This window comes from Streptomyces sp. NPDC020807 (assembly GCF_040641575.1).
In the GTDB taxonomy this organism is placed as follows: Bacteria; Actinomycetota; Actinomycetes; order Streptomycetales; family Streptomycetaceae; genus Streptomyces.
Genome location: NZ_JBFADU010000008.1, coordinates 57672 through 113640, shown reverse-complemented (window position 1 = coordinate 113640; position 55969 = coordinate 57672). Strand labels below are relative to the sequence as shown.

General features: G+C 73.1%; 56 protein-coding genes (1 of these 56 running past the window's edge). 38 read left to right on the top strand and 18 right to left on the bottom strand.

Features of this window, described 5'->3' with window-relative positions; translation table 11 throughout:
- From AB0G79_RS15390 to AB0G79_RS15380, 3 genes are all read right to left on the bottom strand, one after another.
- Positions 1-749: the beginning of an ABC-F family ATP-binding cassette domain-containing protein gene (locus AB0G79_RS15390; protein WP_360806190.1), read on the bottom strand. The gene continues 892 nt to the left of window position 1, outside the view; 749 of the gene's 1641 nt are visible here — the first part of the coding sequence; the start codon lies at positions 747-749; the stop codon falls past the left edge of the window.
- Between the two features lie 273 nt (positions 750-1022).
- The gene (locus AB0G79_RS15385) at positions 1023-1430 is read right to left on the bottom strand and encodes an SsgA family sporulation/cell division regulator (protein ID WP_360806187.1); all 408 of its coding nucleotides are present in this window, start codon (positions 1428-1430) and stop codon (positions 1023-1025) included.
- A gap of 217 nt (positions 1431-1647) precedes the next feature.
- A complete protein-coding gene (locus tag AB0G79_RS15380; RefSeq protein ID WP_360806184.1) occupies positions 1648-2121 on the bottom strand; it encodes a (4Fe-4S)-binding protein in 474 nt (157 codons plus the stop codon).
- Positions 2122-2196: 75 nt separating this feature from the next.
- On the opposite strand from AB0G79_RS15380, the gene AB0G79_RS15375 reads away from it, so the two are divergent.
- Both AB0G79_RS15375 and AB0G79_RS15370 read left to right on the top strand, forming a co-directional pair.
- Entirely contained in the window at positions 2197-3279 is a 1083-nt protein-coding gene (locus AB0G79_RS15375) for an oxidoreductase (protein ID WP_360806181.1), read from the top strand.
- A 40-nt stretch (positions 3280-3319) separates the two neighbouring features.
- Positions 3320-3736, top strand: a complete 417-nt coding sequence (locus AB0G79_RS15370; RefSeq protein WP_360806178.1) for an NTP pyrophosphohydrolase — start codon at positions 3320-3322, stop codon at positions 3734-3736.
- A 10-nt stretch (positions 3737-3746) separates the two neighbouring features.
- Here the strand turns inward: AB0G79_RS15370 and AB0G79_RS15365 are convergent, their stop codons facing one another.
- A complete protein-coding gene (locus AB0G79_RS15365) occupies positions 3747-4046 on the bottom strand; it encodes a YciI family protein (RefSeq protein WP_360806175.1) in 300 nt (99 codons plus the stop codon).
- 43 nt (positions 4047-4089) lie between these two features.
- On the opposite strand from AB0G79_RS15365, the gene AB0G79_RS15360 reads away from it, so the two are divergent.
- A complete protein-coding gene (locus AB0G79_RS15360; protein ID WP_360806172.1) occupies positions 4090-4791 on the top strand; it encodes an endonuclease V in 702 nt (233 codons plus the stop codon).
- Between the two features lie 6 nt (positions 4792-4797).
- Here the strand turns inward: AB0G79_RS15360 and AB0G79_RS15355 are convergent, their stop codons facing one another.
- Positions 4798-6012, bottom strand: coding sequence for a saccharopine dehydrogenase NADP-binding domain-containing protein (locus AB0G79_RS15355; protein ID WP_360806169.1), 1215 nt, complete (start codon positions 6010-6012; stop codon positions 4798-4800).
- Positions 6013-6234: 222 nt separating this feature from the next.
- Between AB0G79_RS15355 and AB0G79_RS15350 the strand changes: the two genes are divergently transcribed.
- Genes AB0G79_RS15350 through AB0G79_RS15335 form a run of 4 tightly spaced genes read left to right on the top strand, consistent with a single transcriptional unit; the run spans position 6235 to position 12011 of the window.
- Positions 6235-7386, top strand: a complete 1152-nt coding sequence (locus AB0G79_RS15350; protein WP_360806166.1) for a CaiB/BaiF CoA-transferase family protein — start codon at positions 6235-6237, stop codon at positions 7384-7386.
- Positions 7383-8525: an acyl-CoA dehydrogenase family protein gene (locus tag AB0G79_RS15345; protein WP_360806163.1), complete on the top strand. Its 1143-nt coding sequence runs from the start codon at positions 7383-7385 to the stop codon at positions 8523-8525. The genes AB0G79_RS15350 and AB0G79_RS15345 overlap by 4 nt, the downstream gene beginning before the upstream one ends.
- Positions 8526-8570: 45 nt before the next feature.
- The gene (locus AB0G79_RS15340) at positions 8571-9785 is read left to right on the top strand and encodes an acetyl-CoA C-acetyltransferase (RefSeq protein WP_360806160.1); all 1215 of its coding nucleotides are present in this window, start codon (positions 8571-8573) and stop codon (positions 9783-9785) included.
- Positions 9786-9836: 51 nt separating this feature from the next.
- Entirely contained in the window at positions 9837-12011 is a 2175-nt protein-coding gene (locus tag AB0G79_RS15335; RefSeq protein ID WP_360806157.1) for a 3-hydroxyacyl-CoA dehydrogenase NAD-binding domain-containing protein, read from the top strand.
- Here the strand turns inward: AB0G79_RS15335 and AB0G79_RS15330 are convergent.
- From AB0G79_RS15330 to AB0G79_RS15310, 5 genes are all read right to left on the bottom strand, one after another.
- Positions 11998-12714 (bottom strand): MerR family transcriptional regulator, encoded by a 717-nt coding sequence (locus AB0G79_RS15330; RefSeq protein WP_360806154.1) that lies wholly within the window; start codon positions 12712-12714, stop codon positions 11998-12000. The two genes, AB0G79_RS15335 and AB0G79_RS15330, sit on opposite strands and share 14 nt — an antisense overlap.
- Positions 12715-12757: 43 nt before the next feature.
- Positions 12758-13294, bottom strand: a complete 537-nt coding sequence (locus AB0G79_RS15325; RefSeq protein WP_360806151.1) for a Clp protease N-terminal domain-containing protein — start codon at positions 13292-13294, stop codon at positions 12758-12760.
- Complete coding sequence (locus AB0G79_RS15320; RefSeq protein ID WP_360806148.1) at positions 13294-13503, bottom strand: helix-turn-helix domain-containing protein; 210 nt, start codon at positions 13501-13503, stop codon at positions 13294-13296. The genes AB0G79_RS15325 and AB0G79_RS15320 overlap by 1 nt, the downstream gene beginning before the upstream one ends.
- A 100-nt stretch (positions 13504-13603) precedes the next feature.
- Positions 13604-14605 carry a sphingomyelin phosphodiesterase gene (gene sph, locus AB0G79_RS15315; RefSeq protein ID WP_360806145.1) on the bottom strand — a complete coding sequence of 334 codons (1002 nt, stop codon included), beginning with the start codon at positions 14603-14605 and terminating at the stop codon, positions 13604-13606.
- Entirely contained in the window at positions 14590-14766 is a 177-nt protein-coding gene (locus tag AB0G79_RS15310) for a hypothetical protein (protein WP_360806142.1), read from the bottom strand. Before AB0G79_RS15310 ends, sph begins: the two co-directional genes overlap by 16 nt.
- On the opposite strand from AB0G79_RS15310, the gene AB0G79_RS15305 reads away from it, so the two are divergent.
- Both AB0G79_RS15305 and AB0G79_RS15300 read left to right on the top strand, forming a co-directional pair.
- Positions 14765-15250 (top strand): hypothetical protein, encoded by a 486-nt coding sequence (locus AB0G79_RS15305; RefSeq protein WP_360806139.1) that lies wholly within the window; start codon positions 14765-14767, stop codon positions 15248-15250. The two genes, AB0G79_RS15310 and AB0G79_RS15305, sit on opposite strands and share 2 nt — an antisense overlap.
- Before the next feature lie 102 nt (positions 15251-15352).
- A complete protein-coding gene (locus AB0G79_RS15300) occupies positions 15353-16204 on the top strand; it encodes an oxygenase MpaB family protein (protein ID WP_360806137.1) in 852 nt (283 codons plus the stop codon).
- Between the two features lie 28 nt (positions 16205-16232).
- On the opposite strand, the gene AB0G79_RS15295 is transcribed toward AB0G79_RS15300, so the two are convergent.
- Positions 16233-17744 (bottom strand): M1 family metallopeptidase, encoded by a 1512-nt coding sequence (locus AB0G79_RS15295; RefSeq protein ID WP_360806134.1) that lies wholly within the window; start codon positions 17742-17744, stop codon positions 16233-16235.
- A 230-nt stretch (positions 17745-17974) separates the two neighbouring features.
- On the opposite strand from AB0G79_RS15295, the gene AB0G79_RS15290 reads away from it, so the two are divergent.
- From AB0G79_RS15290 to AB0G79_RS15260, 7 genes are all read left to right on the top strand, one after another.
- Positions 17975-20050, top strand: a complete 2076-nt coding sequence (locus tag AB0G79_RS15290; protein WP_360806625.1) for a Xaa-Pro dipeptidyl-peptidase — start codon at positions 17975-17977, stop codon at positions 20048-20050.
- A complete protein-coding gene (locus tag AB0G79_RS15285; protein WP_360806131.1) occupies positions 20047-21357 on the top strand; it encodes a M14 family metallocarboxypeptidase in 1311 nt (436 codons plus the stop codon). The genes AB0G79_RS15290 and AB0G79_RS15285 overlap by 4 nt, the downstream gene beginning before the upstream one ends.
- Before the next feature lie 96 nt (positions 21358-21453).
- Positions 21454-21744, top strand: a complete 291-nt coding sequence (locus AB0G79_RS15280; protein WP_360806128.1) for a hypothetical protein — start codon at positions 21454-21456, stop codon at positions 21742-21744.
- Positions 21745-21846: 102 nt separating this feature from the next.
- The gene (locus AB0G79_RS15275) at positions 21847-22323 is read left to right on the top strand and encodes a hypothetical protein (protein WP_360806125.1); all 477 of its coding nucleotides are present in this window, start codon (positions 21847-21849) and stop codon (positions 22321-22323) included.
- A gap of 31 nt (positions 22324-22354) precedes the next feature.
- Positions 22355-23992 carry an ABC-F family ATP-binding cassette domain-containing protein gene (locus AB0G79_RS15270; RefSeq protein ID WP_360806122.1) on the top strand — a complete coding sequence of 546 codons (1638 nt, stop codon included), beginning with the start codon at positions 22355-22357 and terminating at the stop codon, positions 23990-23992.
- A gap of 10 nt (positions 23993-24002) precedes the next feature.
- A complete protein-coding gene (locus AB0G79_RS15265; protein WP_360806119.1) occupies positions 24003-24740 on the top strand; it encodes a 2-phosphosulfolactate phosphatase in 738 nt (245 codons plus the stop codon).
- Entirely contained in the window at positions 24737-25138 is a 402-nt protein-coding gene (locus tag AB0G79_RS15260) for a hypothetical protein (protein ID WP_360806116.1), read from the top strand. Before AB0G79_RS15265 ends, AB0G79_RS15260 begins: the two co-directional genes overlap by 4 nt.
- A gap of 83 nt (positions 25139-25221) precedes the next feature.
- Here AB0G79_RS15260 and AB0G79_RS15255 read toward each other — a convergent pair whose 3' ends face one another.
- Both AB0G79_RS15255 and AB0G79_RS15250 read right to left on the bottom strand, forming a co-directional pair.
- Entirely contained in the window at positions 25222-27657 is a 2436-nt protein-coding gene (locus AB0G79_RS15255; RefSeq protein ID WP_360806113.1) for a Tex family protein, read from the bottom strand.
- Positions 27658-27767: 110 nt separating this feature from the next.
- The gene (locus tag AB0G79_RS15250; protein ID WP_360806110.1) at positions 27768-28634 is read right to left on the bottom strand and encodes a hypothetical protein; all 867 of its coding nucleotides are present in this window, start codon (positions 28632-28634) and stop codon (positions 27768-27770) included.
- A 127-nt stretch (positions 28635-28761) separates the two neighbouring features.
- On the opposite strand from AB0G79_RS15250, the gene AB0G79_RS15245 reads away from it, so the two are divergent.
- Positions 28762-29742, top strand: coding sequence for a DJ-1/PfpI family protein (locus tag AB0G79_RS15245; protein ID WP_360806107.1), 981 nt, complete (start codon positions 28762-28764; stop codon positions 29740-29742).
- A gap of 135 nt (positions 29743-29877) precedes the next feature.
- The gene (locus tag AB0G79_RS15240) at positions 29878-30519 is read left to right on the top strand and encodes a DJ-1/PfpI family protein (protein WP_360806104.1); all 642 of its coding nucleotides are present in this window, start codon (positions 29878-29880) and stop codon (positions 30517-30519) included.
- Positions 30520-30522: 3 nt separating this feature from the next.
- Here the strand turns inward: AB0G79_RS15240 and AB0G79_RS15235 are convergent, their stop codons facing one another.
- Positions 30523-31266 (bottom strand): enoyl-CoA hydratase/isomerase family protein, encoded by a 744-nt coding sequence (locus tag AB0G79_RS15235; RefSeq protein WP_360806101.1) that lies wholly within the window; start codon positions 31264-31266, stop codon positions 30523-30525.
- A gap of 67 nt (positions 31267-31333) precedes the next feature.
- On the opposite strand from AB0G79_RS15235, the gene AB0G79_RS15230 reads away from it, so the two are divergent.
- Positions 31334-31990, top strand: coding sequence for an HdeD family acid-resistance protein (locus AB0G79_RS15230; RefSeq protein ID WP_360806098.1), 657 nt, complete (start codon positions 31334-31336; stop codon positions 31988-31990).
- A gap of 130 nt (positions 31991-32120) precedes the next feature.
- A complete protein-coding gene (locus AB0G79_RS15225) occupies positions 32121-32597 on the top strand; it encodes an ATP-binding protein (protein WP_360806095.1) in 477 nt (158 codons plus the stop codon).
- 115 nt (positions 32598-32712) lie between these two features.
- Here AB0G79_RS15225 and idi read toward each other — a convergent pair whose 3' ends face one another.
- From idi to AB0G79_RS15210, 3 genes are all read right to left on the bottom strand, one after another.
- A complete protein-coding gene (gene idi / locus AB0G79_RS15220; RefSeq protein ID WP_360806092.1) occupies positions 32713-33333 on the bottom strand; it encodes an isopentenyl-diphosphate Delta-isomerase in 621 nt (206 codons plus the stop codon).
- 174 nt (positions 33334-33507) lie between these two features.
- A complete protein-coding gene (locus tag AB0G79_RS15215) occupies positions 33508-34755 on the bottom strand; it encodes a bifunctional class I SAM-dependent methyltransferase/N-acetyltransferase (RefSeq protein ID WP_360806089.1) in 1248 nt (415 codons plus the stop codon).
- Positions 34756-35051: 296 nt separating this feature from the next.
- A complete protein-coding gene (locus AB0G79_RS15210) occupies positions 35052-35993 on the bottom strand; it encodes a cation diffusion facilitator family transporter (RefSeq protein WP_360806086.1) in 942 nt (313 codons plus the stop codon).
- Between the two features lie 355 nt (positions 35994-36348).
- Between AB0G79_RS15210 and AB0G79_RS15205 the strand changes: the two genes are divergently transcribed.
- From AB0G79_RS15205 to AB0G79_RS15120, 18 genes are all read left to right on the top strand, one after another.
- Positions 36349-38181: a DUF5941 domain-containing protein gene (locus tag AB0G79_RS15205; protein WP_360806622.1), complete on the top strand. Its 1833-nt coding sequence runs from the start codon at positions 36349-36351 to the stop codon at positions 38179-38181.
- Positions 38178-38930: a phosphocholine cytidylyltransferase family protein gene (locus tag AB0G79_RS15200; RefSeq protein ID WP_360806083.1), complete on the top strand. Its 753-nt coding sequence runs from the start codon at positions 38178-38180 to the stop codon at positions 38928-38930. Before AB0G79_RS15205 ends, AB0G79_RS15200 begins: the two co-directional genes overlap by 4 nt.
- The gene (locus tag AB0G79_RS15195; protein ID WP_360806080.1) at positions 38918-39979 is read left to right on the top strand and encodes an iron-containing alcohol dehydrogenase family protein; all 1062 of its coding nucleotides are present in this window, start codon (positions 38918-38920) and stop codon (positions 39977-39979) included. Before AB0G79_RS15200 ends, AB0G79_RS15195 begins: the two co-directional genes overlap by 13 nt.
- Positions 39957-40736: a CDP-alcohol phosphatidyltransferase family protein gene (locus tag AB0G79_RS15190; RefSeq protein WP_360806077.1), complete on the top strand. Its 780-nt coding sequence runs from the start codon at positions 39957-39959 to the stop codon at positions 40734-40736. Before AB0G79_RS15195 ends, AB0G79_RS15190 begins: the two co-directional genes overlap by 23 nt.
- 47 nt (positions 40737-40783) lie before the next feature.
- The gene (locus tag AB0G79_RS15185) at positions 40784-41629 is read left to right on the top strand and encodes a glycosyltransferase (protein ID WP_360806619.1); all 846 of its coding nucleotides are present in this window, start codon (positions 40784-40786) and stop codon (positions 41627-41629) included.
- A 48-nt stretch (positions 41630-41677) separates the two neighbouring features.
- Positions 41678-42607 carry an ABC transporter permease gene (locus AB0G79_RS15180; RefSeq protein WP_360806074.1) on the top strand — a complete coding sequence of 310 codons (930 nt, stop codon included), beginning with the start codon at positions 41678-41680 and terminating at the stop codon, positions 42605-42607.
- Positions 42600-43388, top strand: a complete 789-nt coding sequence (locus AB0G79_RS15175; RefSeq protein ID WP_360806071.1) for an ABC transporter ATP-binding protein — start codon at positions 42600-42602, stop codon at positions 43386-43388. Before AB0G79_RS15180 ends, AB0G79_RS15175 begins: the two co-directional genes overlap by 8 nt.
- Positions 43389-43499: 111 nt before the next feature.
- A complete protein-coding gene (locus AB0G79_RS15170; protein WP_360806068.1) occupies positions 43500-44111 on the top strand; it encodes a TetR/AcrR family transcriptional regulator in 612 nt (203 codons plus the stop codon).
- A gap of 310 nt (positions 44112-44421) precedes the next feature.
- Positions 44422-45333, top strand: a complete 912-nt coding sequence (gene hpnC / locus AB0G79_RS15165; RefSeq protein WP_360806065.1) for a squalene synthase HpnC — start codon at positions 44422-44424, stop codon at positions 45331-45333.
- An 8-nt stretch (positions 45334-45341) separates the two neighbouring features.
- Positions 45342-46280: a presqualene diphosphate synthase HpnD gene (gene hpnD / locus AB0G79_RS15160; protein ID WP_360806616.1), complete on the top strand. Its 939-nt coding sequence runs from the start codon at positions 45342-45344 to the stop codon at positions 46278-46280.
- Positions 46280-47680, top strand: a complete 1401-nt coding sequence (hpnE, locus tag AB0G79_RS15155) for a hydroxysqualene dehydroxylase HpnE (protein WP_360806062.1) — start codon at positions 46280-46282, stop codon at positions 47678-47680. Before hpnD ends, hpnE begins: the two co-directional genes overlap by 1 nt.
- On the top strand, positions 47677-48777 hold the full coding sequence (locus AB0G79_RS15150; protein WP_360806059.1) for a polyprenyl synthetase family protein: 1101 nt from the start codon (positions 47677-47679) through the stop codon (positions 48775-48777). Before hpnE ends, AB0G79_RS15150 begins: the two co-directional genes overlap by 4 nt.
- A gap of 107 nt (positions 48778-48884) precedes the next feature.
- Positions 48885-50927 carry a squalene--hopene cyclase gene (shc, locus tag AB0G79_RS15145; protein ID WP_360806056.1) on the top strand — a complete coding sequence of 681 codons (2043 nt, stop codon included), beginning with the start codon at positions 48885-48887 and terminating at the stop codon, positions 50925-50927.
- Complete coding sequence (locus AB0G79_RS15140; protein WP_360806053.1) at positions 50927-51607, top strand: 1-hydroxy-2-methyl-2-butenyl 4-diphosphate reductase; 681 nt, start codon at positions 50927-50929, stop codon at positions 51605-51607. The genes shc and AB0G79_RS15140 overlap by 1 nt, the downstream gene beginning before the upstream one ends.
- A gap of 7 nt (positions 51608-51614) precedes the next feature.
- Positions 51615-52637: an adenosyl-hopene transferase HpnH gene (gene hpnH, locus AB0G79_RS15135; RefSeq protein WP_360806050.1), complete on the top strand. Its 1023-nt coding sequence runs from the start codon at positions 51615-51617 to the stop codon at positions 52635-52637.
- Positions 52638-52647: 10 nt separating this feature from the next.
- Complete coding sequence (locus AB0G79_RS15130; RefSeq protein ID WP_360806047.1) at positions 52648-54033, top strand: aspartate aminotransferase family protein; 1386 nt, start codon at positions 52648-52650, stop codon at positions 54031-54033.
- Between the two features lie 79 nt (positions 54034-54112).
- The gene (locus AB0G79_RS15125) at positions 54113-54745 is read left to right on the top strand and encodes a helix-turn-helix domain-containing protein (protein WP_360806044.1); all 633 of its coding nucleotides are present in this window, start codon (positions 54113-54115) and stop codon (positions 54743-54745) included.
- Positions 54746-54774: 29 nt separating this feature from the next.
- Positions 54775-54927, top strand: a complete 153-nt coding sequence (locus tag AB0G79_RS15120) for a DUF6126 family protein (protein ID WP_360806041.1) — start codon at positions 54775-54777, stop codon at positions 54925-54927.
- A gap of 90 nt (positions 54928-55017) precedes the next feature.
- On the opposite strand, the gene AB0G79_RS15115 is transcribed toward AB0G79_RS15120, so the two are convergent.
- Positions 55018-55839, bottom strand: coding sequence for a tyrosine-protein phosphatase (locus AB0G79_RS15115; protein WP_360806038.1), 822 nt, complete (start codon positions 55837-55839; stop codon positions 55018-55020).
- Between the last annotated feature and the right edge of the window lie 130 nt (positions 55840-55969).

Genomic DNA, 55969 nt, shown 5'->3' with positions numbered 1-55969 from the left:
ACGTCGGCCTCGGCGACGCGCACCATGCGCTCCGCCGCCTCCTGCTCGGCGGCGAGCGCCGTCTCGTACGCCGACCAGGCACCTCCGTACCAGGTCACCTCGCCGTCCCGCAGGTCGGCGATCTGGTCGACGCGCTCCAGGAGTTCACGGTCGTGGCTGACCACGACCAGGACCCCCGACCAGTTCTCCACGGCTTCGTAGAGACGGGCCCGGGCGTGCCGGTCCAGGTTGTTCGTCGGTTCGTCGAGGAGGAGCACGTCGGGCCGGGCGAGGAGGAGCGCCGCGAGGCGGAGCAGTACCGACTCGCCGCCCGAGACCTCGCCCACGGTCCGGTCGAGACCGACCGTGTCCAGGCCGAGCTGGTCGAGCGTGGCACGGGCCCGCTCCTCCACGTCCCAGTCGTCCGCGAGGGTGGTGAAGTGCTCCTCCGCAGGGTCGCCGGACTCGATCGCGTGCAGCGCGGCGCGCTTCTCGGCGATGCCGAGGATCTCGTCGACCCGGCGCGAGGTGTCCAGGACGAGGTTCTGCGGCAGGTATCCGAGTTCGCCCGTGACGCGGACGGTGCCCGAGGCCGGGGTCAGCTCCCCGGCGATCAGCTTGAGCAGGGTCGACTTGCCGGAGCCGTTGACGCCGACGAGTCCGGTCCGTCCGGGGCCGACCGTGAGGCGGAAGCCGTCGAGGACCTCGGAGCCGTCGGGCCAGGAGAAGGAGAGGGCGGTGCAGGTGATGAACGTGGGGTGATGCGCCATGGAGGCCTCCCGGTCGCGCGTGAGCGTGGAATGGTCATCGCGTGGAGACACCGGGGCGCGGGCAGGTCGTCCGTCGGGAACCGTCTGTCAGGAACGGCTCGTACGCCGAGGTCGAGAACGGCACACGCGGCACAGGGGGCACGCGCGGCTCGGTGTCTCAAACCTCAGACGAGCAACGTCCTTCTCCGATCGGGTGACGACAAGGTCGATGTCGACGGTACGACCCCGACCGGGGAAGGGCAAATGAATTGAACCGGGCGTCGGACGACGCGCCTACGCGAGGAGCCGCGCGAGGTCCCCGTCCCAGTCCAGGTACTGGTGCTCGCGGCCCGCCGGCACCAGGTCCTCCGACCGCTCCAGGAACCGCCGCAGCTCCGAGGTCCGCACGTGGACCATCGCCACCCCCTCCGGGGCGTGGAACTCGACGACCGTGCGGTCGTACCCGTACGGCCGCAGGCGCACGTCCCCGTCACCGGCCGGCCGGTCGACACCCTCGACGAGCAGTTCCCGTGCGAAGGCCCACGACACCTCGACGCCCTCCAGCGTCGCCGGGGGCGGGAACGCCATGCTCACGGCGTACGGATCCTCGCGGTCGTACCGCAGGGTGGCGGGGACGGTCTCCATGCGGGGGCAGGAAGCGACCAGACGGGCCTGCACGGACTGTTCGATGACGGCGGACAAGACCGGCTCCTCTCGCGGGCTTCGGATCCTGTGCGTCTCCCCGACACCAGGGCACCTGACACCAGAAAGGACGAGCGGGAGCACGGGAACGTGCACTCGGAGAGCACGTGAGCTGCGTCACCGTACGCGTCGGCCGCCTCGTTCCCGCACGTCAGCGGTACCGGCCGGCGTCAGCGCGCGTCAGCGGGGGGAGCGCGAGTCAGCGCGGGAGCACGCGTCAGCGCTCGTCGGCCGCGTCGTCGTCCGGCTCCGCGCAGGGACCCGAGTGGTCGCAGTACGGCTGGTTCCCCGACGCTCCGCAGCCGCACAGCACGACCCGCGTCTCGCGCCGGTCCCCGTGCGGGCCGGTCACCAGCAGCTCGCCGCGCACCACCAGCTGCCCCGAAGGCGTGCGGCGCACGCCGGTGGGGGAGTCCGGGAGCTCGGGGGCGGCGCCGTCCGGGCGGCGGCGGTACTGGAGCGCCCCCGACGGGCAGCGGCGGATCACCTCGGCGAGGGCGTCGGGACCGGCGGCGTCCGGCAGGATCCACGGCCGCCGCGCGAGGTCGAAGACCGCGGGCAGTCCGCGCACGCACTCGGCCGCGTGCAGACAGCGCCGCGGCTCGAAGGTGACGGTGATGCCCTCGCCCTCGTACTCCTTGAGCTTCGGCGGTTCCGGGGCGGGCGCGGACTCGGTCGTACGGTCGGTCATGCGGCCAGCCTAGGAACGGCGGGGGAGGTACGCACCCTGGACGGGGCCCGGCCGGGGACGCTAGCTTCCGGCGCCATGACGTCCAAGGGGAAGACGAGACGAATGATGTCGGTGGGGCTGATCGGGGCGGCGCTCGCGCTCACCCTCGCGGCACCCGCGCGCGCCGGGGAGACCCCCGCGGCGGCGGCCGGCTGGCAGCTCACACCGACCGGCACCGACGCCCGCTTCCGCGGGCTCGCGGCGGTCGACCGGGACACCGCCTGGGCGGCCGGCTCCCGGGGCACGGTCCTGCGCACCACCGACGGCGGGCGGAGCTGGCGCGACGTGTCGCCGCCCGGCGCGGGCGACCTGGAGCTCCGCGACGTGGAGGCCTTCGACGCCCGCAGGGCCGTCGTCCTCGCCATCGGCGAGGGCGAGGCGTCCCGCGTCCTGAGCACCGAGGACGGCGGCGCCACCTGGACCGAGTCCTTCCGGAACACCGACCCGCGCGCCTTCTACGACTGCCTGACCTTCTTCGACCGCCGCCACGGGCTCGCCATGAGCGACCCGGTCGACGGCAAGTACCGCATCCTCTCCACCAGCGACGGCGGCCGCTCCTGGGAGGTGCTGCCGAGCGCCGGGATGCCCGACGCGCTCCCCGGCGAGGCCGCGTTCGCGGCGAGCGGCCAGTGCCTGGTCTCGGCCGGTCCCCGCGACGTGTGGCTCGCCACCGGCGGCGGGGCGACGGCCCGGGTCCTGCACTCCGGCGACCGGGGCCTGACCTGGACCGCCACCGAGACGACGATCCCGGCGGGCGACCCGGCCCGGGGCGTCTTCGGCCTCGCCTTCCGCGACCGCACCCACGGCATCGCCGTCGGCGGCGACTACCGCAAGGACCAGCCGTCGCCGCGGGCGGCGGCGGCCAGTGGGGACGGCGGCCGGACCTGGACCGCCTCGGCCACGCCGCCGCCCGCCTACCGCTCGGGCGTCGCCTGGCTCCCGCACAGCAGGTCCGCCGCGCTCGCGGTCGGCCCGACCGGCACGGACCTGACCACCGACGGCGGCCGCACCTGGCGGACCGTCGACACCGGCTCGTACGACACGGTCGACTGCACGGTCGACGGCTCCTGCTGGGCCTCGGGCGAGAAGGGCCGCATCGCCCGGTTCGGCCGGCACTGACCCCGTCGCCCCCTCAGGACGAGGCTGGGATGCTGGGACCATGAACTCCGTGGACCCGGGATCCCCGCCTCTGCTCGTCGTGGACGGGGCCAACGTCGTGGGATCGGTGCCCGACGGCTGGTGGCGCGACCGGCGCGGGGCAGCCGAGCGGCTGCGCGACCGGCTGGCCGAGACCGGTGGTCCGGTGGACGCCCCGTACCCCGGCCCGTTCGAGATCGTCCTGGTCGTCGAGGGCCGCGCCCGCGGTGTCGCCTCCGTCCCCGGCGTGCGGGTCGAGGAGGCGACCGGCAGCGGCGACGACCTGATCGCCGAGCTCGCCGCGCACGCGAACGGCCGGCCGTGTCTCGTCGTCACGGCCGACCGCGAGCTGCGGCGGAGAGTGGAGGCGGCCGGCGCCCGCTGCACGGGCCCGCGCAGCCTGCCGAAGCCCTCGCCCGATCCGCCGGACACCCCCTGAGAGACACCCCCTAGGAGGGCAACTCCTCCCGGAACGGGGCGAGTCCGTCGACCGTCTTGGTCGCGTGGAACTCCGTGATCCGGTACGTGCACACGCCCCCGGCGGTGAACGGGTCGGCCGCCGTGATCTTCTCGATCTCCGCGCGGTCGACACCCGCGGCGAGGATCACCCCGCCGTCGCGCGGGTTCTTCCGCCCGGAGGCGAGGAACACGCCGGCGGCGTACTGCGCGTCGAGCCACTCGACGTGCGCGTCGAGGAGGACGTCGACGCGTTCGAGGGGCGCGGTGTAGGTCAATTCCAGTACGAACATGCCGGCCAGGCTACCGGGGCCCCCGACCGCCTAGGGTCCCCCTATGACGATCATCGGGATTCCGGCGGGCTGGCCCGCCGACGAGGGCGCCGCTCGGGACGTCCAGCGGGAGTTGCGGGCGCGGATCGTGCTCGGCGAGGAAGGGCCTGACGTCGGCCAGGGCCACGTCACCGGGCTCGACGTGGCCTACGACGACGAGCGGGACCTCGTCGCCGCCGCGGCCGTCGTGCTCGACGCGCGCACGCTCGCCGTGGTCGAGGAGGCGACGGCGGTCGGCCGGGTCTCCTTCCCGTACGTCCCCGGGCTCCTCGCCTTCCGGGAGATCCCGACCGTCCTCGCCGCGCTCGACGCCCTCACCGTCGACCCCGGCCTCCTCGTCTGCGACGGCTACGGCATCGCCCACCCGCGCCGCTTCGGCCTCGCGAGCCACATCGGCGTGCTCACCGGACGCCCGGCGATCGGCGTCGCCAAGAACCCCTTCACCTTCACGTACGAGCAACCCGGCGACGGGCGCGGCGAGTTCAGCGCCCTGCTCGCCGAGGGCGAGGAGGTGGGGCGGGCGCTGCGGACGCAGGCCGGGGTGAAGCCGGTGTACGTCTCCGTCGGTCACCGGGTCTCCCTGGAACGCGCCTGCGCCCACACCCTCCACCTCGCCCCGCGCTACCGCGTCCCCGAGACCACCCGGCACGCCGACTCCCTCTGCCGCAGGGCCCTGGAGGAGGCCCGGGCGAGGCACCCGGCGTGACGTCCCTCAGCTCCGGTGCGCCACCCGGAAGCGGATGCCCGCCGCGCTCAGCCGCTCGATGAGCGCGTCGCCCATCGCCACCGCCGTCGTCACCTGGCCCGCCGTCTTCGGCAGCGGGTCGAAGGCGAGGCAGAGCGCCGACTCGGCGAGCATCTTCGCCGTCTCGTCGTAGCCCGGGTCCCCGCCGGACACCTCGGTGAGGACCCGGCGTCCGCCGCCCTCGCCGACGAACCGCACCGAGAACCAGCTCCGCGCCCGCCGCTCGGCGGAGGGCCCGCGCCCCGGTTCGTAACGCTCCATCAGCCAACGCCGTACCGTCGGCAGTTGGGCGGCGACGGCGCCAGCGCCGACCGCCGCCGTGCCGCCGAGCGCCATCGGGAGCGTCTTGACGGAGGCGTAGTGGCGGTAGCGGAAGTCGGGGCCGTACCGGTCGAGACCGGCGGCCGAGCGCGCCACGACCTGGGGGTCGAGCGTCGGCAGCGGCAGCGCCCACGTGCCCATCTCCCGGCTGAACCGGGGCGCGCCCAGCGGTGACCGGGCCCTTCGCCCCACCAACCGGGGTGCGTGGAGCCGTCGTTCGCGCGCGGCCGCGAGCAGCTGCCGTCCCCGGCCGAGAGCCGTCAGGGCGGAGGCGAAGGTGCCGCCCGAGAACGTGGCGCCGGCCCGGACGAAGCCGTCCACGGTGACCGGTACGCCCTCCGGGAGCTGTCGGACCGTGAAGTACGCGCCCAGGTCGTGCGGGACGGAGTCGAAGCCGCAGGCGTGCACGATCCGGGCGCCGGTCTCCCGGGCGCGGGCGTCGTGGCGCACGTACATGAGGTCGACGAACTCGGCCTCGCCGGTCAGGTCCAGGTAGTCCGTGCCCGCCTCCGCGCAGGCGGCGACGAGCCCCTCCCCGTACCAGACGTACGGTCCGACCGTCGTCGCCACGACCCGGGCCGACCCGGCGAGCGCGCGCAGCGACTCGGGGTCGCCCGCGTCGGCGACGACCAGCGGCAGCTCGGCGCAGTGCGGCCACCGGGCGGCGAGCCGCTCGCGCAGCGCCGTGAGCCCGGCCCGGTTGCGGCCCGCGAGGGCCCAGCGGCACCCGGCGGGGGCGTGCTCTGCCAGGTACTCGGCGGTCAGCCCGCCGACGAAACCGGTGGCCCCGAAGAGCACCACGTCGTACTCCCGGGCCCCGTCCTCGTGCGGCTCCACGGCCCCGCCCTCGTGTGAAGTCACGCCCGCCCCTGTCTCCATCGAGCCCCTCGTTCCGGCCGTCACGCCACCGCCCCGCGCGGTCGTCGTCGGCGGAGGATAGCGGAAGGCGCGGTCCCGGCCGCCGGAGCCCCGCGCCGTACAGATTTCCAAGCGCTTGCTCGGCCAGGGGGCTTGTGCCGAGTGGAACACGTTCCTAGCATCTCCGGTGTTACATCATTGGTGTCACACACTCCTGGGGGCTCGATGAGCACGACGCGCACCGCCCGCAACGGCCCGCTCGCCGGGATCCGTGTCGTCGAACTCGCCGGCATCGGCCCCGGCCCCTTCGCCGCCATGCTCCTCGCCGACCTCGGCGCCGACGTGGTCCGCGTCGACCGCCCCGGCGGCGCCGGCCTCGGCATCGACCCGGCCCGCGACCTCACCAACCGCAACAAGCGCTCGGTCCTCGTCGACCTCAAGAGCGAGGCCGGGGTCGCCACCGTGCTCGACCTCGTCGACCGTGCGGACATCCTCGTCGAGGGCTACCGGCCCGGCGTCGCCGAGCGCCTCGGCGTCGGCCCCGAGGCCTGCCTCGCCCGCAACCCCCGCCTCGTCTACGGCCGCATGACCGGCTGGGGCCAGGAGGGCCCGCTCGCCGCGACCGCCGGACACGACATCGGGTACATCGCGCTCACCGGCGCCCTCGGCATGATCGGCCCCGACCCCGAGGGCCCGCCCACCGTCCCCGCCAACCTCGTCGGCGACTACGCGGGCGGCTCGCTCTACCTCGTCGTCGGCGTCCTCGCCGCCCTCCAGCACGCCCGCGCCCACGGCGAGGGCCAGGTCGTCGACGCCGCCATCGTCGACGGCACCGCCCACCTCACCACCATGATCCACGGCATGCTCGCGGCCGGCGGCTGGCAGGACCGCAGGGGAGTCAACCTCCTCGACGGCGGCTGTCCCTTCTACGGCGTGTACGAGACGTCCGACGGCGGCCACATGGCCGTCGGCGCCCTGGAGCAGCGCTTCTACGCCGAGTTCGCCCGCCTCCTCGGCCTCGGCGAGGCCCAGGAGGCGCGCGGGGACCTCGCCCGCTGGCCCGAGCTCCGCGCCGCCGTCGCCGAGCGCTTCCGGAGCCGTACCCGCGAGGAGTGGACCGCCGTCTTCGACGGCTCCGACGCCTGCGTCGCCCCCGTCCTCTCCCTCCGCGAGGCACCGGACCACCCGCACCTCGCCGCCCGCGCCACCTTCACCGAGCACGACGGCCTCGTCCAGCCGGCCCCCGCGCCCCGCTTCTCCGCCACCCCCGGCACGATCCGCCGGGGCCCCGCCCTGCCGGGCGCCGACACCGCCGAGGTCGCCGACGACTGGGCCGTACCCGCCCTCAAGACCCAGGATCAGGAGTCCGCACAGTGAAGCGTCAGATCTACTCCGAGGACCACGAGGCCTTCCGCGCGGTCGTCCGCACCTTCCTGGAGAAGGAGGTGCTGCCCCACTACGAGCAGTGGGAGAGGGACGGCGTCGTCTCCCGCGAGGTCTGGCGCGCCGCCGGCCGGCAGGGCCTCCTCGGCATCGCCGTCGACGAGGAGTACGGAGGCGGCGGCAACCCCGACTTCCGCTACGGGGCCGTACTCGCCGAGGAGTTCACCCGCGCCGGCGCCCCCGGGCTCGCCATCGGCCTCCACAACGACATCATCGGCCCCTACCTCACCTCCCTCGCCACCGACGAGCAGAAGCGCCGCTGGCTCCCCGGCTTCTGCTCCGGCGAGACGATCACCGCCATCGCCATGACCGAACCCGGCGCGGGCTCCGACCTCCAGGGCATCCGGACGACCGCCGAGGACCACGGCGACCACTGGATCCTCAACGGCTCCAAGACCTTCATCTCCAACGGCATCCTCGCCGACCTGGTGATCGTCGTCGCCCGCACCACCCCCGAGGGCGGCGCCCACGGCCTCTCCCTCCTCGTCGTCGAGCGCGGGGCCGAGGGCTTCGAACGCGGCCGGAACCTCGACAAGATCGGCCAGAAGTCCCAGGACACCGCCGAACTCTTCTTCACGGACGTCCGCGTCCCCAAGGAGAACCTGCTCGGCGAGCTCAACGGCGCCTTCGTCCACCTCATGACCAACCTCGCCCAGGAACGCCTGGCCATTGCCGTCGCCGGCATCGCCGGGGCCGAACACCTCCTGGAGCTCACCACCCGGTACGTCAAGGAGCGCGAGGCCTTCGGACGCCCGCTCGCCCGGCTCCAGCACGTCCGCTTCGAGATCGCCGAGATGGCCACCGAGTGCGCCGTCACCCGCACCTTCGTCGACCGCTGCATCGAGGAGCACACGGAGGGCGCGCTCGACGCCGTCCACGCCTCCATGGCCAAGTGGTGGGCGACCGAGCTCCAGAAGCGGGTGGCCGACCGGTGCCTGCAACTGCACGGCGGATACGGCTACATGAGCGAATTCCCGGTCGCCCGCGCCTTCACCGACGGCCGGATCCAGACCATCTACGGCGGCACGACCGAGATCATGAAGGAGATCATCGGCCGTTCCCTCCTCGGCTGACCTCCCGCCGCTCCTCCTTCTCACCCTCACCGCGAAAGGCTTCTCGTGAGCACCGAAGCGTACGTGTACGACGCGATCCGCACCCCGCGCGGACGCGGCAAGGCCAACGGCTCCCTGCACGGCACCAAGCCGATCGACCTGGTCGTCGGCCTCATCCGGGAGATCCAGGCCCGTCACCCCGAGCTCGACCCGGCCGCGATCGACGACATCGTCCTCGGCGTCGTCGGCCCGGTCGGCGACCAGGGCTCCGACATCGCCCGGATCGCCGCCATCGCCGCCGGACTGCCCGACACCGTCGCCGGCGTCCAGGAGAACCGCTTCTGTGCCTCCGGCCTCGAAGCGGTCAACATGGCCGCGATGAAGGTCCGCTCCGGCTGGGAGGACCTCGTCCTCGCCGGCGGCGTCGAGTCCATGTCCCGCGTGCCGATGGCCTCCGACGGCGGCGCCTGGTTCGCCGACCCGATGACCAACCTGGAGACCAACTTCGTCCCCCAGGGCATCGGCGCCGACCTCATCGCCACCATCGAGGGCTTCTCCCGCCGCGACGTCGACGAGTACGCGGCCCTCTCCCAGGAGCGCGCCGCCGCCGCCGTCAAGGACGGCCGCTTCGCCCGCTCGGTCGTCCCCGTGAAGGACCGCGCGGGACTCACCGTCCTCGACCACGACGAGTTCATCCGCCCCGGCACCACCGCCGACACCCTCGCCCGCCTCAAGCCCTCCTTCAAGGACATCGGCGAGCTCGGCGGCTTCGACGCGGTCGCGCTGCAGAAGTACCACTGGGTCGAGGAGATCGACCACGTCCACCACGCGGGCAACTCCTCCGGCATCGTCGACGGCGCCTCGCTCGTCGCCATCGGCTCCAAGGAGGTCGGCGAGCGGTACGGGCTCCGCCCCCGCGCCCGGATCGTCTCGGCCGCCGTCTCCGGCTCCGAGCCGACCATCATGCTCACCGGCCCCGCCCCGGCGACCCGCAAGGCCCTCGCCAAGGCCGGCCTCACCATCGACGACATCGACCTCATCGAGATCAACGAGGCCTTCGCGGCCGTCGTCCTGCGCTTCGTCAAGGACATGGGCGTCTCCCTGGACAAGGTCAACGTCAACGGCGGCGCGATCGCGCTCGGCCACCCGCTCGGCGCCACCGGCGCGATGATCCTCGGCACCCTCGTCGACGAGCTGGAGCGCCAGGACAAGCGCTACGGCCTCGCCACCCTCTGCGTGGGCGGCGGCATGGGCATCGCCACCGTCGTCGAGCGCGTCTGACCGTCCCGTACCGCACCCCCTTCCACGGACTTCTACGGAGAAGCAGCAGTCATGAGCGAGAGCACCACCATCCGCTGGGAACAGGACGCGACCGGGATCGTCACCCTCGTCCTCGACGACCCGAACCAGTCCGCCAACACCATGAACGAGGCCTTCCGCGCCTCGATCACCGCCACCGCCGACCGCCTGGAGGCCGAGAAGGACTCCGTCCGGGGCATCATCTACACCTCCGCGAAGAAGACCTTCTTCGCGGGCGGCGACCTCAAGGACATGGTGAAGGCGGGCCCCGAGCACGCCCGGGCCATCTTCGAGTCCGCCCTGGAGATGAAGGACGCGCTCCGCCGCATCGAGACCCTCGGCAAGCCCGTCGTCGCCGCCATCAACGGCGCCGCGCTCGGCGGCGGCTACGAGATCGCGCTCGCCTCCCACCACCGGATCGCACTCGACGCCCCCGGCTCCAAGATCGGCCTGCCCGAGGTCACCCTCGGCCTCCTCCCCGGCGGCGGCGGGGTCACCCGTACCGTACGGCTCATGGGCATCACCGACGCCCTGCTCAAGGTGCTGCTCCAGGGCACCCAGTACGCCCCCAAGCGCGCCCTCGACAGCGGACTCGTCCACGAGATCGCCGCCACCCCCGAGGAGATGATGGCCAAGGCCATCGCCTTCATCGACACGCACCCCGAGTCCCAGCAGCCCTGGGACGTCCCCGGCTACCGGATCCCCGGCGGCACCCCGTCGAACCCCAAGTTCGCCGCCAACCTCCCGGCCTTCCCCGCCAACCTGCGCAAGCAGCTGAACGGCGCGCCCTACCCGGCGCCGAAGGCCATCATGGCCGCCGCCGTCGAGGGCTCCCAGGTCGACTTCGCCTCCGCGAGCGTCATCGAGAGCCGGTACTTCACCGAGCTCGTCACCGGCCGGACGGCGAAGAACATGATCCAGGCGTTCTTCTTCGACCTCCAGGCCGTCAACGCGGGCGCGAGCCGCCCCAAGGGCGTGGAGAAGCGCCCGGTCCGCAAGGTCGCCGTGCTCGGCGCGGGCATGATGGGCGCCGGCATCGCGTACTCCTGCGCCCGCGCGGGCATCGAGGTCGTCCTCAAGGACGTCTCCGCCGAGTCGGCGGCGAAGGGCAAGGCGTACTCCGAGAAGCTCTGCGCGAAGGCGGTCTCCCGGGGCCGTACGACCCAGGAGAAGGCGGACGCCCTCCTCGCCCGCATCACGCCGACCGCCGAGGTCGCCGACCTGGCCGGCTGCGACGCGGTCATCGAGGCCGTCTTCGAGGACACCTCGCTCAAGCACAAGGTGTTCCAGGAGATCCAGCACGTCGTCGCCCCCGACGCGCTGCTCTGCTCCAACACCTCCACGCTCCCCATCACCGCCCTCGCCGAGGGAGTCGAGCGCCAGGCCGACTTCATCGGCCTGCACTTCTTCTCGCCGGTCGACAAGATGCCGCTCGTCGAGATCATCAAGGGCGAGCGCACCGGCGACGAGGCCCTGGCCCGCGCGTTCGACCTGGTCCGCCAGATCAACAAGACGCCGATCGTCGTCAACGACTCGCGCGGCTTCTTCACCTCGCGGGTCATCGGCCACTTCATCAACGAGGGCGTCGCCATGGTCGGCGAGGGCGTCGAGCCCGCCTCCGTCGAGCAGGCGGCCGCGCAGGCCGGCTACCCGGCGAAGGTCCTCTCCCTGATGGACGAGCTGACCCTCACGCTCCCGCGCAAGATCCGCAACGAGACGCGGAAGGCGATCGAGGAGGAGGGCGGCGTCTGGGTCACGCACCCGGCGGAGGCCGTCATCGACCGCATGGTCGACGAGTTCGGCCGCCCGGGCCGCAGCGGCGGGGCGGGCTTCTACGACTACGACGAGACCGGCAAGCGCGGAAAGCTCTGGCCCGGCCTGCGCGAGCACTACAGCAAGCCCGGGTACGAGATCCCGTTCCGCGACATGCAGGAGCGGATGCTCTTCTCCGAGGCGCTCGACACCGTCCGCCTCTTGGAGGAAGGCGTCCTCACCTCCGTCGCCGACGCGAACATCGGCTCCATCATGGGCATCGGCTTCCCCGCGTGGACCGGCGGCGTGCTCCAGTACGTCAACGGCTACGAGGGCGGGCTCCCCGGCTTCGTGGCGCGCGCCCGCGAGCTGGCGGAGACGTACGGCGAGCGGTTCGCCCCGCCGGCGCTCCTCGTCGAGAAGGCCGAGCGCGGCGAGGTCTTCACGGACTCCTGAACGCCGAACGCAGCTCCTCGCTCAGCGAGCGCTGGAACGCGGTGACGAGGGCCTGGACCACCATCGGCTGCATGTGCGCCGAGAGCGACTTCATCGCCGTCAGGTGGTCCGGGTCCTCCCCGCTCTCCCGGTACGGGTTCCACACCTCGTCCCGGAAGAGCCGGGAGAGCTCCTGGGCGGCGGAGCGGGCGTGCTCCAGGAGCGCGGTCCGGGCGGCGAGGATCGTCTCGTGGGCGATGGGCACGTCGAGCAGTTCGACCCCGAGCCGCAGCAGGGAGGCGTCCAGCCGGTACGTGGCGGGGTCGTCGGTCCTCTCCAGCACCCCCATGGCGGCGAGCCGCTCCACGTCCTCCTCGCCGAGGGCCCGCCCGGCCCGCCGCTCCAGCTCCCGCGCGGTGATCGACTCGGCCGAATCGGGCGCCCAGGACGCGACGAGCGCGCGGTGGATGGCGAGGTCCTGCGCGCTGAGGTCGGCGGGCAGCTGCTCCAGGTACCGCTCGATGGCGGCGAGCGTCATCCCCTGCCGCTGGAGCTCCTCGATGAGGGCGAGCCGGGCCAGGTGGTCGGCCCCGTAGTGCCCGACCCGCCGCGCGCCGATGACGGGCGGCGGCAGGAGCCCCCGGGTCCCGTAGAACCGCACGGTCCGCACGGTCACGCCGGCCCGGGCGGCCAACTCGTCCACGGTGTACACGATCGAGTCCATGGTGGAACAGTATTGCTGTCTCACCAGAGCTGTAAAAGGTGTCTCACACGGGCGCCGCGGGCGCCACGGCCGCCTCCACCGCGGTGAAGGTGACGCCGTGGTCGGCGAGGACCTCGGCGACGACCCCGCCGGTGGTGGTGAGCGCCAGGAGGAGGTGCTCGTCGCCGATCTCGCGGTCCTTGCGGGCGAGGGCGACGCGGAGCGACTTCTCCAGGACGGTCTTCGCCTCGCGCGAGAACCGCGGGGATCCGCTCCGTCGCCCGGCCAGCGCCCCGACCCCATGGGTCTCCTCGACCCGCTCGACGATCGCGCCGACGTCGATCCCGAGGGAGGCGAGGGCCTCGGCGTCGGCCCGCGAGAGCCCGGCCCGGCGCCGGGCCTCGGCGAGGCCGGCGAGCAGGGAGCCACGCCGCTCGGGCGGGCACAGCGCGCGAATCGCCGAGGCGGCCGGGGTGCCCTCCCGGTCGAGCAGGGCGAGCAGCAGATGCTCCTCGCCGACGGCGGGCGCCCCACCCCGCTCCGCGTGCTCGACCGCACCCCTGACCACGTCCCGCGCGGCCTTCGTGAACCGTTCGAACATCACTGCCTCCCGTACTTCTTGTGGACGGCCTGCCGACTGACCCCGAGCTCGGCAGCGATCTCCTGCCACGACCACCCCTGGTTGCGCGCACTGCGCACCTGGACGGCCTCCAGCTGTTCCAACAACCGCCGCAAGGCGGAGACGGCCCGCAGCCCCACCCGGGGATCACGGTCACCGGCCCGCGCGGCGAGATCGGTCGCATCGCTCATGCTTGTCAATCTAGGTTGACAAGCGGGGCGTGTCAACCTCGGTTGACACGGAGGGCGTGAAAGAGCCGAGGCCCGTCGTGCGGACCTCGGCTTGCGGGACTCAGTAACCGAGCACCGGGTAGTGGTCCGACAGGTTGGTGTACGTGTACGAGGTGCCCCAGCTGGTGACCGTCCAGGGGGTGGTGGTCTCAGGGACCACCTCGTTCGTCCAGTTCGACGGGCGGGCGTTGCCGGAGCGGTACAGGACGTAGTCGAGGTCCTCGCGGGGGTCGTCGGGGTAGCGCTCCGACGCGATCGAGTTCCGGTCGGTGTCGAAGGAGTACGGGTGGCCCGTGCGGGCGTCCGTGTCCGCCAGGCCCGCGTCGGCGAGCATCGTCGCGTACTCGGGGGTCCGCGAGTCGACGTTCATGTCGCCCGCGACGATCACCTGCTCGCCCGCCGGGATGTTCTTCGCGTCGAGGAACGCGTCCATCGCCTTGAACTGGCGGCTGCGCATCTGCGCCGCCTCGCCCGCCGAGCACCCCGGGTCCGTGGACTGCGCGTGCGTGCCGACCACGTGGACCCGGGTCCCGTTCACGTCCAGGACGGTGTAGACGAAGCCCTTGTTCGAGTACCAGTCCGCGCCGCACGCGTCCTTGTAGACGTACTGCTCCTTGCGGACGATCGGCCACTTGCTGAGGACCGCCACCCCGCCGTCCTCCGGCGTCGTCGCCGAGTAGGCGCCGGACGTCGCGTCCCAGCCCGTCTTGGAGCGGCCCATGACCGGCGTCTGGTAGGGGTACCGACCCGCGGCGTTCGCCTTCAGCGCGTCCGAGGAGGAGTTGTCGAAGGCCTCCTGGACCACGACGACGTCCTGGCCCTGGAAGAAGGGCGCGGCGGGGATCGCCTTGGCCCGGTGGTCCTGGCCCCAGTTCGGGTAGAGCGTCTTCGAGAAGAGGAAGGTGTTGTACGTGAGGACCTTCAGGCGCGGCGGGGCGGCCGTCGCGCCGGTCGTGGCGCTCGCGACGGGGGAGGCGGCCACGAGGGTCGCCGCGGCGAGCGCGAGCGAGAGGACGGCACCGGGGGCGCGGCGGATCGCGGTGAGGGTCAAGGCAACTCCCATGCGGGTGTGGGGGGTTGGATCTGGCGAGCCACATACAACCAGCCGGAGTTACCTTCGGGTAGCTTTCCGGTGCCGGGAATCTTGCCGAGTTCGCACATCCGCGCCAACTCTCTGGCCGGTGTCTGAATTGTCACTTTTTGGAACAGGTAGAATGCGCGCATGACCCTCGCGAACTCCTACGTCTTCAAGACCGACCTCGGTCCCCTCAACCCCGTCTGGGCCGAGCTCATCCTCGGAGCCGTGCTGTTCGGGCTGACCTTCCTCTTCATGGCCAAGGCCATCCTGCCCAAGATCAAGCGCACGCTCGACCAGCGCGACGACGCGATCGAAGGCGGCTCCGAGCGCGCCGACGACCTCCGCTCCGAGGCCACCCAGATCCGTGAGCAGTACGAGGCCGAGCTCGCCGAGGCCCGCCACGAGGCCGCGCGCATCCGCTCCAAGGCCGTCGAGGAGGGCTCGGCCGCCATCGCCGCCGCCCGCGCCGAGGGCACCGCCGAGCGCGAGGCCATCCTCGCCGCCGGCACCGAGAAGATCGCCGCCGAGCGCGCCGCCGCCGAGCGCGAGCTCACCGCCGACGTCGACGCCTGGGCCCACGCCCTCGCCGCCCGCATCGTCGGCGAGCCGGTCGGAGCCGACCGTTCCTGACGTTCACACTTCCCCTGGAGGGGCCGTCCCGGCGTAACGCCGGGGGCGGCCCCTTCGTCGTACCCGCCGAGGCATGCTGGAGTCGTCGTGAGGAGCAAACCCATGGAGCACGCGCCCGTCCCCCCGCCCCCGGGCGGAGTCCTCTGGACCGTCGCGGGGGACATCCGCGCGCTCCTCATGCTCCCCGCCGCCCTCACCCTCCAGGTCGCCCGTCCCGCCATCGGCGCCGGCGTCGACGACCACTCCGTCTTCCGCACCGACCCCTGGGGGCGAGGCGAGCGCTCCCTCCGCTCGCTCCAGCTCTGGATCTACGGCGGTGAGGACGCCGCGGAGGAGGGACGCCGCCTCCGCGAGCTGCACCGCACCATCCAGGGCACCGACGCCCACGGCCGCCGCTACCACGCCCTGACCCCGGCCCACTACTCCTGGGTCCACGCCACCGGCTTCCCGGTCTACCGGCACGGGCTCCGCCTCCTCGCCCGGCCCCTCACCGAGGCGCAGGAGCGGCAGCTGTACGCCGAGTGGCTCCAGGTCGGCCGGATCCTCGGCATCCACGACCGGGACATGCCGCAGACGGTCGAGGAGTTCTGGCCGTACTACCGCAAGGTCCTCGCCGACGAGATCGAGGCCACCGTCGTCGTGCGGGAGCTCCTCGACACCGACGCCCCGGTACCCGCCCCGGACCGCGGCCCCCTGCCCGTCCGGCTCGCCCTGCGGGCCCTCTGGCCCGTCCTGCGCCGCCCCTTCCTGCGGCTGCGGGCCTTCCTCGCCGTCGGCCTCATGCCGCCGGACGCCCGCGCGGCCATCGGCCTGGAGTGGACGGACGCCCAGGAGCGCGCCCTGCGCCGCCTCGCCCGGGCGGTCCGCGCCGTCGTCCCCGTACTCCCCGAGCGGCTGCGCTACCTCCCCCTGGCCCGGAAGGCGCGCGGGGCCGCCCGCCGCGCGCGGCGCTGACGGACGGCCCCGACGGCGAAAGGACCGGTCAGTGGTCGTGGACCGTGTTCGTCGCCGCGATCTTCTTCCACGACTTCGGCTGCGCCGGCTTCGCGGCGGTCCGCGGCACGCCGAACGCGGTCGCCCCCGCCGCCTCCTCCGCCGCCGTCGGCTCCGCCGGCTTCGACGGCTGGTACAGCCACGTGTCGAAGAGGTCCGCCAGCTGCCTGCCGGAGACCTTCTCCGCGTACGCGACGAAGTCCGAGACCCGCGCGTTGCCGTAGGCGAACTCCTGCGGCCAGCCCTTCAGGACCGCGAAGAAGTCCTCGTCGCCGATCTCGTTGCGCAGCGCCTGGAGCGCCAGCGCGCCCCGGTCGTAGACGGCCTGGTGGAACTGGTTGTCCGCGCCCGGGTCACCCGGCTTCACCGTCCAGAACGGGTCGTCGGCGGTCCGGGTGGCGTACACGTAGTCCGCCAGCTCCTGCGCCGTGCCCTCGCCCTCCTTCTCCGACCACAGCCACTGGCTGTAGCGCGCGAAGCCCTCGTTGATCCAGATGTCCTTCCAGTCGCGGACGGACACGGAGTCGCCGTACCACTGGTGCGCGAGCTCGTGCACGACCACCGACACGTTCGCCCCGTTGGCGAACTGGCGCGGGCTGTAGAACGGCCGGGTCTGCGTCTCCAGCGCGAAGCCGCTGGTCACGTTCGGCACGTACCCGCCGAGCGCGTTGAAGGGGTACGGCCCGTAGACCGACTCCAGCCACTCGGCGACCTCGGCCGTCCGCTCGATCGAGGCGCGCGCCGCCCCGTCGTTGTCGCCGAGCTCCTTGCTGTACGCGTTGAGGACCGGCAGCCCGTTCGCCGTCCGGTCCGTGGTGATGTCGAACCTGCCGACGGCGAGCGTGGCCAGATAGGTCGCCTGCGGCTTGTTCGAGCGCCAGCTGAAGCGGGTCCAGCCGAGGCGCGAGGACTGTGCCTGCAGCACGCCGTTGCTGATGGCCTGGTGGCCGTCCGGCACGGAGACCGAGACGTCGAACGTGGCCTTGTCGAGCGGGTGGTCGTTGGACGGGAACCACCAGGCGGCCGAGTCCGGTTCCTGCGCGGCGACACCGCCGTCGGGCGTGCGGGCCCAGGCCGACCAGCCGTCGACCTTGAACTCCGAGGGCTTGCCCGCGTACTTCACGACGACGGTGACCGCCTTGTTCTTCTCCAGCGGGACGGCGGGGGTGACCTCCAGCTCGTGGTCCCCCGAGGCGGCGAACCGCGCGAGCCTGCCGTTCACCCGGACCTCGCTGGCCTTCAGGCCGAGGTCGAGGTTGAACCGGGACAGGTTCTGCTTCGTCGTGGCGAGGATCGTCGCCGTGCCTTCGAGCAGGTCCGTCGCGGGCTGGTACTTCAGCCGCAGGTCGTAGTGGGAGACGTCGTATCCGCCGTTGCCGCTGGTCGGGTAGTAGGAGTCGCCGATGCCCGGCGCGCCGGGCACGTAGCTTGCCGCCGACGCCGGGATCGCCAGCAGGAGGGAAGCCGCGAGGGCGCTCGGAAGGATGATTCTGCGGTGCACGGGTGCTCCCAAGTCAGAGGAAGAGTAAGACGCGTGGGTGGTCGTCGGTCCTTAGTTCGTGCTCTGATCGGACCCTATTCAGCCCCCGACGCACGGTCACGTCCAGAGCACCGCCTGTCACACGATCGCCATTCGGCCGACATGAACCCCTCCGGCCCCACCCGTCCCACCGATTCCCACCCGCACTCTTTTGCACAGGAGTCGACCGGGGTACGTTCCGGCGCATGCCGATGCAGAAGATGGAGAAGCGGAGAACCCGCGGAGCCCGACTGACGTACGGAACCCTCGTGGCCACGGCCACCGCCGCCCTGTTCGCGACTCTCGTCACCCCCGCCGGGGCCGGACCGGACCCCGCCACCGCGCCCGCACAGGCCACCGCGCCCGCCCGAGCCACCGCGCCCGCCCACGCCACCGCGCCCGCCGCGCGGGTCTCCCGGCCGGTGTACTCGTACGCCGGTGCCGTCCGCGAGTCCGTCTGGGTCGACACCGGCCTCGACGGCGACGGCGACGGCCGCGCCGACCGGGTCGCCGTCGACATCGTGCGGCCCCGCGAACCCGCCGCCGCGGGCCGGAAGATCCCGGTCATCATGGACGCCAGCCCGTACTACGCCTGTTGCGGGCGCGGCAACGAGAGCCAGAAGAAGACGTACGACGCCGACGGGAACCCCGTGCAGTTCCCGCTCTTCTACGACAACTACTTCGTCCCGCGCGGCTACGCCTTCGTCGCCGTCGACCTCGCCGGCACCAACCGCTCCGACGGCTGCGACGACGTCGGCGGCCGCTCCGACGTCGGCTCCGCCAAGGCCGTCGTCGACTGGCTGAACGGCCGCGCCCGCGGCTACACCAGCCGCACCGGCACCACCCGCTCCTCCGCCGTCCGCTGGAGCGACGGCTCCGTCGGCATGATCGGCAAGAGCTGGGACGGCACCGTCGCCAACGGCGTCGCCGCCACCGGCGTGGAAGGGCTGAAAACGATCGTTCCGATCGGTGCCATCTCCTCCTGGTACGACTACTTCCACTCCCAGGGCGCCCCGCTCTACAACGCCAACCCGAGCTGGCTCTCCGACTACGTCAACAGCCCCGAGGCCCGCGCCCGTTGCGCCGCCGTCCAGAAGCGGATCACCGACGCCACCCCGTACAGCGGCGACTGGACCCCCGCCTGGACCGAGCGCGACCACGTCAAGGACGCCGCGAAGGTGAAGGCGAGCGTCTTCGTCGTCCACGGGCAGCAGGACCTCAACGTCCGTGCCAACCAGTTCGGCCGGTGGTGGGACGCGCTCGCCGCCCACGGCGTCGAGCGGAAGATCTGGCTCTCCCAGACCGGCCACGTCGACCCCTTCGACTTCCGGCGCGCCGAGTGGGTCACCACCCTCCACCGCTGGTTCGACCACTACCTCCTCGGTCACGACAACGGCATCGACCGCGAACCCGTCGCCGACATCGAGCGCGCCCCCGACGTCTGGGCCACCGACCGCACCTGGCCCGCGCGTGCCACCGCCGTCACCACCATGCGCCCCGTGCGCACCGCCCAGCCCGGCGCGGGCGGCCTCGGATCGACCCCGGCCGCACCGGGCTCGACCGCGACCTTCGCCGACGACCCCGCCCTCGGCGAACTCGACTGGGCCGCCCGGATCGACCAGGACACCCCGGAGAAGGCCGGGTTCGTCACCCGCCCGCTCTCCCGCGACCTCCGGATCTCCGGCTCGTCGAAGGTGACGGTCACCGCCACCCCGACCACCGCCACCGCCCACCTCACCGCCGTCCTCGTCGACCTCGGCCCCGACACCATCCGCGACTACGCGGCGGCCGGCGAGGGCATCACCACCCTCGGCGACCGCACCTGCTGGGGCGCGAGCACCGAGGGCGACAGCGCCTGCTTCAAGGCGACCAGGGCCCGGACGGCGAACGTCGACCACACGGTCGTCAGCCGGGGCTGGGCCGACCTCGGCACGTGGGCGGACCCGGGGAAGGGGCGGCCGCTGACCCCGGGAAGGGCGTACACCCTCACCCTGGACCTCGCCGCCACCGACCACGTCGTCCCGGCGGGCCACCGCCTCGCGCTCATCGTCGGCGGCACCGACCGGGACCTCCTCGACCCCCCGTCGACCACCCCGACCCTCACCCTGGACCTCGCCCGGACGTGGGCGAACGTGCCGCTGGTCGGGGGAGCGGAGGCGTTCGCCCGAGCCACCACGGGTACGGCTCCGACCGTGACCGCGCCCACCGCCGTACCGTCCACGACCCGTCACGCACCGCCCGCCGGGATCACCGGTCCGCGCCTGCCCGCCGGGGGATCCGTTCGGTGACGTTCCGTACCGCCTACGGGAGTTCGCGGCGGTCGCTCGCCCTCGTGGCGGGCGCCGCCGCCCTCGCCCTGCCGTTCGTCACCGCCCCCGCCAAGGCGGCGGAACACACGCCCCCGCGCCCCCGCACCGGCTTCGAGACGAGCCAGGGGGCGCGGTGGACCACGGAGGCGGAGGAGCGGGACTTCCTCGCCGCCGTCGACCGCGCGAGCGACCGCCTGTCGCTCCGCACGATCGGCACCACGGCCCGGGGCCGGCCCCTGCGCCTCGCCACCCTCGGCGCGCCCGCCACCGGGACGACCGTGCTCCTCGTCTGCGGCCAGCACGGCGACGAACCGGCGGGCCGCGAGGCCTGCCTGAGCGTCCTCCGCGACCTGGCGCTGTCCGGGGACACCGAGACCTCCCGCCTCCTCGCCCGTACGACGATCCTCGTCCTCCCGAACGCCAACCCCGACGGCCGCGAGGCCGACACCCGGGGCAACGCCGCCGGCGTCGACGTCAACCGCGACCACCTCGCCCTGCGCACCGCCGAGGCGCGGGCCGTCGCCGCGGTCCTCCGCGACCGGCAGCCCGCGCTCGTGTACGACCTCCACGAGTACGAGACGACCCCCCGCCACTACGACAAGGAGCTCCTCACCCTCTGGCCCCGCCACCCCGGCGTCGACCCGGCCGTCCACGACGAGTCCCGGACGCTCGCCGAGTCCTACGTCAGGCCCGCCGCCGCCCTCGCCGGACACAGCACCGGCGTCTACGGCGTCTGGACCGACCCGCTCACCGGCGGCCCGGTCAGGCAGGTCGCGGGCGACGGACAGGAGCGCATCCTGCGCAACACCGTCGGCCTCAAGCACGCCGTCGGCGTCCTCGCCGAGACCGCCGCGGACCCTCTCGACGGGGCCGAGCGCACCGACCGCGCCCTCCTCCACCGACGCAGGGTCGCCACCCAACGGGCCGCCCTCCAGGGCGTGTTCGCGTACGTCGAGGAGCGCCGCGCACCCCTAGCCGCCGCCACGGCCGCCGCCCGGTACGAGGGCTTCGCCGACACCGGCCCCGTCCACCTCGGCGGCGCCGACAACGATCCGCCCGAACCCGGCGAGGTCCTCGCCGACCCGCCCTGCGCCTACCGCCTCGACCCCCGGCAGTACGCGGCCGTGGCCGGCACGCTCGGCCTCCACGGCGTCACCGTCCGGCCGGAGGCCGACGGCGGGGCGCTCGTCCCGCTCCGCCAGTCCCCGCGCGCACTCGTCCCGCTGCTGCTCGACGCCCGCGCCCCCCACCACCTCGTCGGTGGGAGTCCCGTGGAGAACTGCTGAGGGTGGTGTGCGCGGGCCGCGTGGTGCCGCGACGGCGACGCCCCGCCGGGCCAGGCTCCGCACCCGTACACGCCCCACGAAGCCCCGGAGCCACCCATGCGCCGCCGCACCCCGCTGACCACCCTGCTGACCACGGCCCTGCTCGCCGGAGGCGCCCTCGCCGGGCAGACGGCCGCCGCCGGACCCGCCGGCGCGGACCCCGTGCGCTGCGTGCCCGCCGAGCTCCACGCCGAGGCCCACCAGGAGCGCGACCGCGCCGATCAGCTGCGGCGCCTGGGAGCCCGGGAGGCCGCCCGCGAGGCCGACGCCCGCGCCGACGTCCTCGAACGACGCGCCCGCCAGTGCGCCGACGCGGACCGGGACAACGGCCGCCCGCTCTGGAAGTGACACCAGCCGGCCCCGGTCCCCGAACGGTTCGTTCCGGGACCGGGACATTTCCGGGACGGCGCAGCCATGGAACGGCCCGGACCCCGGCGAAATACTGGCCGTATGCCGTCAGCACACACCCTCCTCGGCCTCACCGCCCCCTCGCACCACGACGCCACCGATCTCGTGGTCGACGGCCGCCCCCTGCTCCACCGGCTCGACGAGGCGGAGGGCATCGACGCCGTCCCGCCCCTGGCCGCCGACCTGCCGCCGGTCCTCCGCGCCGACCACGTCCGCGCGCTGCTCACCGCACCCCGTACCGCCGTCCGCCGGACCCTCTACTCCTGCCCCGACTGCGCCGACGGCGACGCCCTCGGCTGCGGCACCGTCTCGGTCGTCGTCGAACGCGACGGCGAGGACGTCGTCTGGCGCGACTTCGCCTGGCAGACCGAGGCCACCTCGGGCCGTGACCGGGGCGTCGACCCGGTACGCGACGGCTACCCGGGCGTCGGCCCGTACCGCTTCCGCGCCGACGCGTACCGCTCCGCACTCCTCGGACTGCCGGGCGTCGGGACCCCGCTGGTGGGCGCCGCCGTCTGACGCGGCCCCGTCGCCTAAAATGCGTTCCCTGATGACTGCAACCCTCGTCGCCAAGGACCTCGCCGCCGGCCACGGCGAACGCACCCTCTTCGCCGGGCTCGACCTCGTCGTCGCCCCCGGCGACGTCATCGGCCTCGTCGGCGTCAACGGCGCCGGGAAGTCGACCCTCCTGCGCCTGCTCGCCGGGCTCGACACCCCGGAGGAGGGCGAGCTGCGGCTCTCCCCGCCCACCGCGAGCGTCGGCCACCTCCCGCAGGAGCCCGAGCGGCGCCCCGGCGAGACCGTCCGCGGGTTCCTCGCCCGCCGCACCGGCGTCGCCGCCGCCCAGACCGCCATGGACGAGGCCACCCAGGGCCTCGTCGACGGCACGCCCGGCGCCGACGACGCGTACGCCGAGACCCTGGAGCGCTGGCTGAACCTCGGCGGCGCCGACCTCGACGAGCGCGCCGAGGAGGTCGTGGGCTCCCTCGGGCTCACCGTCGGCCTCGACCAGCCGATGACCTCGCTCTCCGGCGGCCAGGCCGCCCGCGCGGGCCTCGCCTCGCTCCTCCTCTCCCGCTACGACGTCTTCCTCCTCGACGAGCCCACCAACGACCTGGACCTCGACGGCCTGGAGCGGCTCGAAGCCTTCGTGAAGAGCCTGCGCGCGGGCACGGTCGTCATCAGCCACGACCGCGAGTTCCTCACCAGGACCGTCACCAAGGTCCTCGAACTCGACCTCGCCCAGCAGCAGATCACCCTGTACGGCGGCGGCTACGACGCCTACCTGGAGGAGCGCGCCACCGCCCGGCGGCACGCCCGCGAGGACTTCGAGGAGTACGCCGACAAGAAGGCCGCGCTGGAGGGGCGCGCCCTCATGCAGCGCAACTGGATGGACAAGGGCGTCCGCAACGCCCGCCGCAAGGCCGGCGACAACGACAAGATGAGCCGCAAGCTGCGTGGCGAGTCCAGCGAGAAGCAGGCCGCGAAGGCCCGCCAGACCCAGCGCATGATCGAACGGCTCGACGTCGTCGAGGAGCCCCGCAAGGAGTGGGAGCTGCGGATGGAGATCGCCTCCGCCCCGCGCTCCGGCTCGGTCGTGGCGACCCTGCGCGAGGCCGGGGTACGGCGCGGCGACTTCTCCTTCGGCCCCGTCTCCCTCCAGATCGACTGGGCCGACCGGGTCGCCGTCACCGGCGCCAACGGGGCGGGCAAGTCGACGCTCCTCGCCGCCCTCCTCGGCCGCCTCCCGCTGGACTCCGGCGACGCGGGCCTCGGGCCCGGCGTCGTCGTCGGCGAGGTCGACCAGGCCCGCAAGCTGTTCCACGGTACGGAGACGCTCCTGGAGGCGTTCTGCGCGGCCGTCCCCGAGACCGAGCCCGCCGAGGTCCGCACCCTCCTCGCCAAGTTCGGCCTCAAGGCGGACCACGTGCTGCGGCCCGCGACCACGCTCTCCCCGGGCGAGCGGACCCGCGCCGCGCTCGCGCTGCTCCAGGGCCGCGGGGTGAACCTGCTCGTCCTCGACGAGCCGACCAACCACCTCGACCTGCCGGCCATCGAGCAGCTGGAGTCCGCCCTCGACACGTACACGGGCACGCTCCTTCTCGTCACCCACGACCGGCGCATGCTCGACGCCGTCCGCACCACCCGCCGCATCGAGGTCGCCGACGGCAAGGTGACCGAGCTGTGACGGTCCGCGGATGACGGTCTCCTTCGGCTGGGGGCCCGTGGCAGCACGGGCCCTCGCCGCGGAGACGGCCTGCGTCGTCGTGGTCGACGTGCTGTCCTTCACCACCTCCGTCGGCATCGCCGTCGAGGCCGGCACCGCCGTCCACCCGTACCCGTGGCGCGACGAGACCGCCGTCGCGTACGCCCGCGAGCGGGACGCCGTCCTCGCCGTCGGCCGCCGCGAGGCGACCGGGGCCCACCCGTGGTCGCTCTCCCCGGCGGCCCTGCGCGCCGCCCCCGCGCCGCCGCGCCTGGTCCTGCCGTCCCCGAACGGCTCCACCGTCGCGGCCGACGCCGCCACGCGCGGCGCGACCGTCGTCGCCGCCTCGCTCCGCAACACCACCGCCGTCGCCCGCTGGCTCACCGCCCGTGGGTACGGCTCCGCGGGCCGCCCGCTCGCCGTCATCGCCTCCGGCGAACGGTGGCCCGACGGCTCGCTGCGCCCCGCGCTGGAAGACCTGCTGGGCGCCGGCGCGGTCCTCGCCGCGCTCGCCGGCACCGGCACGTCCCTCCCGACCCCCGAGGCTTCCGCCGCCGCCACGCTGTGGACGGCGACGCCCGACCCGGTCGCCGCCTTGCACGGCTGCGACTCGGGCCGTGAACTGTACGAGTACGGCTATCCGCAGGACGTGGCCGTGGCCGCCGAGCTCGACAGCTCGGCGACCGTCCCCGTCCTCGCGGACGGCGCTTTCCAGGAGGCAGCACCATGACCGACCTACTGACCCGGCTGACCGAGATGCTGGACGACCTCGACGCGGACGTCGACGAGACGATCGACCTCGCGGACGAGATCGCGGCCTCGGGCGACGCCGCCCTCCTGCCGCGCCTCCAGGAGGAGCTGGAGCGGGCCCTCGCCGAGCGGAACGCGTACGCGCGCGAGCTCCTCGGCGGCGTCCTCGCCGCCGTCGGAGGGCCCGAGACCCTCCCGGCGCTGATCCGTGCCTCCGCCGTCGACCTCGGCGACGACCAGGACGGCCTGGCCGCCGAGATCGTCGAACTGGTCCAGGCCGACCCCAAGACGGCGGGCCGCGTCCTGCGGCCGCTCACGGAGGACGAGGACCTGACGGTCGCCAACCGCGCCGAATGGGCGCTGCGCTTCCTGCCCTAGGGGGTGTCCGACGGAGCGTCCCCGCACGCGCGGAAGGCCGCGTCCCCCTCCTCGGGGGACGCGGCCTTCGGCGTACGGACGGCTCAGCGGCGCTTGCCGCCGCCGCCCTCGCCGAGGAGGCCGGCCTTGCGCAGGGCGTCCGCCATCGCGCTGTTGCCGGGGGCGGGAGCCGAGGAACGGCCGCCCCGGTCGTCCCGGCCGCCGCCGCGTTCGTTGCGACGGCCGCCGCCGTCACCGCGACCGCCGTCCCGGCCACCACCGCCCTGCCGCTGCTGCGGCGGACGTCCGCCCTGGCCGCCGCGCTCGCCCCGGTCACGCCTCGGGGCGCCACCGGCCGACGCGTCCGCGCCCGCCTCGTCGTCCAGGCGGAGCGTCAGCGAGATCCGCTTGCGCGGGATGTCGACGTCCATGACCTTGACCTTGACCACGTCACCGGGCTTCACGACGTCGCGCGGGTCCTTGACGAAGGTCTTCGACATCGCCGAGACGTGCACCAGGCCGTCCTGGTGGACGCCGATGTCGACGAAGGCACCGAAGGCGGCCACGTTCGTGACCACGCCCTCCAGGACCATCCCCGACGCCAGGTCGCCGATCCTCTCGACGCCCTCCTTGAAGGTGGCCGTCTTGAACGCGGGGCGCGGGTCGCGGCCCGGCTTCTCCAGCTCGCGCAGGATGTCCGTCACCGTCGGCAGACCGAAGGTCTCGTCGACGAACGCTTCGGCCCGCAGCGAGCGCAGCGTCCCCGTGTCGCCGATCAGCGCGGCGACCTGGCCGCCGGTGGTCTTCGCCATCCGGCGCACGACGGGGTACGCCTCCGGGTGCACGGCGGAGGCATCGAGCGGGTCGTCGCCGCCCCGGATGCGCAGGAAGCCCGCGCACTGCTCGTACGCCTTCGGACCGAGCCGCGCCACGTCCTTCAGCGCCTTGCGGGAACGGAAGGGGCCGTTGGCGTCGCGGTGGGCGACGATGTTCTCGGCGAGGGTCGCGCTGATGCCGGAGACCCGCGAAAGCAGCGGCGTGGAGGCCGTGTTGACGTCGACGCCGACGCCGTTCACGCAGTCCTCGACCACGGCGTCGAGCGAGCGCGAGAGCTTCACCTCGGCCAGGTCGTGCTGGTACTGGCCGACGCCGATCGACTTCGGGTCGATCTTGACGAGCTCGGCCAGCGGGTCCTGGAGCCGCCGGGCGATCGAGACCGCGCCGCGCAACGACACGTCGAGGTCCGGGAGTTCCTGGGAGCCGAAGGCGGAGGCCGAGTAGACGGAGGCGCCGGCCTCCGAGACCATCACCTTCGTCAGGTTCAACTCGGGGTGCCTGGCCAGAAGTTCGGCGGCGAGCTTGTCGGTCTCGCGGGACGCCGTGCCGTTGCCGATCGCGACCAGCTCGACCGCGTGCTCCTTCGCGAGCCGCGCCAGCCTGTCGAGCGCCTGGTCCCACTTGTTGGCGGGCACGTGCGGGTAGATCGTGTCGGTGGCCACGACCTTGCCGGTCGCGTCCACGACGGCGACCTTCACGCCCGTACGGAAACCGGGGTCGAGGCCCAGGGTCGCCCGGGTGCCGGCGGGTGCGGCGAGCAGCAGGTCGCGGAGGTTCGCGGCGAAGACCCGGACGGCCTCGTCCTCGGCTGCCGTCCGCAGCCGGAGCCGCAGGTCGATCCCGAGGTGGACGAGGATGCGGGTCCGCCAGGCCCAACGGACCGTGTCCTGGAGCCACTTGTCGCCGGGGCGCCCGCGGTCGGCCACGCCGAAGCGGTGGGCGACGATCCCCTCGTACGAGGACGGGCCCTCCGTCGCCTCCTCCGGCACCAGCTCCAGGCTGAGGACGTCCTCCTTCTCGCCGCGCAGCATGGCGAGCACGCGGTGCGAGGGGAGCGCGGTGAACGGCTCGGCGAAGTCGAAGTAGTCGGCGAACTTCGCGCCCGCCTCCTCCTGGCCGTCGCGGACCTTCGCGGCGAGCCGGCCCCGGCCCCACATGCGCTCGCGGAGCTCGCCGATGAGGTCGGCGTCCTCGGAGAACTTCTCGGTGAGGATGGCCCGCGCGCCCTCCAGGGCGGCGCCGGTGTCCGCGACGCCCTTGTCCGCGTCGACGAAGGCCGCGGCGGCGGCCGCCGGCTCCACGGACGGGTCGGCGAGCAGCCCCTCGGCCAGCGGGGCCAGACCGGCCTCGCGGGCGATCTGCGCCTTGGTCCTGCGCTTCGGCTTGAAGGGCAGGTAGATGTCCTCCAGGCGCGCTTTGGTGTCGGCGGCCAGGATCCGGGCCTCGACCTCCGGCGTCAGCCTGCCCTGCTCGCGTACCGAGTCGAGGATCGCCGAGCGGCGGTCCTCCAGTTCGCGCAGGTAGCGCAGCCGCTCTTCGAGCGTGCGCAGCTGCGCGTCGTCGAGCATCTCGGTCGCTTCCTTGCGGTAGCGCGCGATGAACGGGACGGTCGAACCGCCGTCGAGCAGCTCGACGGCCGCCTTCACCTGTCGCTCGCGTACGCCGAGCTCCTCGGCGATCCTTGCTTCGATGGACGTCGTCACGGTGTCCCGACTCGCCTTCTCGTGCCTCAAGCTTGCGGCCTCATTCTGCCGGGTCGGTGACCCCGGCGGGGCAACCGCCCCGCCCCCCGCGCGTCCCGCTCCGCCGGTGGTCAGTCCTTGCCGATGAGGTCGGCCGGGAAGGCGCCCGCCATCGCCGCCGTGACCAGGAAGCCCCGGCCCAGTTCGGTGAGGCGGTCGGCGCCGGTCGCGCCGAGGTGGTCGTACGGGGCGGAGTCCAGCCGGTCGGTGTGCAGTTCGAGCTCCTCGCGCAGGGCCGTGCCCGTCTCCGTGAGCTCCCCCTCGGCGTCGAGCAGCCCCCGCTCGCGCAGACGGTCCGCCGCCGCGTCCCACGCGCTGCGCGGCCAGCCGCGCGAGTCGAGGACGCGGTGCGGGGTCATGCCCTTGCCGGTGGCGGTGTGGGAGACGAGCGCCTCGACCGGGTCGAGGCCGACGGAGAGCAGCGCCGCGAGGTGCCCGTCGCCCCGGTGCTCGCGCAGCAGGGTGGCGGCGTGCCAGTAGGCGAGGTGCGGGGCGTCCGGGACCGGGAGGTCCGCGTTGGCGGCGTACAGCGGGCGGGCGTGCCGGGTGCACGCCTCGGTGGCGCGCAGGGCGAGGACCGCCGCCTCGGCCATCTCGGGCGAGGAGACGGTCTCCTCGCCGAGGAGCCGGCGCAGGGTCGCGTCGACGGCCCGCAGGCGTGCGGCCAGGACGTCGGCGGGCGACGCGGTCTCCCAGACGGCGGGGAAGTGCCGGGTCAGGAAGGCGTGGTCGTAGTTGTAGAAGGTGGCGGCCACCGTGCCGGGTCCGACGGCGCCGAGCGGGGCGGACCGCGCGGCGAGCCGGACCGCGTTCGCGTCGGTGAACCCGAGGGCGGCGAACTCGCGGTCCAGGTCGGGGGAGAAGTACATCGTCGCGTGGAGGGGGTTGAGGGCGTTGTGGCAGCGGCGTCCGGCGCGCGGCGGCAGGGTGTTCGTCATGGGTGGCACGTTACCGACTGGTCGGTACGACTGGAACGGCCACGGCCGACGAACCCGTCCGCCGATGGCAGAAAAGGTGGGATGTACGTCGTTGCGGACGTCCCCGGGGTCGCCAAGGATGGACCGCATGACGCAGCGACCCGTTCTCGTCGTCCTCTTCGACGGCGTGCAGAGCCTCGACGTCACCGGCCCCTTCGAGGTCTTCGCCGGTGCCGCCCGCGCCGCCGGCGACCCCGCCGCGTACCCGCTCCGCACCGCCTCCCTCGACGGCGGGCCCGTCCGCACGCAGAGCGGCCTGCGGCTGCTCCCCGACACGACCCTCGCCGAGGCCGTCGCCGACGGCCCGCCCCACACGCTCCTCGTGCCCGGGGGCGAGGGCACCCGGGCGCCCGAGCCCGCCCTGATCGCGTGGCTGCGCGACCACGCCCCGCACGCCGAGCGGCTCGTCTCCGTCTGCACCGGCGCGCTGCTGCTCGCCGAGGCGGGACTCCTCGACGGGCACCGCGTGACCACCCACTGGCTCGCCTGCGACCACCTCGCCCGCCGCCACCCCGCCGTCCGCGTCGAACCCGAGCCCATCTTCGTCCGGGACGGGCGGCTCTCCACCTCCGCCGGGGTCACCGCCGGGATCGACCTGGCGCTCGCCCTCGTCGAGGAGGACCTCGGGCGGGACGTCGCCCTCACCGTCGCCCGCCACCTCGTCGTCTTCCTCCGCCGCCCCGGCAACCAGGCGCAGTTCAGCGCCCAGCTCTCCGCCCAGACGGCCCGCCGCGAGCCGCTCAGGGACCTCCAGCAGCTGATCACCGAGCACCCGGCCGCGGACCTCTCCGTCGAGGCGCTCGCCGCCCGCGCGGGACTCTCGCCCCGCCACTTCGCCCGCGCCTTCCAGGCCGAGACCGGCACCACGCCGGGGCGGTACGTCGACCGCGTCCGCCTCGAACACGCCCGCCGCCTCCTGGAGGAGAGCACGCGCGGCGTCGAGGAGGTCGCCCGCGCCTCCGGCTACGGCACACCGGAGGCGATGCGCCGCGCCTTCGTGAAGGCCCTCGCCACGACCCCGGCGGAGTACCGCCGGCGCTTCCATCCCGGCCCGCCCCCGTCGTCGTAGGCCCCCGCCCCCGGTCTCGGCTCCGGCGGCCGGCCGAGCGCCGTTCGGAAACGACCTCCTCGCGTGGCGGCCCTCCGCCCGCGGACCCCTGGTTCGACCAGGCCACCGACGACCCGCCCACCGAAAGGGACCACCATGCAGATCGCCATCCTGCTCTTCGACGGCTTCACCTCGCTCGACGCCGTCGGACCGTACGAGCTCCTCGCCCGGCTGCCCGGAGCCGAGACCGTGTTCGTCGCCAAGGAGGCGGGCCCGGTCCGCAACGACCAGGGCAGCCTCACGCTCGTCGCCGAGCACGCCCTCGCCGAGGTCCCGCGCCCGGACATCGTCCTCGTACCCGGCGGCCCCGACGTCCGTACGGCCATGCACGACCCGGAGATCCAGGCCTGGCTGCGGACCGCCGACGCGACCAGCACCTGGACCACCTCCGTGTGCAGCGGCGCCCTGCTCCTCGCGGCCTCCGGTCTCCTGAAGGAGCGCCGCGCCACCACCCACTGGCTCGCCTTCGACGAACTGCGGGCGCTCGGCGTCGAACCCACCGCCGAGCGGGTCGTCTTCGACGGCAAGTACGTCACCGCCGCGGGAGTCTCCTCCGGCATCGACATGGCCCTGCATCTGCTCGGCCGGATCGCCGGGGACGAGACCGCCCAGACGGTCCAGCTGCTCACCGAGTACGACCCGCAGCCGCCCTACGACGCGGGCTCGCCGGAGAAGGCGCCGGCGGAGATCGTCGCCCGCTGGCGCGGCCGGCCCACCGAGGCGCTCGCGGCGAAGTGAGCCTCAGAGCCCGTAGGTGAAACGGGGCGCGCGGCGCTCCAGGAAGGCGGCGACCCCCTCGGCGGTGTCGCCGCTGCCGCGCGCCTGCTCCGCCCAGTACGCGTCCCGGTCGACGCGGCCGTCGGCGAACTCCTTCGCCGCCGCCTGGGTGAGCAGCGAGCGCGAGACGAGGACGCGGCCGAACTCCTCGACCCGCTTGTCCAGTTCGCCCGCCGGATGCAGCTCGTCCACGAAACCGGTCCGCAGCGCCCGTTCCGCGTCCATCAACTCACCGGAGAAGAGCAGGTACTTGGCGGTGGACGGGCCGACCAGGGCGGTCAACCGCCGGGTGGACGAGGACGGGTAGACGATCCCGAGCTTCGACGGGGTGATCCCGAACCGGGCCCCCTCCTCCGCGAACCGCAGGTCGCACGCGGCGGCGAGCTGGCTGCCGCCGCCGACGCAGAAGCCTCGGACGGCCGCCAGGGTCGGCTTCGGGAAGGCGGCGAGCGCCTCCTCGGCCCGAACCGCGAGCGCCTGCTGCTCGTCGCCGGGCTCCCGCAGCGTCGAGATGTCCGCTCCCGCACAGAAGGTGTCCCCCTCGCCGGTGAGGACGAGCGCCCGCACCGCCGGGTCGGCGGCGAGCCGCTCCAGGACCCCGGGCAGCGCGCGCCACATCCCGGCGCTCATCGCGTTGCGCTTGGCGGGGTTGGCGATGACGACGGTGGCGACCCCGTCCGTGACGCTGTCCTTCAGCTGCGGCTCCATGGGCCGGATGCTATCCGCCGTACCCGAACGTACGATCAGGAAGGGGGCGGCCCCGAGGAGGCACCCGATGGCGAAGGACGCCCGCGAGTCCGGCGCAGCGCCCGATCCCGTCCAGGACATGGCGCGCCAGGGGAAGAAGCTCAGCCGCGACTTCGGGTGGCTCGCCTTCCTGGGAGCCCTGCTGGTGATCGGCGGGCTCGTCGGCCTTGTCCACACCGCCGCCGCCACCCTGACCTCGATGCTGCTCTTCGGCTGGCTGCTGCTGATCGGCGGCGTGGTCGGGCTGCTCCAGGCCGTCCAGTCGCGGGGCACCGGCTACTTCTGGCTCGCCGCCGTCGTCGCCGCCCTGAACATCGCGGCAGGCGTCGTCGTGATCCGCCACCCGGAGGGCTCGGCCGAGGCGCTGACGATGTTCGCCGCGCTGCTCTTCCTCACCGGCGGGCTCTTCCGCCTCGTCGGCAGCGTGGTGGTGCGCGGACCGCAGTTCGGCTGGACCCTGTTCCAGGGCGCCTTCGGCCTGCTGCTCGGTCTGCTCGTCCTCTTCGACTGGCCGCACAGCAGCCTGTACGTGCTCGGGGTCTTCTTCTCCCTGACCCTGCTCTTCGACGGCCTCGGGCTCATCGCGATCGGGGTCGGCGGCCGGAGGATCGTCAGCATGGTCACGCCGGAGCCGGTCACCCCGGATCATCAGGAGAAAAATGAGCCGAATCAGTCGAACAACTGACTTCGGCATACTCCACCGATCAGAAGGTGGTCGATAAGTGTCGACTTCTGGTCAGTAGGGCGGGCCGCCCGCGCGGATTGCCAAGACTCGATCCGTGGCGAGAATCGAGCACGAGGGTGGGAACCGTACCGTGGAGACCCACGGAGGTGTACCCGCCCGGTCACCGTCCTACGAAGGAGTCTGGCGCTTCACCGCACCCGCGGTCGACGTCTCCGTCCCGCAGGCCCGGCACGCGGTGCGCGACCTGCTGGTCCGCCAGGCCGTACCCGTCCACGACGACATCATGGACGGCCTGCTGCTGATCGTCTCCGAGCTGGTCACCAACGCCGTGCGGCACGCGGCGCTGCTGTCGCCGGAGATAGCGGTGGAGGTCGCCATCGGCCCCGAGTGGGTCCGGGTGTCCGTCGAGGACAACCATCCGTACCGCCCCAAGGCCCTGGAGGCGGACTGGGGCCAGACCGGCGGCCGAGGCCTTCTCCTGGTCAGGGAGATCGCCCAGGAGGCCGGCGGCGCGTGCGACGTCGAGCACACGGCGAGCGGCGGCAAGATCATCTGGGCGGCCCTGCCCCTGGTCCCGATGGCACCGGGACCAGGGGGCGCGCTCTGACGGGGCGTCCTGGAGCCTGACCGGACGCCCGTGGCCGGACGCCCGTGGCCGGACGCCCGTGGCCGGACGCCCGTGGCCGGACGCCCGTGGTCGGACGCCCGTGGTCGGACGGCTCCTACCAGCCGCCCGAGTCGCCGGTCAGCTCGCGGATCGCGGGCCGTGCCGCGTCGAGCACCGTCATGAACCAGGCGGAGAACGGCGCGGCGGCGTGCCGCTCGGCCAGCTCGGCGGCGGTCACGAACGCGGTGTCCGCGATCTCCTCCGGGTCCGGCCGCGGTTCGGCCTGCACGAGGCCGACGAAGAGGTGGTTGAACTCCTGCTCCACCAGGCCCGAGGCCGGGTCCGGGTGGTTGTAGCGGACGGTGCCCGCCTCGGCCATCAGCGTCGGCGAGACGCCGAGCTCCTCGAAGGTGCGCCGGGCGGCGGCGGCGAACGGCGCCTCGCCCGGGTAGGGGTGGCCGCAGCAGGTGTTCGACCAGACGCCGGGAGAGTGGTACTTGCCGAGCGCCCGGCGCTGGAGCAGCAGGCGGCCCGACTCGTCGAAGAGGAAGACGGAGAAGGCGCGGTGCAGCTGGCCCGGCGCCTGGTGGGCGGCGAGCTTCTCCGCCGTGCCGATGGTCGTCCCGTCCTCGTCGACCAGTTCGAGCATGATCGACTCCGGAACCCCGGACGACTGGACACCGTTCGACAGGATCTCCGGCGAGATCTGGTCCGCGGTGGCTGGTGTGGTCGGCATACCCATCCTTCGCTTCGGTCCTCGGCCCCGGTAGGGCCACCCCAGTCTGCCGTACAAAAGCGGCTTGTCCGCACTTCGTCGGCCGGACGGCGCCGCCCCCGTCCCACCGGCGTGCGCCGGTGGGACGGGGGCGGCTGACGGGTCAGGGGCCCGCGAAGGCCCCGAAGGAGCCGGTCAGACCCCGAAAGCCGCCGGATAGGCGATCGTCCCGGACGGCACGGGCGCGGAATCGTCCAGGACGAGCGCCATCATGGCCTCGTCGGGGACCTCGAAACCTGGCTTGATTCCGTATGCGGATGCCCGTACGAACCCGAACCTCGGGTAGTACTCCGGATGGCCCAGGACGAGGACGAGCGCCTCGCCCCGCAGCCGGGCCGCGTCGAGCACCGCCCGGACCACCGCCTGCCCCGCGCCCGTCCGCTGGTACGCGGGAGCCACCGAGACCGGCGCGAGCGCCGCCGCGGGGGCGCCGTCCACCAGGCACCGGGTGATCAGCGCGTGCGCCGCGACCGAGCCGTCCGGGGCCTCGGCCACGTACGACAACCCGGGCAGCCATGCCCCGGGGTCCTGTCGGAGCGCGTCGACCAGTTCGGCCTCCGCGTCCGACGCGAAGGCGTCCGCGGTGACCCGCCGGACCGCCGGGGCGTCCTCGGAGGTCTCCGCCCGGACGTGCCAGCGCGGGTCGGCGGGCCGCAGGACGAAGCCCGCGTACCCGTAGTCGGTGCCGTGCTCGCGCCGGAGCGCGATCTCGGCGCGAGCGCCCGCCACGGCCTCGGCCATGCCGGGGACCGAGGTGTCCGCCGCTTCGGCGCGGTCGGAGAGCGGACCGTAGTACTCGGCCCAGTCGCCGTCGGGCTGCGTGAAGGCGCCGAGGACGTGGTAGCCGGCCTCGACGGCCGCCGCCGCGTTCCCGGTGACGGTGCGGAGCGGGTAGTGCTCCTCCCAGAAGGCGCGGGCCACCGGGCCCGGCTCCCCGGTGGTCCACACGCACTCGGTGAGGACGAGGGTCCCGCCGGGAGCGAGCAGCCTGCGCCACGCGGCGAGCGCCCTGTCGAAGCCGAGGACGAAGACCGAGCTCTCGGCCCAGACCAGGTCGAAGGAGCCGTCGGGGAAGGGCAGGTCGCCCATGTCGGCGTTGAGGGGACGGACCGAGCCGTCGAGTCCCCGCGCGGCGGCGCTCGCGCGCAGCTCGTCGAGGAACGGCTCGTGGGTGTCGACGGCGGTCACCTCGGCGCCGGCCTCGGCGGCGAGGAACAGCGCGGAGCGGCCCGGGCCGCAGCCCAGGTCGAGCACCCGGGGACGCTCGGGGAGCGGTCCCGCGAGCGCGAGGAGCCGACGGGTGGTGGAGTCGGAGCCCGGACCCTGCCGCGGAAGACCGTGGTGCAGGGCGAAGAAGGCGTCGTACATGGCGTTGTCGGACAACGTGGGAAACCCTTTGGTGTGAGGGTCCCGGCCGACGACGTGACGTACCGGTGGGAAGACCGGGATCAGGTCAGCCGGAGACCCGGAGGCTGAGGAACGACCGGGCGCTGCCGCACTGGGCAGCCTCCATCGCGACGGTCATCAACCTCAGCTCCTCTCCACACGTGTTCGTACGAAAAGCCTAACAGGCCGCGGCCCGGCCGGTCGTCGTCGGCGGAGTCGCCGGCCGGAAGCGGAGCGTCAGGGGCAGAGCCCCGGAGACAGAGCTTCAGGGGCAGAGCCTCAGGGGCAGAGCCTCAGAGGCACAGCTTCGCCTCGTGCTGCGCGTGTCCCACCGGCTCCAGTTGGAAGGTGCAGTGCTGCACGTCGAAGTGGGAGCCCAGGCACCCCTGGAGGTCGTGCAGCATCTTCTCGTGGCCGACCGAGTCGAGCGCGCCCTGGTCCACGACCACGTGGGCGGAGAGCACCGGCATCCCGGAGGTGATCGTCCAGGCGTGCAGGTCGTGGACGTCCTCGACGCCCGGCAGGGCCAGTATGTGGGCCCGCACCTCCGCCATGTCGACGCCCTTCGGGGCCGCCTCCAGGAGGACGTCCAGGGTCTCGCGCAGCAGCTTGAGCGTGCGGGGCACGATCATCAGGCCGATCACGATCGAGGCGATCGGGTCGGCGTACTGCCAGCCGGTGGCGAGGATGATGCCGGACGCGACGATCACCGTCACCGAGCCGAGGGCGTCCGCGAGCACCTCCAGATAGGCGCCCCGCACGTTGAGGCTCTCCTTCTGGCCCCGCATGAGCAGGGACAGCGAGACGATGTTGGCGACCAGGCCGACGACCGCGAACGCGATGGCCAGTCCGCCCTTGGTCTCCGCCGGCTCGACGAACCGCTGGATCGCCTCGTACAGCACGTAGCCGCCGACGACGAGGAGCAGCAGACAGTTGGCGAGCGCGGCCAGGATCTCGGCCCGCGCGAAGCCGAAGGTGCGGTTGCCGGAGGGCGGGCGGTTGGCGAAGTGGATCGCGAGCAGCGCCATCGCGAGGCCGACGGCGTCGGTCGCCATGTGGGCCGCGTCCGCGATCAGGGCGAGCGAGTCGGCGACGACGCCGCCGATGATCTCGATCACCATCACGGAGAGCGTGATGCCGAGTGCGATCCGCAACCGGTTCTTGTACGCGGCCCCGGCGGTGCCCGTCGGGGGCGGCCCTCCGTGGCTGTGCCCGTGGTCGTGTCCAGCCCCCATGACGTGGCCTCCCGGTCGAGTGTTCCGTCTGCCCCAGGGGCCAAGTGAACTACGGGAGGGGGGTATGCGCAACACGGTACTGAACACCGTTGTCATTGCCCTGACCTGCGACGATGCAGCCGAGGGCGGTGGTGTCGCGATGCTCCTCGCGGGGGCCGGTTCCGGCGCGACCGCGCATCCGCGCGTCCGTGGGCGGTCCCGGGGGAGTCCGGCCCGCGAAGCCTCGGTGAACTCACGCTCTGTTCATCCGATAGCCTCAGCCGACGTGCCGCCGCCCGGTGCGGAGCGCACCGCCGCGCCCCGGGCCGTCACGGGCCCGTCGGCCCCTCTGTTCAGCTCCAAGGAGTGAGTTCGTCTGTCGACCGCCATCCTCACCGGCCCGCCGGCACCCGGATCCTCGCTCGACGGTGATCTGCGGTCGCTCGGCTTCGACGTCCGGATCGCCTCCGGCGCCGAGGAAGCGGGCGCGCTGCTGGCCGCCGTACCGGCGGGGGAGCGCGTCGCGCTCGTCGACCCCCGGTTCGTCGGCCACCTCCACGCGCTGCGCCTCGCCCTCACCGACCCCCGGTTCCCGGCCGCCGCGGCGCCCGGTGCGGTGACCGCGCAGAGCGCGGCCCGCCCCGCGCTCGCCCGCGCGCTCACCGCGGCCTCGGTGCCCGGCACGGCCGCCGACCGCACCGGCACGGGCAACGGCACCGGCACGCTCGCCGAGGACCTCCCCGGCACGCTCGCCGACGCCCTCGACGCCGACGGCGTCGCCGTGCACCGGCCGCAGCTCGGCACCCTCGTCGCCACCGTGCCCGCCGACGACACGGCCCGCGCCGAGGCCCGCGCCGCCGTCGCCGCCGTCGACGACGAGGCCGTACGCCTCCGCTCGGCGGTCAAGGCCCATGACGGCTTCTTCACCACCTTCTTCATCAGCCCGTACTCGCGGTACATCGCCCGCTGGTGCGCCCGCCGCGGACTGACCCCCAACCAGGTCACCACCGCCTCGCTGCTCACCGCGCTGATCGCGGCCGGCTGCGCGGCGACCGGTGAGCGCGGCGGCTACGTCGCCGCCGGCGTGCTCCTCCTCGTCTCCTTCGTCCTGGACTGCACGGACGGGCAGCTCGCCCGGTACGCGCTCAAGTACTCGACGATGGGCGCCTGGCTCGACGCGACCTTCGACCGGGCCAAGGAGTACGCCTTCTACGCGGGCCTCGCGCTCGGCGCCGCCCGCGACGGCGACGACGTCTGGGCGCTCGCGCTCGGCGCGATGATCCTCATGACCTGCCGGCACGTGGTCGACTTCTCGTTCAACGAGGCCAACCACGACGCGACCGCCAACACCAGCCCGACCGCGGCCCTCTCCAGCAAGCTGGACAGCGTCGGCTGGACCGTCTGGGCCCGCCGGATGATCATCCTGCCGATCGGCGAGCGCTGGGCGATGATCGCGGTCCTCACCGCCGTCACCACCCCCCGGACCGTCTTCTGGGCCCTGATCATCGGCTGCGCCTTCGGCGCCTGCTACACCACGGCGGGCCGCGTCCTGCGCTCGCTGACCCGCCGGGCCACGCGCACCGACCGCGCCGCCCAGGCCCTGGCGGACCTGGCCGACTCCGGCCCGCTGGCCACGCTCTTCGCCCGCCTCGGCCGCCGCCGCAAGGCCTCCGGCTTCACGGCGCCGATCCTCGCGCTCGTCGCCGCGGTGCTGATGCTGGTCAACGCGTACCTGACCGGCCCGGGCCCCGCGAACATCGCGGCCGCCGTCGGCTACGCGGCCTTCGCCGGCTTCGCGGTCGCCGCGCCCCTCAAGGGCGCCCTCGACTGGCTCCTCCCCCCGCTCTTCCGCGCGGCCGAGTACGGCACGGTTCTGGTCCTCGCCGCGAAGTCGGACGCCCCCCAGGCGCTCCCCGCCGCATTCGGGCTGGTCGCGGCCGTCGCCTACCATCACTACGACACGGTGTACCGCATCCGCGGTGGCACCGGCGCGCCGCCCGCGTGGCTGGTGCGCGTCACCGGCGGACACGAGGGGCGCACGCTCCTGGTGACCGTCCTCGCCGCCTTCCTGGCGGACCGCGGTGACGACTTCACCCTGGCACTGACCGCCCTCGCGGTCGCCGTCGCGCTCGTGGTGCTCGTGGAGTCCATCCGTTTCTGGGTCTCCTCCGGAGCACCCGCCGTTCACGACGAAGGAGAAACAGCATGATCGGCCTCGTACTGGCAGCCGGTGCCGGACGGCGTCTGCGTCCCTACACCGAGACGCTTCCGAAGGCCCTCGTGCCCGTGTCCGGCGAGGGCACCGAGAACGAGCTCACCATCCTCGACGGCACCCTCAAGAACTTCGCCGAGATCGGTCTCACCGACGTCGCGATCATCGTCGGCTACCGCAAGGAGGCCGTCTACGCCCGCAAGGAGGCCCTGGAGGCCAAGTACGGGCTGAAGATCACGCTCATCGACAACGACAAGGCCGAGGAGTGGAACAACGCCTACTCCCTCTGGTGCGGCCGTGACTCGATCAAGCACACCGTGATCCTCGCCAACGGCGACACCGTGCACCCGGTCTCCGTCGAGAAGACCCTGCTCGCCGCCCGCGGCGACGGCAAGAAGATCATCCTCGCCCTCGACACGGTGAAGACCCTCGCCGACGAGGAGATGAAGGTCATCGTCGACCCCGAGAAGGGTGTCCAGCGGATCACCAAGCTGATGGACCCGGCCACCGCCACCGGCGAGTACATCGGTGTCACCCTCATCGAGGGCGAGGCCGCCGAGGAGCTCGCCGACGCCCTCAAGACCACCTTCGAGCGCGACCCCGACCTCTACTACGAGGACGGCTACCAGGAGCTCGTCAACCGCGGCTTCAAGATCGACGTGGCGCCCATCGGCGACGTCAAGTGGGTCGAGATCGACAACCACGACGACCTCGCGAAGGGCCGTGACATCGCGTGCCAGTACTGACCCGACTGATCCCGTCGCCGGTCGTCGTCGACATCCGCCGAGGCGCGTTGGAGGACCTCTCCGCGCTCCTCGCGGACCAGCGGATCTCCAGCAACGGCAAGATCGCCGTCGCGATCAGCGGCGGGTCGGGTCTCAAGCTGCGTGACCAGTTCGCGCCCGAGCTGCCGGGCGCCGACTGGTACCCGGTGGCCGGCGGCACCATCGACGAGGCCGTGAAGCTCGCCGACGCCATGCGCGGCAAGCGGTACGACGCGGTGGTCGCCCTCGGCGGCGGCAAGATCATCGACGTGACGAAGTACGCGGCGGCCCGGGTCGGGCTGCCGCTGGTGGCCATCGCCACCAACCTCTCGCACGACGGCATCTGCTCGCCGATCTCGACCCTGGACAACGACAACGGCCGGGGTTCGTACGGTGTGCCCACCCCGATCGCCCTCGTCATCGACCTGGACGTGATCAGGGACGCGCCGATCCGCTTCGTGCGGTCCGGCATCGGCGACGCGATCTCCAACATCTCCGCCCTCGCCGACTGGGAGCTCTCCCACCAGGTGAACGGGGAGCCCGTCGACGGCCTCGCGGCCGCGATGGCGCGCAGCGCCGGCGAGGCCGTGCTGCGCCACCCCGGCGGCGTGGGCGACGACGACTTCCTCGTCACCCTCTCCGAGGGCCTGGTGATGTCCGGCATCGCGATGTCGATCAGCGGGGACAGCCGCCCCTCCTCGGGCGCCTGTCACGAGATCAGCCACGCCTTCGACCTGCTCTTCCCGGCGCGGGCCGCGTCCCACGGCGAGCAGTGCGGTCTCGGCGCGGCCTTCGCCATGCACCTGCGCGGCGCCCCCGAGGGCTCCGCCCAGATGGTCGAGACGCTCCGCCGGCACGGCCTCCCGGTCACGCCGGAGGAGATGGGCTTCACCGTGGACGAGTTCGTCCAGGCGGTGTCCTTCGCCCCGCAGACCCGGCCCGGCCGGTTCACCATCCTGGAACACCTCGACCTGTCCGACGACGAGATCAGGGACGCGTACGCCGACTATGCAAAAGCCATCGGTAGCTGAGCTCCGTCCGGTCGTCCACCCCCCGGGTGTGAAGGACCGGCGGAGCGGTGAGCACTGGGGCGGCCGCCTGTACATGCGGGAGATCTCCCTCCGCATCACCCGGCGGCTGGTGACCACCAAGGTCACGCCCAACCAGCTGACCTACCTGATGACCCTCTGCGGCGTGCTCGCCGCCCCGGCGCTCCTCGTGCCGGGCATCACCGGCGCCGTCCTCGGCGTCGTGATGGTCCAGCTCTACCTGCTGCTCGACTGCGTCGACGGCGAGGTGGCCCGCTGGAAGAAGCAGTTCTCGCTGCAGGGCGTCTGGCTCGACCGCGTCGGCGCGTACCTCTGCGACGCGGCGGTGCTCGTGGGCTTCGGCCTGCGCGCCGCCGACCCGTGGGGCACGGGCCGGATCGACTGGCTGTGGGCCTTCCTCGGCACGCTGGCCGCGCTCGGCGCGATCCTGATCAAGGCCGAGACCGACCTCGTCGGTGTCGCCCGGCACCAGGGCGGGCTGCCGCCGGTCAAGGAGTCGGCCTCCGAGCCGCGCTCCTCCGGCATGGCGCTGGCCCGCAGGGCCGCCGCCGCGCTCAAGTTCCACCGCCTGATCCTGGGGATCGAGGCGTCCTTCCTGATCCTGTTCCTCGCCATCGCGGACCAGGTCAGGGGAGACCTCTTCTTCTCCCGGCTGGGTGTCGCCGTCCTCTGCGGCATCGCCCTGCTCCAGACCGTGCTGCACCTGGTCTCGATCCTGGTATCGAGCAGGCTGAAGTGAGGCCGGCCGTGAGTGCGCCGCTCAAGGTGGGTGCCGTCGTCATCACGATGGGCACCCGCCCCGACGACCTGCGCGCGCTGATCGACTCGGTCGCCAAGCAGGAGGGCGACCCGGTCGAGGTCGTCGTCGTCGGCCAGGGCACCCCGGTCACCGGGGTGCCCGACTGGGTGCGGACCGTCGACCTGCCGGAGAACGTCGGCATCCCGGAGGGCCGCAACGTCGGCATCGAGGCCTTCGGGCCCGGCGGCACCGACGTCGACGTCCTGCTCTTCCTCGACGACGACGGACTCCTCGCGCACACGGACACCGCCGAACTGGTCCGCCAGGCCTTCACGGCCGACCCGCGGCTCGGCATCATCAGCTTCCGTATCGCCGATCCGGAGACCGGCGAGACCCAGCGTCGGCACGTTCCGCGGCTCCGCGCCTCGGACCCGATGCGCTCCTCGCGGGTCACCACCTTCCTCGGCGGCGCCAACGCCGTCCGAACCAAGGTCTTCGCCGAAGTCGGCCTGCTCCCGGGCGAGTTCTTCTACGCGCACGAGGAGACCGATCTCGCCTGGCGCGCGCTCGACGCCGACTGGATGATCGACTACCGTTCCGACATGGTGCTGTTGCACCCCACCACCGCACCGTCCCGCCACGCCTCGTACCACTTCAACGTGGCCCGCAACCGCGTCTGGCTCGCACGTCGCAATCTGCCCGCGCCCCTGGTGCCGGTGTATCTCGGCGTCTGGCTCCTCCTCACCCTCGCCCGCCGGCCCTCGCCCTCCGCACTCAAGGCCTGGCTCGGCGGTTTCCGCGAGGGATGGGCCGCCCCCTGCGGACCCCGGCGTCCCATGAGGTGGCGTACGGTGTGGCGGCTGACCCGGCTGGGTCGCCCCCCGGTCGTCTGACATCGTGGTACCGACGTGCCGCGCATTTTGAACACGAAGGTTTCGACTGTGAGTGACACACACCAGGGCGGGGCGGTCGCGACGAGCGCGCCCCCTTCCCCCGACGAGGGCCTTGCCCCGGCCGAGTTGGCCGCGAAGTACGGCCTCTCGGTCAGCGGCGCCCGGCCCGGGATTTTCGCGTACGTACGCGACCTGTGGAGCCGCCGCCACTTCATCCTGGCCTTCTCCTCGGCGAAGCTCGCCGCCCAGTACAGCCAGGCGAAGCTGGGCCAGGTGTGGCAGGTGGCGACCCCGCTGCTCAACGCCCTGGTCTACTACCTGATCTTCGGGCTGATCCTGGGCGCCGGGCAGGGGATGACCAAGGAGGTCTACATCCCCTTCCTGGTCACGGGCATCTTCGTGTTCACCTTCACCCAGAGCTCGGTCATGGCCGGTGTCCGGGCGATCTCGGGCAACCTCGGTCTCGTGCGCGCCCTGCACTTCCCGCGCGCCACGCTCCCGATCTCCTTCTCGCTCCAGCAGCTCCAGCAGCTGCTGTACTCGATGGTCGTGCTCGTGGCCGTCGCCGTCATCTTCGGCAGCTACCCCTCCCTCCGGTGGCTGCTGGTGATCCCGGCGCTGGCCCTCCAGTTCGTGTTCAACACGGGCCTGGCCATGATCATGGCCCGGATGGGCGCGAAGACGCCCGACCTCGCCCAGCTGATGCCCTTCATCATGCGGACGTGGATGTACGCCTCCGGCGTCATGTTCTCGATCCAGACGATGCTGGCCGACAAGCCGGCCTGGATCGCCGACATCCTCATGTACAACCCGGCGGCGGTGTACATGGACCTGATCCGCTTCGCCCTCATCGACGGCTACAGCGCGAGCAACCTGCCCGACCACGTGTGGATGACCGCGCTCGCCTGGGCCCTGGTCTTCGGCATCGGCGGCTTCGTCTACTTCTGGAAGGCCGAGGAGAGGTACGGCCGTGGCTGACACGAACCGGGACGCGAAGGTCCCCACCGTCATCTGCGACGACGTCCACATCGTCTACCGCGTCCACACGGGCGGCGGAGGCAAGGGCAGCGCGACCGCGGCCCTCAGCCGGATCGTCGGCCGCGGCAAGGCCGAGGTCTCCCGGGGCGTCCGCAAGGTCCACGCCGTCCGCGGCGTCACCTTCACCGCGTACAAGGGCGAGGCCATCGGCCTCATCGGCAGCAACGGCTCCGGCAAGTCCACGCTGCTGCGCGCCATCGCCGGCCTGCTCCCCACCGAGAGCGGCAAGGTCTACACCGACGGCCAGCCCTCGCTGCTCGGCGTCAACGCGGCCCTGATGAACGACCTCACCGGTGAGCGCAACGTGATCCTCGGCGGTCTCGCCATGGGCATGAGCCGCGAGGAGGTGCGCTCCCGCTACGACGGCATCGTCGACTTCTCCGGCATCAACGAGAAGGGCGACTTCATCAGCCTCCCCATGCGGACGTACTCCTCCGGCATGGGCGCCCGGCTCCGCTTCGCCATCGCGGCCGCCAAGAACCACGACGTCCTCCTCATCGACGAGGCGCTCGCGACCGGTGACCGCAAGTTCCAGATCCGCTCCGAGGAGCGCATCCGCGAGCTGCGCAAGGAGGCCGGCACGGTCTTCCTGGTCAGCCACAGCAACAAGTCCATCCGGGACACCTGCGACCGGGTGCTCTGGCTGGAGAAGGGCCAGCTCCTGATGGACGGCCCGACGGACGAGGTCATCAAGGCGTACGAGCGGGAGACCGCGCGCTGATCCCCGCGTCGAGGAGCCCCTGCCGGTTCACCGGTAGGGGCTCCTCCGGTTTCCGCGCGTCGCGGCCCCGCCCGGAATGTTCATGCGGTCAACATCGGGCAGGATGAGCCCATGGCAGCGATCTCGGGGGGAAAGACCTACCACCACGGCGATCTGCGCAACGCGCTGATCTGCGCGGCCGTCGACCTGGCCACCGACGGCGGCCCCGAGCGGGTCGTCCTGCGGGAGGCCGCCCGCCGGGTCGGCGTCTCGCCCACCGCCGCCTACCGCCACTTCGACGGGCGCGGCGAGCTGCTCCGTACGGTCAAGGTCCACGCCCAGCGCCTGCTCGCCGACTCCATGGAGTCGGCCGTCGCCCGTGAGCCCGGCCCCGAGGACGCCGCCCTGGCGGCCGAGCGCAGGCTCGTCGCCCTCTGCCGGGGGTACGTCGGCTTCGCCGTGGAGCAGCCCGGCCTGTACCGGGCCGCGTTCTGCGCCCCCCGGCCCGCCGAGGAGGCCGGGGCGTGGGCGGAGCCCGAGATCCGGGCGTTCACCCTGCTGAAGGAGGCGCTGGAGGCGCTGGAGTCCCTGGAGGTCGCGGCGGACGTCGCCGCGTGGTCCGCCGTGCACGGACTGTCACTCCTCCTGCTCGAAGGCCCCCTCCGCCGCCTCCCCGCGCAGCGCAGGAACGACGTCGTCGAGTCCACTCTCGCCATGGTCGTCTCCGGCACGCGGAGCCGCTGACCCCGCCGCACCCAACTTCCCTGCCGGATAGGGGAGTTGACAGGGAAACCGGGCGAAGTCCCTGCTCGGCGCCACCCCCGAACATCGACGGCCGTCGTACAACGTAAGCTGGACCGGTCTGTTTCGAGGCAAGTAGGGCCATACCCCGCGGCCATCGGGTCGCCCGGAGACGGCCCGGCGGGCAGGGGTCGGCGGCGTGTCCGAAATAGGATGGATTGGATCGGCAGTGTAGAACGGGAGTCGTGACGGCCATGACGCAGAATCTCCAGCTCCACGAGGGTGTCGCCGTCCCCTTGTCGGACAGCGCCCGGTGACGGGTACCCGGCAGGTGCGCCCCGACGCCTCCTCGCGCACCACACTCGGCAAGGCCGCGGACGAGAACTTCCCCGTGGCCCCCTTCTTCCTGCCCCGCGCCTGGCGCGACGACCTCATGGCCGTCTACGGCTTCGCCCGCCTCGTCGACGACATCGGCGACGGCGACCTCGCCCCCGGCGGCGCCGACGCCCGCCACCTGGGCCTCTCCCCAAAGGAGGCGGAGGACCGCCTCGCCTTCCTCGACGCCTTCGAGACCGACCTCCGGCGCGTCTTCGACGGCACACCGCACCACCCCCTGCTCCGCGCGCTCCAGCCGACCGTCCGCCGGTGCGGCCTCACGCCCGAGCCCTTCCTCGGCCTGGTCGCGGCCAACCGCCAGGACCAGCAGGTCCGCCGCTACGAGACGTACGACGACCTCCTCGCGTACTGCGAGCTCTCCGCGAACCCCGTCGGCCGCCTGGTCCTCGGCATCACCGGCACCGCGACGCCCGAGCGGATCCGCCGCTCCGACGAGATCTGCACCGCGCTCCAGGTCGTCGAGCACCTCCAGGACGTCGCCGAGGACCTCGGCCGCGACCGGATCTACCTGCCCGCGGAGGACCTGAAGCGCTTCCACGTCACCGAGGACGACCTCGCCCGGCCCACCGCCGGCGCCTCCGTGCGCGCGCTGATCGCCTACGAGGCCCAGCGCGCCCGCGACCTGCTGCACGCCGGCGTGCCGCTCGTCGGCAGCGTCCACGGCCGCCTCCGGCTCCTCCTCGCGGGCTTCACCGCCGGGGGACTCGCGGCGCTCGACGCGGTCACCGACGCCGGATACGACGTGCTCGCCGGGCCTCCCAGGGCCGGCAAGCCGAGCCTGATGCGCCAGGTCGGAGCGGTCCTGCTCCGGGCGCGGAAAGAGGGGTGAGCGTGACCGTGGAGGGACTGTCCCAGCCGTCCGCACCGGTCCAGGCCGCCTACAGCTACTGCGAGGCGGTCACCGGGCAGCAGGCCCGCAACTTCGCGTACGGGATCAGGCTGCTGCCGGCCGACAAGCGCCAGGCCATGTCGGCCCTGTACGCGTTCTCGCGGCGCGTCGACGACATCGGCGACGGCCCGCTCGACCCCGAGGTCAAGTGGGAGCGGCTCGAAGCGACCCGCGCCCTGCTCGACCGGGTCCGCGCGGGGGAGGTCGAGGACGACGACACCGACCCCGTCGCCGTCGCCCTCGCCGACTCGGCCCGGCGCTTCCCGATCCCGCTGGGCGGCCTCGACGAACTCATCGACGGCGTCCTCATGGACGTGCGCGGGGCGACCTACGAGACCTGGGACGACCTCAAGGTCTACTGCCGCTGCGTCGCGGGCGCCATCGGCCGGCTCTCCCTCGGCGTCTTCGGCACCCAGCCCGGCGCCCGGGACGCCGACAGGGCCCCCGAGTACGCCGACGTCCTCGGCCTCGCGCTCCAACTCACCAACATCCTGAGGGACGTCCGCGAGGACGCGGGCAACGGGCGCACCTACCTGCCCGCCCAGGACCTCGACAAGTTCGGCTGCCAGGACGGGTTCGGCGGCGCGACCATGCCCGCCGGATCCGACTTCGCCGGGCTCGTCCACTTCGAAGTCCGGCGCGCCCGCGCCCTGTTCGCCGAGGGCTACCGGCTCCTGCCGATGCTCGACCGCCGCAGCGGCGCCTGCGTCGCCGCCATGGCCGGCATCTACCGGCGCCTCCTCGACCGGATCGAGCGCGACCCGGAGGCCGTGCTCCGCGGCCGGGTCTCCCTGCCGGGACGCGAGAAGGCGTACGTCGCGGTGCGCGGCCTCTCCGGCCTCGACACCCGCAGCATCGCCCGACGCGACGTCAGGAGGCGTGCCTGATGGGCCCGAACGGCACCGACGGGGACACCCGGCAGCCGCACGTCGTCGTCGTCGGCGGCGGGCTCGCCGGGATCACGTCCGCGCTCCAGCTCTCCGACGCCGGGGTGCGGGTCACCCTGCTCGAAGGGCGGCCCCGGCTCGGCGGCCTCGCCTTCTCCTTCCGTCGCGGCGACCTGAACGTCGACAACGGCCAGCACGTCTACCTGCGGTGCTGCACCGCCTACCGCTGGTTCCTCGACCGCGTCGACGGCGCCCACCTCGCCCCCGTCCAGGACCGCATGGACGTGCCCGTCCTCGACGTCGCCCACCCCAGGGGGCCGCGCCTCGGCCGGCTGCGCCGCGACGCCCTCCCCGTACCGCTGCACCTGGCCCGCAGCCTCGCCGCCTACCCGCACCTCAGCCTCGCCGAACGCGCGAGCGTCGGCCGCGCCGCCCTCGCGCTCGGCCGCCTCGACCCCGCCGACCCGGCCCTCGACGGCATCGACTTCGCCACCTGGCTCGGCCGCCACGGACAGTCCCCGCGGACCGTCGAGGCGCTGTGGGACCTCGTCGGCGTCGCGACCCTCAACGCCACCGCGCCGAACGCCTCGATGGGCCTCGCCGCGATGGTCTTCAAGACCGGCCTGCTCTCCGAGGCGGGCGCCGCCGACATCGGCTGGGCCCACGTCCCCCTCGGCGAACTCCACGACACCCTCGCGGGCAAGGCCCTCGAAGCCGGCGGAGTGCGGGTCGCGCTGCGCACCAAGGCCGAGCGGATCTCCCGTACGGACGACGGGCGCTGGTCCGTCGAGGTGCCCGGCGAGACCCTCGACGCCGACGCCGTCGTCCTCGCCGTGCCCCAGCACGAGACGCACGCGCTGCTGCCCGAGGGCGCCCTCGACGACCCCGACCGGCTCCTCGACATCGACACGGCGCCCATCCTCAACCTGCACGTCGTCTACGACCGCAAGGTCCTGCGGCAGCCGTTCTTCACCGCTCTCGGCTCCCCGGTGCAGTGGGTCTTCGACCGCACCGGGTCCTCCGGCCTCAAGGGCCCCGGACAGTACCTCGCGGTGTCCCAGTCCGCCGCCCAGGACGACATCGACGAGCCCGTCGCCGTCCTCCGCGAGCGGTACCTCCCGGAGCTGGAGCGGCTGCTGCCCGCCGCCAGGGGCGCCGGGATCCGCGACTTCTTCGTCACCCGGGAGCGGACAGCGACGTTCGCCCCCACCCCCGGCGTCGGGCGGCTCCGCCCCGGCGCCCGCACCCGGGCAACCGGCCTCTACCTGGCCGGATCCTGGACCGCCACCGGCTGGCCCGCGACCATGGAGAGCGCCGTCCGCAGCGGCTTCAGCGCCGCGGGCGCCGCGCTCTCCACCCTCGGCCGCCGTCATGACCATCCGCTGCAGGAGGCGGCATGACTGTGAGTACCGGAACAAGAGGAGAGACCGTGCCGACTGTGCCGCCGGGTAATCCGGCCGTCGACACCGCGGACGTGTCCGCACTGCTGGAGCGGGGGCGGACCCTGTCCACCCCCGTACTGCGGGCGGCCGTCGACCGCCTCGCGCCGCCCATGGACACCGTGGCCGCCTACCACTTCGGGTGGATCGACGCCCAGGGCAACCCCGCCGACGGCGACGGCGGCAAGGCCGTCCGCCCGGCGCTCGCCCTGCTGTCGGCCGAGGCCGCGGGCGCCGCGCCCGAGGTCGGGGTCCCCGGCGCCGTCGCCGTGGAACTCGTCCACAACTTCTCGCTGCTCCACGACGACCTGATGGACGGCGACGAGCAGCGCCGGCACCGCGACACCGTGTGGAAGGTGCACGGCCCCGCGCAGGCCATCCTCGTCGGCGACGCGCTCTTCGCGCTCGCCAACGAGCTGCTCCTGGAGATCGGCACCGTCGAGGCCGGCCGGGCCACCCGCCGCCTCACCACCGCCACCCGCAAGCTCATCGACGGCCAGGCCCAGGACATCAGCTACGAGCACCGCGAGCGGGTCACCGTCGAGGAGTGCCTGGAGATGGAGGGCAACAAGACCGGCGCCCTCCTCGCCTGCGCCGTCTCCATCGGCGCCGTCCTCGGCGGCGCCGACGACCGGACCGCCGACAAGCTGGAGGAGTACGGCTACCACCTCGGCCTCGCCTTCCAGGCCGTCGACGACCTGCTCGGCATCTGGGGCGACCCGGAGTCCACCGGCAAGCAGACCTGGAGCGACCTGCGCCAGCGCAAGAAGTCCCTCCCCGTCGTCGCCGCGCTCGCCGCCGGCGGCCCCGCATCGGAGCGGCTCGGCGAACTCCTCGCCGAGGACGCCAAGTCCAACGACTTCGACTCGTTCTCCGAGGAGGAGTTCGCCTTCCGCGCCGCCCTCATCGAGGAGGCCGGAGGCCGCGAGTGGACCTCCCAGGAGGCCCGCCGCCAGCACGCCGTCGCCATCGCCGCCCTGCACGAGGTGGACATGCCCGACCGCGTGCGGGAGCAGCTCACCGCGCTCGCCGACTTCGTGGTCGTACGGAAGCGATGAGCGCCCGCACCCTGATATGAGTTCGCGGTCGCCGGCCGGTGCCTTCCGGCGCCGGCCGACGGCAGACCCGCAGAAGCAGAAGAAACCGACTGCCAAAAGGGGAAGCCATGACAGCGACGACCGACGGAAGCGCCGGGGCCTCGGGCCCCCGCGCGGCCGCGGCCAGCACGACGTACGCCTCCGACGCCGCAGCGCCGGACCTCGACGGGGCGGCGGCGCTGGCCGCGGAACGAGCCGTCGACGACCTTCTCGCCCGCCAGGACCCGGCGGGCTGGTGGAAGGGCGACCTGGAGACCAACGTCACCATGGACGCCGAGGACCTCCTGCTCCGGCAGTTCCTCGGCATCCTCGACGCCGACACCCTCCGGGCCTCCGCCCTCCACATCCGCCGCGCGCAGCGCGAGGACGGCGCCTGGGCCACCTTCCACGGCGGGCCCGGCGAACTCTCCGCCACCGTCGAGGCCTATGTGGCGCTCCGGCTCGCCGGGGACCCGCCCGAGGCCCCGCACATGGCCCGCGCCTCCGCCTGGGTCCGCGCCGGCGGCGGCATCGCCCGCGCCCGCGTCTTCACCCGCATCTGGCTGGCCCTCTTCGGCTGGTGGCGGTGGGAGGACCTCCCGGAGGTGCCACCGGAACTGATCTTCCTGCCCCGGTGGTTCCCGCTCAACATCTACGACTTCGGCTGCTGGGCCCGCCAGACGATCGTGCCGCTCACCGTCGTCTCCGCGAAGCGCCCCGTCCGGCCCGCGCCCTTCTCCCTCGACGAGCTCCACACCGACCCCGCCCGCCCGAACCCGCCCCGGCCCCTCGCCCCGCTCACCGGCTGGGACGGGGTCTTCCAGCGGCTCGACAAGGCCCTGCGCGTCTACCACCGGATCGCCCCGCGCGCCCTGCGCGGCACCGCGATGAACGTGGCCGCCCGGTGGATCGTCGAACGGCAGGAGAACGACGGCTGCTGGGGCGGCATCCAGCCCCCGGCCGTCTACTCCCTCATCGCGCTCCACCTCCTCGGCTACGACCTCGGGCACCCCGTCATGCGCGCCGGCCTGGAGTCCCTCGACCGGTTCGCCGTGCGGCGCGAGGACGGCTCGCGGATGATCGAGGCCTGCCAGTCCCCGGTCTGGGACACCTGCCTCGCCACCATCGCGCTCGCCGACGCCGGGCTGCGGCCCGACCACCCGGCCCTCGTCAAGGCCGTCGACTGGATGCTCGACGAGGAGATCACCAGGTCCGGGGACTGGTCCGTACGACGTCCCGGACTCCCGCCCGGCGGCTGGGCTTTCGAGTTCCACAACGACAACTACCCCGACATCGACGACACCGCCGAGGTGCTGCTCGCCCTGCGGCGGGTCGACCACCCCGACCCCGCCCGCGTCGAGGCGGCCGTCGCCCGGGGCGCGCGCTGGACGCTCGGCATGCAGTCCCGCAACGGCGCCTGGGGCGCCTTCGACGCCGACAACACCAGTCCGTTCCCCGACAAGCTGCCGTTCTGCGACTTCGGCGAGGTCACCGACCCGCCGTCGGCCGACGTGACCGCCCACGTCGTCGAGATGCTCGCCTACGAGGGACAGGCCGAACACCCCCGTGCCCGCCGGGGAATCGACTGGCTCCTCGCCGAACAGGAGCCGAACGGCGCCTGGTTCGGCCGCTGGGGCGTCAACCACGTCTACGGCACGGCCTCGGTGCTCCCCGCCCTGACCGCCGCCGGGATGCCCGTCTCCCACCCGGCGATCCGCCGGGCCGTCGCCTGGCTGGGCTCCGTCCAGAACGAGGACGGCGGCTGGGGCGAGGACCTCCGCTCGTACCACGACCCGGCCTGGATCGGGCGAGGCGTCTCCACCGCCTCCCAGACCGCGTGGGCGCTCATCAGCCTCCTCGCCGCGGGCGAGCGCGACTCCGAACCCGTCCGGCGGGGCGTCGCCTGGCTCGTCAGGACGCAGGCCGAGGACGGCACCTGGGACGAGCCGTACTTCACCGGCACCGGCTTCCCCTGGGACTTCTCCATCAACTACCACCTCTACCGGCAGGTCTTCCCGCTGACGGCGCTCGGGCGGTACCTGCACGGGGAGCCGAAACCCGCCACGGGCGCCCTGGCGCGGGCGCGGGCCCGGGCGGCGGCCGGGGCCGCACGGCCCTCCGAGGCGGGGTGATGGGCCGCGAGCGGGGAGAGGGCCCCGCGGACGCGCCCCCGCTGCTCGTCGCCTGCGCGCTGCGCATCGAGCGGTTCGCCCTGCGCGGCGGCGGCTCCGGCGGCGCTCCCGGCGCCGTCACCGTCGTGCGGACCGGCATGGGGCCTGCCCACGCCGACCGCGCAGTCTCCCGGGCGCTCGGCGAGGAGCGGTGGCGCGAGGCCGCCGTCATCGCCTCGGGCTTCTGCGCGGGGCTCGCTCCCGGCATGCACCCCGGGGACGTCGTCGTCGCCGACGAGACCCTGGGCCCCGACGGAACGACGACCCCGTGCGTCGGCACCGACCTCCTCGTGAAGGCCCTGGCCAGGGCCGTGCCCGGGCGGACCGTGCACACCGGCCCGCTCATCGGCTCCGACCACGTCGTGCGCGGGCCCGAGCGGGCCGCGCTCCGCGCCACGGGCGCCCTCGCGGTCGACATGGAGTCCGCGGCCACCCTCCGGGCCGCCCGGGCCGCCCGCCGCCCCGGTGACGGCCCCGAAGGGCGTCCGGTTGCGGCCGTCCGGGTGGTCGTGGACGCTCCGGAACATGAACTGGTCCGGATCGGCACGGTGCGCGGGGGAATATCGGCCTTCCGCGTTCTCCGTGCCGTCCTTCCCGCATTCTTCGAATGGCACCGTTCTTTGCTGCTCCCCAGGAGGTGAGCGAGTTATGGCCATGCCGCTCCGTCAGTCCATCCGGGTCGGGACCTACCTCTTCGAACAGAAGCTCCGCAAGCGTGACAAGTTCCCGCTGATCGTCGAGCTGGAGCCGCTCTTCGCCTGCAACCTCAAGTGCGAGGGCTGCGGAAAGATCCAGCACCCGGCGGGTGTCCTCAAGCAGCGCATGCCGGTCGCCCAGGCGGTCGGCGCCGTCCTGGAGTCCGGCGCGCCCATGGTCTCCATCGCCGGCGGCGAGCCGCTGATGCACCCTCAGATCCACGAGATCGTCCGTCAGTTGGTGGCGAAGAGGAAGTACGTCTTCCTCTGCACCAACGCGATGCTGCTCCGCAGGAAGCTGGAGAACTTCACCCCCTCCCCGTACTTCGCCTTCGCCGTCCACATCGACGGCCTGCGCGAGCGGCACGACGAATCCGTCGCCAAGGAAGGCGTGTTCGACGAGGCCGTGGCGGCCATCAAGGAGGCCAGGCGGCGCGGATTCCGCGTCACCACCAATTCGACCTTCTTCAACACCGACACCCCGCAGACGATCATCGAGGTCCTCAATTTCCTCAACGACGACCTCCAGGTCGACGAAATGATGATCTCTCCCGCCTACGCCTACGAGAAGGCGCCCGACCAGGAGCACTTCCTCGGCGTCGAACAGACCAGGGAACTCTTCAAGAAGGCCTTCGCGGGAGGAAACCGGCGCCGCTGGCGCCTCAACCACTCCCCGCTCTTCCTCGACTTCCTCGAGGGAAAGGCCGATTTCCCCTGCACCGCCTGGGCCATTCCCAACTACTCCCTCTTCGGATGGCAGCGCCCCTGCTATCTCATGAGCGACGGCTACGTCCCCACGTACCGCGAACTCATCGAGGAGACCGACTGGGACAAGTACGGCCGCGGAAAGGACCCGCGCTGCGCCAACTGCATGGCGCACTGCGGATACGAACCGACCGCGGTCCTCGCCACCATGGGCTCCCTCAAGGAATCCCTGCGGGCGGTCCGGGAGACCGTCTCGGGGAAGAGCGCGTGAGGCGGGCGCGATGAGCGGGGAGTTCGACCTGCGGGCCCTGCTCGCCGAGCGCGGCGGCGAGCGGTACGAGCTGCACGCGAAGTACCTCAACCCGCAGCTGCCGCGCATGCTCCACACCATCGGTTTCGACAAGGTCTACGAGCGGGCGGAGGGCGCCCACTTCTGGGACGCCGACGGCGTCGACCACCTCGACATGCTCGCCGGCTTCGGCGTCATGGGCCTCGGGCGGCACCACCCCGTCGTCCGCAAGGCCCTCCACGACGTCCTCGACGCCCAGCTCGCCGACCTGACCCGCTTCGACTGCCAGCCGCTGCCCGGCCTCCTCGCCGAGCGGCTGCTCGCCCACAGCCCCCACCTCGACCGGGTCTTCTTCGGCAACAGCGGCACGGAGGCCGTCGAGACCGCCCTCAAGTTCGCCCGGTACGCCACCGGGCGGCCCCGGGTCCTCTACTGCGCGCACGCCTTCCACGGGCTCACCGCCGGCGCGCTCTCCGTCAACGGCGAGGACGGCTTCCGGGACGGCTTCGGCCCGCTCCTCCCCGACACCGCGATCGCCCTCGGCGACCTCGACGCCCTGGAGCGCGAGCTCCGCCGCGGCGACGTGGCCGCCTTCGTCGTCGAGCCCATCCAGGGCAAGGGCGTCCACGAGGCGCCGCCCGGCTTCCTGCGCGCCGCCCAGGAGCTGCTGCACCGGCACGGCGCCCTGCTCGTCGCCGACGAGGTGCAGACCGGCCTGGGCAGGACCGGCGACTTCTACGCGTACCAGCACGAGCCCGGCGTCGAGCCGGACCTCGTCTGCGTCGCCAAGGCGCTCTCCGGCGGGTACGTGCCGGTCGGCGCCACCCTCGGCAAGGACTGGATCTTCAAGAAGGTCTACTCCTCGATGGACCGGGTCCTCGTCCACTCGGCGAGCTTCGGTGCGAACGCGCAGGCCATGGCCGCCGGGCTCGCCGTCCTCTCCGTCATGGAGGACGAGGACGTCCTCGGCCGCGTCCGGCGGGTGGGCGGGCTGCTGCGCTCGCGCCTGGAGGAGCTCGTGCCCCGGTACGAGCTGCTGCACCAGGTGCGGGGGCGCGGTCTGATGATCGGCATCGAGTTCGGCCGGCCGACCTCGCTGGGCCTGCGCGGCCGGTGGGCGATGCTCCAGGCGGCCCGCAAGGGGCTCTTCGCCCAGATGGTCGTCGTGCCGCTGCTCCAGCGGCACAGGATCCTCACCCAGGTCTCCGGGGACCACCTGGAGGTGATCAAGCTGATTCCGCCGCTGGTCGTCGACGAGGCGGACGTGGACCGGTTCGTGACCGCCTTCACGGCCGTCATGGACGACGCCCACGGCGGCGGTGGTCTGATGTGGGACTTCGGGCGCACACTGGTGAAGCAGGCGGTCGCCCAGCGCTGACCCCGTGCGTATGCCGGAGAGTTTTTGCCTCTGGGGCAAGAAACTTGCCTCAGAGGCATGATCCTGGCGGAATGGACGCATGGACCACGTCCCCGGGGAGACCTCCCCGGCCCCCGCCACCGCCGCCGACCTGCTGCCGGACGTCGCCCCGCAGCTGCGGGCCCTGCGCCGCCGCCGGGGGCTCACCCTGGAGGCCGCCGCCCACCGGGCCGGACTCTCGCCGGCCCACCTCTCCCGGCTGGAGACGGGGAACCGGCAGCCCTCGCTCCCGATGCTGCTCGCCCTCGCCCGTACCTACGGTACGACGGTCTCCGAGCTGCTCGGCGAGGCCCCTCCCGAGCACGACCCCGTCGTCCGGGCGGGCCGCTCCGACCCCGTCGAGGCCGACGGCTGGATCTACCGCCAGGCGGGCGGCGCCGGGCGCGCCCTCCAGTGCCTGCGCGTCCACGTGCCGTACGCCACGAAGGCCGACATCGTGCGCGTCCATCCCGGCGAGGAGTGGATCCACGTCCTGGAGGGGCAGGTGCGGCTCGCCCTCGGCGACGCCGTCCACGTCCTCGATCCCGGGGACAGCGCGCACTTCGACTCGCTCGTCCCGCACCGCATCGGCGCCGCCACGCGCGGCGGCGCCGAGCTGCTCTTCGTCCACACCCTGATGCAGAGCCCCGTCGCCGAGCGGTGTCTCGGCGACGGGACCCCGCACCGGCGCTGAACCCCTCAGAAAGGACCGACATGCCTGGAATGTCAGAGAAGTCCGCGGCGATCACCGGCGAGGAGCGCGGTGAGGGCAAGTTCCCGAAGGGGCTCGTGCTCCGCCTCTTCGCCTACCTGATCGCCGGTCACCTCTTCGCCGGCTTCCTCTACCTGCTGTTCAGCATGGGCGCCGGCCAGTGAGGGGCCGCAGCCAGTGAGGGGCCGCAGCCGGTGAGGGGCCGCGGCGGGTGAGGGGCCGCGACCGGTAGGGGTCGCCGGGAGCGGGGTGTCCTACGCCTCCGTGAGCAGACGCTCGCGGAGGCGTTCGCGCGTCTCGGGGGAGAGCTTCAGGCCCTCCGTGAGGTACGCCTCCACCGAACCCCAGGCCGCCTCGACCGATTCCAGGGCGGCCCGCAGGTACTCCACCCGCGCGTCGAAGAGCGGGCTGAGCAGCTCCATCACCTCGGGCGACATGGCGTCCGCCGAGGTGGAGCTGCGGCGCACCTTGTAGCGGCGGTGCGGGGCGTTCGACTTCACGTAGTCGGCCTCGATGGCCTCCCGCTCGACGCCGACCGCGAGCAGGGTGACCGCGATGGAGAGGCCCGCGCGGTCCTTGCCGGCCGCGCAGTGCATGAGGGCCGGGACGCTGTCCTCCGCCAGGGCGTGCAGGAGCCGGCTGTGCTCGGCGGTCCGCTCGACCAGCATCGTCCGGTACGAATCGGACATACGGGCCGCCGCCTTGCCGTCGCCCAGGATCTCCCGCAGCTGCACGACGTCGCCGTCGCGGACCATCTTCCAGAACTCCTTGCCGTCGGCCGGGTCGCTCAGCGGTATGTTCACGTTCCGCACGCCGGGGAGCTCGACGTCCGCGCCCTCGATCTGGCGGTCCGCGGTGTTGCGGAAGTCGAAGACGGTGTGGAGGTTCAGCGAGGCGAGGAAGGCCGCGTCCTCCTCGGTCGCGTGGGCGAGGTGGCCGCTGCGGAAGAGGCGCCCGGGACGGACCGCCCGCCCGTCCGTCGTCGGCAGGCCGCCCACGTCCCGGAAGTTGCGGACCTCCGCGAGCTCGGGCTCGTTCGCGTCGATGGGCGGGACCTGCGGCAGCTGCTGCGTCACGGATGCTCCTGGTGGTCGGTGTTCGGGTGCCGGGCACGCGAGATCGGTTCCTGGCGCAATCATCCAGGTGACGACGTGTCGGCGCACCCCATCTGGTGGAAATGGGCGATCTGTCCGTTATGAGGCCTAG

Coding starts and splice junctions, on each gene's coding strand:
- AB0G79_RS15275 (WP_360806125.1), top strand. CDS start 21,847: ATGCCGTCAGCACACACCCTCCTCGGCCTCACCGCCCCCTCGCACCAC.
- idi (WP_360806092.1), bottom strand. CDS start 33,333: ATGCCGACCACACCAGCCACCGCGGACCAGATCTCGCCGGAGATCCTG.
- AB0G79_RS15290 (WP_360806625.1), top strand. CDS start 17,975: ATGCAGAAGATGGAGAAGCGGAGAACCCGCGGAGCCCGACTGACGTAC.
- AB0G79_RS15365 (WP_360806175.1), bottom strand. CDS start 4,046: ATGTTCGTACTGGAATTGACCTACACCGCGCCCCTCGAACGCGTCGAC.
- AB0G79_RS15380 (WP_360806184.1), bottom strand. CDS start 2,121: ATGACCGACCGTACGACCGAGTCCGCGCCCGCCCCGGAACCGCCGAAG.
- shc (WP_360806056.1), top strand. CDS start 48,885: ATGACAGCGACGACCGACGGAAGCGCCGGGGCCTCGGGCCCCCGCGCG.
- AB0G79_RS15370 (WP_360806178.1), top strand. CDS start 3,320: ATGAACTCCGTGGACCCGGGATCCCCGCCTCTGCTCGTCGTGGACGGG.
- AB0G79_RS15190 (WP_360806077.1), top strand. CDS start 39,957: ATGCAAAAGCCATCGGTAGCTGAGCTCCGTCCGGTCGTCCACCCCCCG.
- AB0G79_RS15170 (WP_360806068.1), top strand. CDS start 43,500: ATGGCAGCGATCTCGGGGGGAAAGACCTACCACCACGGCGATCTGCGC.
- AB0G79_RS15125 (WP_360806044.1), top strand. CDS start 54,113: ATGGACCACGTCCCCGGGGAGACCTCCCCGGCCCCCGCCACCGCCGCC.
- AB0G79_RS15320 (WP_360806148.1), bottom strand. CDS start 13,503: ATGAGCGATGCGACCGATCTCGCCGCGCGGGCCGGTGACCGTGATCCC.
- AB0G79_RS15350 (WP_360806166.1), top strand. CDS start 6,235: ATGAGCACGACGCGCACCGCCCGCAACGGCCCGCTCGCCGGGATCCGT.
- AB0G79_RS15185 (WP_360806619.1), top strand. CDS start 40,784: ATGGGCACCCGCCCCGACGACCTGCGCGCGCTGATCGACTCGGTCGCC.
- AB0G79_RS15120 (WP_360806041.1), top strand. CDS start 54,775: ATGTCAGAGAAGTCCGCGGCGATCACCGGCGAGGAGCGCGGTGAGGGC.
- AB0G79_RS15325 (WP_360806151.1), bottom strand. CDS start 13,294: ATGTTCGAACGGTTCACGAAGGCCGCGCGGGACGTGGTCAGGGGTGCG.
- AB0G79_RS15140 (WP_360806053.1), top strand. CDS start 50,927: ATGGGCCGCGAGCGGGGAGAGGGCCCCGCGGACGCGCCCCCGCTGCTC.
- hpnE (WP_360806062.1), top strand. CDS start 46,280: ATGGGCCCGAACGGCACCGACGGGGACACCCGGCAGCCGCACGTCGTC.
- AB0G79_RS15310 (WP_360806142.1), bottom strand. CDS start 14,766: ATGCGCGCATTCTACCTGTTCCAAAAAGTGACAATTCAGACACCGGCC.
- AB0G79_RS15240 (WP_360806104.1), top strand. CDS start 29,878: ATGCAGATCGCCATCCTGCTCTTCGACGGCTTCACCTCGCTCGACGCC.
- AB0G79_RS15360 (WP_360806172.1), top strand. CDS start 4,090: ATGACGATCATCGGGATTCCGGCGGGCTGGCCCGCCGACGAGGGCGCC.
- AB0G79_RS15280 (WP_360806128.1), top strand. CDS start 21,454: ATGCGCCGCCGCACCCCGCTGACCACCCTGCTGACCACGGCCCTGCTC.
- AB0G79_RS15330 (WP_360806154.1), bottom strand. CDS start 12,714: ATGGACTCGATCGTGTACACCGTGGACGAGTTGGCCGCCCGGGCCGGC.
- hpnH (WP_360806050.1), top strand. CDS start 51,615: ATGGCCATGCCGCTCCGTCAGTCCATCCGGGTCGGGACCTACCTCTTC.
- AB0G79_RS15245 (WP_360806107.1), top strand. CDS start 28,762: ATGACGCAGCGACCCGTTCTCGTCGTCCTCTTCGACGGCGTGCAGAGC.
- AB0G79_RS15260 (WP_360806116.1), top strand. CDS start 24,737: ATGACCGACCTACTGACCCGGCTGACCGAGATGCTGGACGACCTCGAC.
- AB0G79_RS15335 (WP_360806157.1), top strand. CDS start 9,837: ATGAGCGAGAGCACCACCATCCGCTGGGAACAGGACGCGACCGGGATC.
- AB0G79_RS15305 (WP_360806139.1), top strand. CDS start 14,765: ATGACCCTCGCGAACTCCTACGTCTTCAAGACCGACCTCGGTCCCCTC.
- AB0G79_RS15210 (WP_360806086.1), bottom strand. CDS start 35,993: ATGGGGGCTGGACACGACCACGGGCACAGCCACGGAGGGCCGCCCCCG.
- AB0G79_RS15375 (WP_360806181.1), top strand. CDS start 2,197: ATGACGTCCAAGGGGAAGACGAGACGAATGATGTCGGTGGGGCTGATC.
- AB0G79_RS15235 (WP_360806101.1), bottom strand. CDS start 31,266: ATGGAGCCGCAGCTGAAGGACAGCGTCACGGACGGGGTCGCCACCGTC.
- AB0G79_RS15230 (WP_360806098.1), top strand. CDS start 31,334: ATGGCGAAGGACGCCCGCGAGTCCGGCGCAGCGCCCGATCCCGTCCAG.
- AB0G79_RS15150 (WP_360806059.1), top strand. CDS start 47,677: ATGACTGTGAGTACCGGAACAAGAGGAGAGACCGTGCCGACTGTGCCG.
- sph (WP_360806145.1), bottom strand. CDS start 14,605: ATGGGAGTTGCCTTGACCCTCACCGCGATCCGCCGCGCCCCCGGTGCC.
- AB0G79_RS15265 (WP_360806119.1), top strand. CDS start 24,003: ATGACGGTCTCCTTCGGCTGGGGGCCCGTGGCAGCACGGGCCCTCGCC.
- AB0G79_RS15270 (WP_360806122.1), top strand. CDS start 22,355: ATGACTGCAACCCTCGTCGCCAAGGACCTCGCCGCCGGCCACGGCGAA.
- AB0G79_RS15300 (WP_360806137.1), top strand. CDS start 15,353: ATGGAGCACGCGCCCGTCCCCCCGCCCCCGGGCGGAGTCCTCTGGACC.
- AB0G79_RS15130 (WP_360806047.1), top strand. CDS start 52,648: ATGAGCGGGGAGTTCGACCTGCGGGCCCTGCTCGCCGAGCGCGGCGGC.
- AB0G79_RS15250 (WP_360806110.1), bottom strand. CDS start 28,634: ATGACGAACACCCTGCCGCCGCGCGCCGGACGCCGCTGCCACAACGCC.
- AB0G79_RS15200 (WP_360806083.1), top strand. CDS start 38,178: ATGATCGGCCTCGTACTGGCAGCCGGTGCCGGACGGCGTCTGCGTCCC.